Origin of the sequence: Laspinema sp. D2d (genome assembly GCF_025370755.1) — a bacterium.
Lineage (GTDB): Bacteria > Cyanobacteriota > Cyanobacteriia > Cyanobacteriales > Laspinemataceae > Laspinema.
Window position 1 is genome coordinate 1 of sequence record NZ_JAMXFC010000044.1, and the last position, 47,037, is coordinate 47,037.

28 protein-coding genes, 1 other RNA gene and 1 pseudogene are annotated in these 47,037 nt (G+C 46.6%); 19 read left to right on the forward strand and 11 right to left on the reverse strand.

Features of this window, described 5'->3' with window-relative positions:
• Positions 1-229: 229 nt before the first annotated feature.
• Entirely contained in the window at positions 230-2,575 is a 2,346-nt protein-coding gene (locus NG796_RS22700) for an ATP-binding protein (RefSeq protein WP_261209420.1), read from the reverse strand.
• Complete coding sequence (locus tag NG796_RS22705) at positions 2,568-2,888, reverse strand: hypothetical protein (protein WP_261209421.1); 321 nt, start codon at positions 2,886-2,888, stop codon at positions 2,568-2,570. The genes NG796_RS22700 and NG796_RS22705 overlap by 8 nt, the downstream gene beginning before the upstream one ends.
• A 2,361-nt stretch (positions 2,889-5,249) precedes the next feature.
• Between NG796_RS22705 and NG796_RS22710 the strand changes: the two genes are divergently transcribed.
• Positions 5,250-6,758 (forward strand): ATP-binding protein, encoded by a 1,509-nt coding sequence (locus NG796_RS22710; RefSeq protein WP_261209422.1) that lies wholly within the window; start codon positions 5,250-5,252, stop codon positions 6,756-6,758.
• 503 nt (positions 6,759-7,261) lie between these two features.
• Here the strand turns inward: NG796_RS22710 and NG796_RS22715 are convergent.
• Together NG796_RS22715 and NG796_RS22720 are read right to left on the reverse strand one after the other, a co-directional pair.
• Entirely contained in the window at positions 7,262-7,507 is a 246-nt protein-coding gene (locus NG796_RS22715; RefSeq protein WP_261209423.1) for a hypothetical protein, read from the reverse strand.
• A 133-nt stretch (positions 7,508-7,640) separates the two neighbouring features.
• A complete protein-coding gene (locus tag NG796_RS22720; protein WP_261209424.1) occupies positions 7,641-7,961 on the reverse strand; it encodes a hypothetical protein in 321 nt (106 codons plus the stop codon).
• 498 nt (positions 7,962-8,459) lie between these two features.
• Here NG796_RS22720 and NG796_RS22725 point away from each other — a divergent pair, with 498 nt between their 5' ends.
• Positions 8,460-9,020, forward strand: coding sequence for a hypothetical protein (locus NG796_RS22725; protein WP_261209426.1), 561 nt, complete (start codon positions 8,460-8,462; stop codon positions 9,018-9,020).
• A 116-nt stretch (positions 9,021-9,136) separates the two neighbouring features.
• On the opposite strand, the gene NG796_RS22730 is transcribed toward NG796_RS22725, so the two are convergent.
• Both NG796_RS22730 and NG796_RS22735 read right to left on the reverse strand, forming a co-directional pair.
• Complete coding sequence (locus NG796_RS22730) at positions 9,137-10,081, reverse strand: aldo/keto reductase (protein ID WP_261209428.1); 945 nt, start codon at positions 10,079-10,081, stop codon at positions 9,137-9,139.
• Between the two features lie 47 nt (positions 10,082-10,128).
• Positions 10,129-14,946 carry a CHAT domain-containing protein gene (locus NG796_RS22735; protein WP_261209430.1) on the reverse strand — a complete coding sequence of 1,606 codons (4,818 nt, stop codon included), beginning with the start codon at positions 14,944-14,946 and terminating at the stop codon, positions 10,129-10,131.
• Positions 14,947-15,662: 716 nt separating this feature from the next.
• Between NG796_RS22735 and NG796_RS22740 the strand changes: the two genes are divergently transcribed.
• From NG796_RS22740 to NG796_RS22770, 7 genes and pseudogenes are all read left to right on the forward strand, one after another.
• On the forward strand, positions 15,663-17,318 hold the full coding sequence (locus NG796_RS22740) for a cadherin domain-containing protein (RefSeq protein WP_261209432.1): 1,656 nt from the start codon (positions 15,663-15,665) through the stop codon (positions 17,316-17,318).
• Between the two features lie 206 nt (positions 17,319-17,524).
• A complete protein-coding gene (locus NG796_RS22745; RefSeq protein WP_261209433.1) occupies positions 17,525-18,934 on the forward strand; it encodes a cadherin-like domain-containing protein in 1,410 nt (469 codons plus the stop codon).
• Positions 18,921-19,610 (forward strand): annotated as a pseudogene (locus NG796_RS22750) (IS1 family transposase). Before NG796_RS22745 ends, NG796_RS22750 begins: the two are co-directional and overlap by 14 nt.
• Before the next feature lie 549 nt (positions 19,611-20,159).
• The gene (locus NG796_RS22755; protein ID WP_261209434.1) at positions 20,160-24,914 is read left to right on the forward strand and encodes a beta strand repeat-containing protein; all 4,755 of its coding nucleotides are present in this window, start codon (positions 20,160-20,162) and stop codon (positions 24,912-24,914) included.
• 393 nt (positions 24,915-25,307) lie between these two features.
• Positions 25,308-26,741, forward strand: coding sequence for a BCD family MFS transporter (locus NG796_RS22760; protein ID WP_261209435.1), 1,434 nt, complete (start codon positions 25,308-25,310; stop codon positions 26,739-26,741).
• An 88-nt stretch (positions 26,742-26,829) separates the two neighbouring features.
• The gene (locus NG796_RS22765; RefSeq protein ID WP_261209436.1) at positions 26,830-27,636 is read left to right on the forward strand and encodes an inositol monophosphatase family protein; all 807 of its coding nucleotides are present in this window, start codon (positions 26,830-26,832) and stop codon (positions 27,634-27,636) included.
• Between the two features lie 5 nt (positions 27,637-27,641).
• Positions 27,642-27,812, forward strand: a complete 171-nt coding sequence (locus tag NG796_RS22770) for a hypothetical protein (protein WP_261209437.1) — start codon at positions 27,642-27,644, stop codon at positions 27,810-27,812.
• Between the two features lie 205 nt (positions 27,813-28,017).
• Here the strand turns inward: NG796_RS22770 and NG796_RS22775 are convergent, their stop codons facing one another.
• Both NG796_RS22775 and NG796_RS22780 read right to left on the reverse strand, forming a co-directional pair.
• Complete coding sequence (locus NG796_RS22775) at positions 28,018-28,923, reverse strand: ChaN family lipoprotein (protein ID WP_261209438.1); 906 nt, start codon at positions 28,921-28,923, stop codon at positions 28,018-28,020.
• Positions 28,924-28,926: 3 nt separating this feature from the next.
• A complete protein-coding gene (locus tag NG796_RS22780) occupies positions 28,927-29,694 on the reverse strand; it encodes a LemA family protein (protein WP_261209439.1) in 768 nt (255 codons plus the stop codon).
• Between the two features lie 299 nt (positions 29,695-29,993).
• On the opposite strand from NG796_RS22780, the gene NG796_RS22785 reads away from it, so the two are divergent.
• The 5 genes from NG796_RS22785 (at position 29,994) to NG796_RS22805 (ending at position 37,272) form a co-directional block, all read left to right on the forward strand.
• On the forward strand, positions 29,994-31,319 hold the full coding sequence (locus NG796_RS22785; RefSeq protein ID WP_261209440.1) for a hypothetical protein: 1,326 nt from the start codon (positions 29,994-29,996) through the stop codon (positions 31,317-31,319).
• 5 nt (positions 31,320-31,324) lie between these two features.
• The gene (locus NG796_RS22790; protein ID WP_261209441.1) at positions 31,325-33,055 is read left to right on the forward strand and encodes a TPM domain-containing protein; all 1,731 of its coding nucleotides are present in this window, start codon (positions 31,325-31,327) and stop codon (positions 33,053-33,055) included.
• Between the two features lie 95 nt (positions 33,056-33,150).
• Positions 33,151-34,812: a TPM domain-containing protein gene (locus NG796_RS22795; RefSeq protein ID WP_261209442.1), complete on the forward strand. Its 1,662-nt coding sequence runs from the start codon at positions 33,151-33,153 to the stop codon at positions 34,810-34,812.
• Between the two features lie 160 nt (positions 34,813-34,972).
• Entirely contained in the window at positions 34,973-36,334 is a 1,362-nt protein-coding gene (locus tag NG796_RS22800; RefSeq protein WP_261209443.1) for a glycoside hydrolase 100 family protein, read from the forward strand.
• 206 nt (positions 36,335-36,540) lie between these two features.
• Complete coding sequence (locus NG796_RS22805; RefSeq protein ID WP_261209444.1) at positions 36,541-37,272, forward strand: 2-phosphosulfolactate phosphatase family protein; 732 nt, start codon at positions 36,541-36,543, stop codon at positions 37,270-37,272.
• A 75-nt stretch (positions 37,273-37,347) separates the two neighbouring features.
• On the opposite strand, the gene NG796_RS22810 is transcribed toward NG796_RS22805, so the two are convergent.
• Positions 37,348-38,145: a Mut7-C ubiquitin/RNAse domain-containing protein gene (locus NG796_RS22810; RefSeq protein ID WP_261209446.1), complete on the reverse strand. Its 798-nt coding sequence runs from the start codon at positions 38,143-38,145 to the stop codon at positions 37,348-37,350.
• A 58-nt stretch (positions 38,146-38,203) separates the two neighbouring features.
• On the opposite strand from NG796_RS22810, the gene NG796_RS22815 reads away from it, so the two are divergent.
• Positions 38,204-38,875 carry a Uma2 family endonuclease gene (locus NG796_RS22815; RefSeq protein ID WP_261209448.1) on the forward strand — a complete coding sequence of 224 codons (672 nt, stop codon included), beginning with the start codon at positions 38,204-38,206 and terminating at the stop codon, positions 38,873-38,875.
• Positions 38,876-38,952: 77 nt separating this feature from the next.
• On the opposite strand, the gene NG796_RS22820 is transcribed toward NG796_RS22815, so the two are convergent.
• Complete coding sequence (locus NG796_RS22820; RefSeq protein ID WP_261209450.1) at positions 38,953-40,284, reverse strand: lipid-A-disaccharide synthase-related protein; 1,332 nt, start codon at positions 40,282-40,284, stop codon at positions 38,953-38,955.
• Between the two features lie 116 nt (positions 40,285-40,400).
• Between NG796_RS22820 and ssrA the strand changes: the two genes are divergently transcribed.
• Both ssrA and NG796_RS22830 read left to right on the forward strand, forming a co-directional pair.
• Positions 40,401-40,791, forward strand: a transfer-messenger RNA (tmRNA) gene (gene ssrA, locus NG796_RS22825).
• A gap of 56 nt (positions 40,792-40,847) precedes the next feature.
• Positions 40,848-41,867, forward strand: coding sequence for a hypothetical protein (locus tag NG796_RS22830; protein WP_261209452.1), 1,020 nt, complete (start codon positions 40,848-40,850; stop codon positions 41,865-41,867).
• A 137-nt stretch (positions 41,868-42,004) separates the two neighbouring features.
• On the opposite strand, the gene NG796_RS22835 is transcribed toward NG796_RS22830, so the two are convergent.
• Positions 42,005-42,487: a 2TM domain-containing protein gene (locus NG796_RS22835; RefSeq protein WP_261209454.1), complete on the reverse strand. Its 483-nt coding sequence runs from the start codon at positions 42,485-42,487 to the stop codon at positions 42,005-42,007.
• A gap of 540 nt (positions 42,488-43,027) precedes the next feature.
• Here NG796_RS22835 and NG796_RS22840 point away from each other — a divergent pair.
• The gene (locus tag NG796_RS22840) at positions 43,028-45,268 is read left to right on the forward strand and encodes a CBS domain-containing protein (RefSeq protein WP_261209456.1); all 2,241 of its coding nucleotides are present in this window, start codon (positions 43,028-43,030) and stop codon (positions 45,266-45,268) included.
• Positions 45,269-45,591: 323 nt separating this feature from the next.
• Positions 45,592-46,878: a serine--tRNA ligase gene (serS, locus tag NG796_RS22845; protein WP_261209458.1), complete on the forward strand. Its 1,287-nt coding sequence runs from the start codon at positions 45,592-45,594 to the stop codon at positions 46,876-46,878.
• The last annotated feature ends 159 nt before the right edge of the window (positions 46,879-47,037 follow it).

The window sequence follows — 47,037 nt, forward strand, 5'->3', positions numbered from 1 at the left end:
GGAGATGGGGAGGATGGGGAGGATGGGGAGGATGGGGAGGATGGGGAGGATGGGGAAGATTAAGAATTTTGAGGATTAAGAATTTTTTAGTAACGACTTCAGTCGTTTACACACCCTCTCCCGTCTCTCCCCCATCTCCCCTATCCTCCCCATCCTCCCCATCTCCCCCATCCTCCCTATCTCCCCTATCTCCCCTATCTCCCCCATCCTCCCCAAAACCCCCCGCCCCTCAAGCGCAGCGACTTTTAACGCAAGGTTGTTTAGCGGGAATTTGTATTAAAAACTCAGTCCCTTGGCCGGGTTCGGAGTCACATTTGAGGACGCCACCATGTTTATCGACAACAATTTTATAACTAATGGAGAGGCCGAGTCCGGTCCCTTTGCCTACGGGTTTGGTGGTAAAGAAGGGGTCAAATAGGCGTTTTTTAACTTCTTCGGTCATTCCGGGTCCGTTATCGCGAATGCGGATGGAGACTTCGGTGGGGTTGCCGAGGGCATCGGTTTTGGCAATGTCGGTGCTGATTTTAATAATATGGGGTGCGCCTTGATTTTCCAGGGCGTCCATTGCGTTGGTGAGAATGTTCATGAAGACTTGATTGAGTTGTCCGGCGTAACATTCCACTTTGGGGAGTTTCCCGTATTCTTTGACGAGTTCGACCCCGGGATCTTTACCTTTGGGTTTCCAGCGGTTGTGCAAAATGAGCAGGGTGTTATCAATGCCTTCGTGAATGTCTACGGGCTTCATTTCGGCTTCATCGAGACGAGAGAAGTTGCGCAAGGAGACGACGATTTGACGAATGCGATCGGCCCCCATCTGCATGGAGGCGAGGATTTTAGGCAGATCTTCGAGGAGAAAGTCGAGGTCAATATCTTCGGAGACTTCCAGAACTTCGGGGGCGGGATTAGGGTAAAGGGTTTGATAGACTTCGATCAGGTGGAGCAGGTCTTGGGTGTAGTTGTTGGCATGGACGAGGTTGCCGGTGATGAAGTTAACGGGGTTGTTGATTTCGTGGGCGATGCCTGCGACCATTTGTCCGAGGCTGGACATTTTCTCGGTTTGGATTAACTGGGCTTGGGTTTGTTTGAGGTTTTGCAGGGCGACGCTGAGTTGTTGCGCTTGGGTTTGGGCGGCGAGGGCGGCGGCGTGGGTTTGGGCGTAGAGTTCGGCTTGGTCGATCGCCAGGGCGAGTTGATCGACGACGCCTTGGAGGAGTTCGATTTCACTATCGGTCCAGGGGCGGGGTTGGCTATGGCTACAGACGACGGCCCCGAGTTGACCGGAACGGGTTTCTAAGGGGAGGAGGAGGACGGAGACAATCCCCATTTCTGAGAAGAGGGTGCGGGTTTTGTCGTCTAAGTCGGCGCTGGTATCGAGACGATCGCTGCGTAAGGATTCTAGGTCCCTAATTTTCTGGGTGAGGGGGCCGCTGAGGGAGGCGGGGTATTCGCACAGGAGATTTTTTTTGTTGAGCGATCGCGATTCATGGGTCACGGTGAGACTCGGCTGAAGCGGATGAGGCAGATACCACAAAAAATGACAGCGGTCAATTTGTAACAGGGAGTGAATTTCGGTGACGGCGGTTTCGAGGATGGTGTCGAGGTCAAGGGAGTTGCGAATCTGACTGGCAAGGCGGAACAGCAAGCCTTCACGACGAGAGAGGAGGGCTTCCCGGGCGCGATCGCGATCGATGGCGAGGGCTAAAGTGCTCGATACCCAGATTAGGAGGTTTTGGACGGACTCGCTCACCCCATTCTCGATGACGACTGCCATTACGCCACAAATCTGGTCATCAATTACTAGGGGTTGCAGTAAACAATCCGGGTGGAGTTCACAATTTTCTAAAGTGTCGTTTTTGCCCCGTTCTCTTTGGCGAACCAAGCAGCCGGTATAAGTTTTACGGGTTTGCGCGACGGTGCCGATTTGGGTTTGTCCTAGAGGAATGCGATCGGGGAACAGTTCCTGGTCTAACAGAATCCCAGCAGTGGACCGCATTTCAAGTTCTTTAAGCGCGGGATTCAAGGTCCAAACTCCGGCAGAGCTGGCTTCTAAATACTCCACGATCGCCCTCATGATCGGCGGGAACAGGGTTTCTAAAGGTCCTCCTTTGGCGAGGAGTCGCCCGATTTGAGCGCTGAACTCATAGAGGCGACTGCTATTCAGGGGAGTTTCTTCGAGTTGGTTTGGGGGGGTCACATTTTGGAAATACACGGATAAACCTTCGGAGTTTGGGTAGGCTTGCATTTTTAAACACCGTCCCAGATAAAATGCCTCAGCGGTGACCGTCCGTGCCTCACCTAGGGCGCGTCGGTATTCCTCTATCAATTTAGACTGATTCCATTGGCTTAATTCTTGCCAAATATTTCTACCCATTAAAAGATGCCTGGGTTTTCCTAAAATTTCTTCACCCTGGGGGTTGATTTCGGTAAAATTCCACTCGCGATCTAGTCGAAAATAACCGACATTTTTTAAATCTTCCCCCAAGGCGATCGCGCAGGTATCGCAACAGGTCCTGATAATCGGGGCATCTGCTAGGGGTTGAAGATCACAGGACTGGATGTTACTCGTTTTATCCATGACAATTCCATTGATGTACGGGAGTTATACCCGAGGTCCCCAAACTCTGCACCGGCGATCGCAATTGAGCGGATCGACGCTTTCGACACACCCGTTGTCCGCTGCCTTCCTCTATTATTCTTCCCCAGTCCAAGGAAAACCCTCGCCACACCCTAAAAGCAGCATCTGTAATTCCCGGATCAACTCGGATACAGTCCTGGGAATGGAGAAAACTGACCTCAGAGTGTAAGGTTTGCTTCACCTGAGAACCGTTTCTATCGAAGACTCCTTCTAAAGGGTATTCCTCTAAAGTTTGACCCCGGTGACTCTCCATCAACTCCCGGATACTTTTGAGTGCAACCCTAGCATCAATCCAAATTGGGGGTTTTTGCTTACCTGATTGGCCTATCCTCGACGGTTTTAGCCCCCAGGGGAGCCCGGAGGATGGACACCCCAGCATCGCCCTCCATGCCGGTTGATCAACCTGCACCAAACAACGGACGGCCCAAGGGCTGTAGTGAGTTTGAGTCACCCCTCGTTCGAGCTCCGTCCAGGCAAAGATCCTGGAAAAGCCGATTGAGACTTGATCCCTCCCGTTATGTTTGATTTGTTTTTGACTTGGCACTGGACCTTTCATTTGAAGGTACCTCTCCCCAAATTAGAAACCGCCAGTCTTTCTGACTGGACTATCGCTTTTTATCCTGGATTGGATTGCTCGGCACTGAGTTAATTTTACGGGAAATTACCCCCACTCGATATGGGAAAATTGCGGATTTAAGGATTAACTTTTAAACAGCGCAGATGCAGCAATCCTTGCCAATTTTAGCTAAGGTATTTTCCCCAGCGCCATATTTATAGTCATTTATATCCAACGGTTTTATTCCCTCTTTCATCCTCTCCTATCATCTAGTATGTCTTTCTGGGTGATATTTTTTAAAGGATTTAATAAAAATTAACTTTTTGTAAAACTGACTCGGGCTGGGTCAAGGTTCAAGGGATAGGACAACTCCTGCCTTCCCGAGGCACGTTAATTTTTTATCGAAGAAAAGCCAAGTTTAAAATACCTAATGATATCAAAAAAAAAGCCTTGATGTCAAGGAATCCTAACGAATAAAGCGGGACCCCAATCTCAGGCGATCGCCCCTGGCTTGGGTCACTCCGTTAGGGCAACCTAAAAGCCTCTTTTTAGACCTAGGTATCGCTGTGGAACAGGCTTCTCTCCTGCTTTGAATGGGTACAATCTACACTCTTGCACCGTTGTTTTTGAGGGTTCCCCCAAATTTTTAACCGATTCAGAGATATTCTGAACCGACCGGATCTGAATGCAAAGAAATGATAAAGAAAAAAGCACTGTCTGTAAAGGAATCATGAACGATTGTTCTGGCATTATTTCCCGGATTTCACCGGACTGGGGCAGATGAATCAGCCGTTCTTTCTCAGATTTCCAGCCTCATTCCCCACCCCAAGGCAACTGTCCCAATTTTCTACGGTTAGGGAACCTTTGATGCAGAACAGTAGCCTTTTTAAGGGGAGTCTATGGGGATCACTTCGAGTCAATGCATCCGGAACCCATCCTCTACATCCATCGGGGAATCCCATTCCTAAACTCGGTCCTGATCGTTCCCCTTGACTCCGACGAAGACTATCCTAAACCGGGTAGTCTTTCGAGGACCGTCTCTTCAGACTTCTCACTTTATTTATCGGCTTTCTTGGGGAACTTTTAAGCCTCTCCTCTCTCCTTAACCTCATCGGTTTTGCCCCGGATATACTTGAAGGATTGAGCCGGAGTTTCCTAATTTTCGACAGGGCTGATTATCCTAATTTTTCTGGGGAGTTCAGCCTGATGAATTAGAAGATTTGCTGACTGAATGGCAGTAAATTGTCAAAATTTAACCCCAGGCTTTGGCCTCAATTCTCAGGTTTCAGCCTGAAGTTTTATTCAGTCATGAAGGAATAATACTCGATTAAATCAGAGTACCCCTGGGTTGCTGGCTGAGTTCCGAGAGCAGAGTCAGCAGTTTGGCTGAAAAAAATATGGCCCTTCTTAGACTTCATCTCCCCTTACCCAGGGTCTTTAGAGCAGAATGGTCGTTCGGTTTACAAGCCCCTACAACCTAAAGGATCAGCCCTGTAAGAACTATGAAAAAATGTAACTTTTGTATTAAGTTTTATGATCGCCAGGGTTGAGATTGGATGAAATAGGAGCCGTTCTTAAAAAAAGTATTAAGAGATACTTAAAAAGTCCAGAAAGTGATCTATAAAACAAAATAGGAGTCAAGGATCAGTTACAAAGGAGGAAGACATCTTAAGTCGGGTTGTCCAAGAGGTAGGCGAAGTCAAAACTTTCTCAAAATTCACGAATCACAGATCTCAAGTTGTTAAAGGGATGCTGAGGAGATGAAGAAATGAAAAGGTTGTCACTCGACTGATACCCAGGAGAGTCCCGAAGGAGAACTCACGAATCAACCGAAATATTGGGAAAACCGAGTTTTCAGCAACCCCGTGTCAAAGAATTTTACGATCGCCCTAGGGGAAGTCCCTCAGTTAGCACCGCCGGACCCGGAAGGATTAAATGCTTCACCGATTCCCTAGCTAGAATTTGGCCGAGCTAATTAGAGAAATTGTTTAAAGTCAAGCCCGGGGCAACATAATACTAGAATTGTGCGAAAATATTAAGCAAAGGATGTTATTCGTTATGTTAACCACACTTCAATCTGAGTATAAAGAACAAGCCGAGATACAGGCACTCCAGCAACAACTCGCAGCAAGGGAAATCCGGTTTCGGAATGTTATCGATAAATTGGCGGATGGGATTATCATCGTTGATAGCAAGGGACTGGTCCGCTTTATTAACCGTGCTGCCGAATGTTTGCTGAAATGTCAAGCGGATGCTTTGCTTGGAAAAGAAGTGTTTGGCACCCGGGTGTTTGAAATCCAGGGGGGTCAAATCGGGACAGAAATTATTCAGCGGGTTGGAGATAGCGATCGCGATAGCACCAGAGTTGTGCAAACGCAAGTGGAAATTTTGCGCAAAGGCGAAGAAGATGCGATCGCAGAAATGCGAATTGTGGAAACCGAATGGGAAGGAGAAAAAGCGCTCATGGCGTCCCTTCGGGATATTACTTCCCGGGTGCGAGCACTGGAAGCATTGCAAAAATCTGAGGCGCAGCTTAGGGAACAAACTCAACAACTGGAGCGGACCCTGCAGCAACTCAAGCAGACTCAATCTCAACTGATTCAAACGGAAAAAATGTCAAGTTTGGGTCAAATGGTAGCTGGGGTGGCTCATGAAATTAACAACCCGGTTAACTTTATCTATGGAAATATCGATCACGCCAGTTGCTATATCCAAGATTTAATGGGGTTGATGGCACTGTATGAACAAAACTACCCCAATCCAGCGGAAGAGATTACTCAGTATGCTCAGGAAATTGATCTCGAATTTTTGAGTCAGGATCTCCCCAAACTCCTCTCTTCGATGAAGTTGGGAACCGATCGCATTCGCGAAATTGTGATGAGCTTGCGGAATTTCTCGCGGTTGGATGAGGCGCAAATGAAGCGAGTGAATATTCATGAAGGGATTGATAGTACCCTGCTAATTCTGCAAAATCGTCTAAAAGCGCGATCGGGTTTTCCGGGAATTGAATTGATTAAAGAGTACGGCAATTTAGAGCAGATTGAATGCTATGCCGGACAACTCAATCAAGTCTTTATGAATATTATCAGCAATTCCATTGATGCGATTGAAGAAAGTTCTAAGTTTTTAGTGCTGCATTCGGAATTGTCCGACTCCAAGGGAGAAGGATCATCGGCGAGCAGTAAAATCTCACCTAAAATTAGGATTGCGACTGAATTGGTTGAAAAGACTGCGGGGAGTGGCGATCGCGATGAAACCCGTCTGCTTATTAAAATTTCCGATAACGGGCCCGGGATGAGCGAGGAAGTGAGGCAACGATTGTTTGATCCATTTTTTACCACAAAACCGGTGGGTAAAGGCACGGGGTTAGGGTTGTCAATTTCTTATCACATTGTGGTTGAAAAACATGGCGGTCAATTACAATGTATTTCTACGCCTGACGAAGGAACGGAATTTATCATTGATATTCCGATGCAACAGCAAAAACGGAAGTCTTCTGAAGCCCCGGCAAATCGCTCAGATTTACGACCTCAAACGCGCTTTCAACCGCATCTCAAAGCTTGCTAAATTTTGATTTGTTGGGAACCACCTAGCCTGCTTTTGATTTTTTCCCAGGGTGCCCTATGTTGAATGAGTGGAGGAATTTCAACTCGGCCTAAGTTTTGGCCCGGTTTTGGGTTGGGCTATCTTTATGGGTCTTGAAATCGGCTAACCTCTGAGCCAGTCTTCCTGTTTAATCAGGAGCATGGGTCATGGGTAAATTTGCTGTTTCAAGATGAATTTTCAAGGTGCAGAAGCAGGCCAGGAGGAACCCGTAATTCCGAGGCGGCGGAGAGTTCAGAGGGTGTTAAAACTCTCGGGGAATTTACTTAGAAATACTATAACAGATTTTTCAAAAAAATACCATTTGCGTAAAAAGACTGAAAAAGATTAACTCTCGGACTCAGTTTCGGGAAGGAGGGTTCAAGAAAGTCGGGGATTTCCGGGGCGATCGCCCTTGCTGGAGTTTGTTGAGTGAACACTCGCAGCAGGGGAGAATGAGGAAATTTTTAAGGGCGATCGCGGGCGGATTAATGGGCTTTATTGAAGCGCTTAGAAATCCAACTGGTCAATCCACTCAACAGCGCACCGGCCATTAAAATGCCAATTGCGGGGTTAAAAACAGGTTGCCAGAGTTGGTGCCAAATGTCGAGGCCCAGATTGACGCCGGTGGATCGTCCCACGACGGCGATCGCAAACCAAACAAAGCTGAGCAATACAAAAAATACATCGGCGACTAAAAACAGGTTCAGCCAATTTAAAAGTTTTTCTTTCATGGGCGCTTGGTAGTCCTAATCCTTTAAAACAATTAACCCCATTGCGGCGATCGCACTTCGGTGAATGGTAAGATATCACCGCTAGGGTATCACGAGTGGGGTAAGTCCGGGGAATCAGTCGCGAATCCCTCCCTTAGATGCGTCGCAGTAACGGAACGACCCTCGGAGAATGGGCGATCGCCCAGACATTGATGCTCAGACACAGACTGGCTAGAGCGAGCAAGATATAGGTAGGAGCCATGACTACCCCAATCAGGAACCAACTGAGAACGTGCAAGACCATGACGACGGCATAAAAACTAGCGATCGCTGCCATCACGCGAATCTGTAGTTTTTGGGTTCCCAGTCCCATAAAAATCAAAGTTTGTAAGGTTGCTAGTAAGTTGGCCGGAACTAAAAATGCGCAAATTGCAATACAGTGGGTTCGAGAAAATTCGCAAATCAGATCAAACATTATCAACGTATCAAAAGAGTTTGTGCTAAGTGGAATTTTTTTAAAATCCCTGGGTTTACTGTAGCATATTGATTTGAAAATGGGACGAATGATAGATAAATTTTATCAAAAATTGAGGTATGGTAAAAATAAGAACCTTGTAAATTCTTGTAAAGGATAGCGCACCCAATGGAAAATGCAGAAGGAATTTTTAATGTAGTGGCCGGACTGCTGGCCGTAGGAATTTTTGTCGGGGGGATGCTGATGATGTTTACCACAGTCTGGACGACCAAGCGGTAAATCCCTGAACCGGCAAAAAGCCTCTCGGGAGTAGCGGTGCGATCGCCGTTCTACTCCCGTTAACCCGAATTAAAACAGGTGCATCGGTAAGGGAGAGGGCAGCAAATCCCGATGGAGTTGCGTTGAAAACAAAGGAAAAAAATCCCGGGACTCGGTACCACATTCGGGGGCAAAATTGGTTATGATAAGATACAAAACCCCTTAGTGGTTTGTCCCTCAATGCAAAATAGATCTTTCATCAATCAAGTGATGACAGCGGGAATCCTATCTGTGGCGATCGCGCCTTGGATCCAGCCCCTTGTCAATGCCCGCGAACCCGTTCCATTATTTTTATTGGATACGCAATGTGTCACCAATGGACCAGGGCGATCGCAACAAGAAACCTTAGATATATCCATCGGGAGAAAAGTCTATCGGTCTTATTTCTTTTTAGGTCCAGGGAGTCGAGAAGTCTCCGTTACTTGTCGAATTGGAGAAGAATCGGGTCAATTTGAATCCCTGTTATTAGAATTTGGAATGCGCGATAATGACCGAGGAAGTCCGCCGAATGCGGTCAATATTTATTTAGATGGGGTGCGGCAGGAATCCTATACCTTGACTCCCGGAGAGCAAGTTTCTTTATCTCTGAATCTGACTAATGTCAGTCATGTTGCCATTGAAACCGTTTGTTCGAGTCAAACTCGCTATTGTGATCGCGTGTACTTTTTTGAATCTACTCTTTTACCTCGGGTGAATTTAGTCCCTTCCGAGTCTAATTCTGAGTCTCCCAATCAAATTTAGGACAACAGTTTCATCCCCCAAACCGGCGAGGGTGAAACCCCGCCGGTATCACCGGATAACCTGACCGAAAAAGCCTTTTAATCTGGGTTAAAGGGGGCAACAGACGACCCTTTTTGTTATAACCAAGGACGAGTCACTTGTTCCAATTGCGCCACTTCATCTGCCGTTAATTGCCATCCCACAGCCCCCGCATTTTGTCGGGCTTGTTCCGCATTTTTTGCCCCAGGAATCGGAATAATACCCCCTTGAGCAATTAACCAATTTAAGGCAACTTGAGCGGGAGTTTTGCCATAGTTTTGACCGAATTGATGCAATAAATCTAAAACCGGAGAAATTTTCCGCAATCCCTCGGGTTTGAAGCGGGAATCCCACTGGCGAGGTCCGCTGGGTTGGGGACCTTCGGGGGTATATTTTCCCGTGAGTAATCCTTGTTGGAGGGGACTATAGGCCAAAATAGTGATTCCTAATTCCCGTGCCGTTTTGATAATTCCCTGCGTTTCTACCTCCCGAGATAATAAAGAATAACGCACCTGATTGACCGCTAAAGGAATTCCACGCTTGGATAAAACAGCATGAGCTTCTCGCATTTGGGCGGCAGAATAATTGCTGACGCCAATAGTTTGGATTCGGCCTTTTTCGACTTGATCAGCTAAAGCATTCATTAAGGTTTCTTGGCTCATTAAAAAGGTAAAAGGCCAATGAACTTGATAGAGGGTGACTTGAGTTAATTGCAGGCGATCGAGACTAGCGGTGAGCGCTTCCGCAACGGACTCAGCCGTAAACCGCCAGGGTAAAGGACCGTATTTTGTAGCAACTTGAATCGGGGTTTCCGTTTGCCGAATAAATTGACCCAAAAGCTGTTCAGATTTACCTAATCCATACACTTCGGCGGTATCAAAAAAGGTGATTCCTGCGTCGACAGCGGCATGAAATGCTTCCTGAACCTGAGTGGCCCCGTAATCTTTGCCATAGTTCCAAAATAAGGTATCTCCCCAGGACCACGCACCAATACCGAGGGTGGGTACGGTTGGCCCATTGTTTCCTAATTGGATGAATTCCATCGTTTTAAAACCCTGAATTTTGATTGCAATGGTATTGTAATCCAGAATTACCAAGGGCTGCCAATCAGGGTAAACACCGCCCAAAAATAGGGATGTTTGAAATCCCGGGTTTGAGTTTCGTTGATTCCCTCAGAACGCAGAGAAAAATTTCCCGATTCCGAGTAGAGGCGATCGCCTTCAAAGCGCACTCTTCCCTCCAACATCGCAATCTGTGCCTGTCGCAATGCTTCGGCTTTAATTGGCGCAGTTTTTAGATTCTGGTAGAACTCTGTCATCAGGGCCAGGGTTCCTTCATCGCTCACGTAAGTCAAACTGGCGATCGCGGTTTTTGCCCCAATTCGCACCGCTAATCCGGCAAACCCTAACTCCGCCTCTAAACTGCCGATCGCCGTGCGACAGGCACTTAAAACCAACAAATCCACCGGCGGATTGTTCCATTCTAAATCCCGCATTTCTTGTAAGTTTAAGGGTCCGTCCCAAAGCTGAATATAAGATTCGCTGGGGTCACCGGGATTAAATTGCCCATGAGTAGCTAGATGAACTAACCGAAAGGGTTGAGATGCCCGCTGAAATTTGAGGTTTTCCAAAGTAAATTCTTCGTTTAAAAATTCGCGTCCGTTCCCTAATGTCTGAATAATCGTTTCTAATTCTAGGGGAACCGCTGGCAAATTGGGTAAGGTACTAAAAGTTGAGGCTCCCATTGCTAAAGCCGGAAAAGTCCGGATATCCTGATAGCGAGTATCGGTTAAGTTCACACTGGGAATTAAGCCAAGACGATATTTTTCGACTAAAAATTGCTCTCCATCGTGCAAGGCAGCAATCGGAAGAGTTCGTAATCCCGCATCCATTGAAAAAGCGATCGTATCAATTTCTTCCGCTTCTAATTCTGAGGCAAGGGGGGCGATTATCCATTGATACAGTTGTCGTGCCGGAGGTAAATAAGTTTGAGTATTTAAGCGTTTAAGGTCCGTAATTTGGGTCAATAAATTGCGGGCCGTCGATAATAAATTTTCTTGGTTTGCTTCTTGAATAACCCGGTGAATCGGGTTCCCCTTGGGTGTGATGAGGAACAAATCTAAGCGATCGCCCCGGGACAAAACATAAACAATTGCCGGATTGGTGCCGGTTTCTTGGGCCACTTGGCGCAATTTTTGGACAATTTCTTCAAAAGAGAGTAATTCCGCCCCCAAATCTTCTTCAAAATAAGTTTCAAATTCCGATTGGCGGAGTCCTTCTATTTGTTCGATAGTTGCCCCTAAATTAGGGTTAGTTTGGTTAAGAAAATTATCCAGATTTAATCGGTTCGTTGCGACGCGATCATCGGGGAGAATTTTACTATCCAGTTGGCGACTTTCAAGCTGAATCAGCGGTTGTGCTGCTGGGGGTCTTTCTAGCTGAGTTTGTAATAAAGTTTCCGGTAACTCTTGGGGAGGGGAAGACTCAGGAATCGGTGCCGGGGGACGGATGACTGAGGGTTCTCTGGCAGCAGAAACCAAGGAAATATTCCCTTGAGTAAAGGAAAAGGGAAAGGACTGCACCGGAGCAATGATATTATTTCCAGCAGTCATAATCGCCGCCAGAGTGCCATTGAGTTGAGCATCACCGATAATAAACGGCGCTTGGGCGATCGCACTCCCATGACTAATTTTTATCTTTCCCTCCTCACTTAAACCGGCATTGGAAATGCTGGCATCGGGGGAATTTTCCTCCAGTAAAGTATCCGTTGCCCGAAAAAAGCGCCCGCTGGTAATTTCAGCAGTTCCCCCAGTTCTCCCCTGAGCGCTAATAGACTGGACTTGTATATCCCCGGGGGCCTTTAAAATGATATCCCCTGCGGCTTGTTCTGTGGCATTGGTCGCAATTGTACCCGTTTGTATTCCTGGTGCCAAGGGTTGTCCATCAATCCCTTGACAAGACTGACAAGCAGCAATTGTGAGATTGCCACCGCCAAATAATCCCGAGGTATTAATCTCTTCAGTGAGAATGCGATCGCGGTTACTGGTGAGGGTAATTTCGCCCCCAGTTCCTGTAGGGGTCGAGGTATTCAGGATGCCGGTGGTAATTTCTCGTTCTGTCGTAACTTCCAGGGTTCCCCCTGGTGAAGTCACATCCCCCGTGGTGACAAAATTATTGCTACTATTGAGACTCATTTTCCCGGGATTAGCGGTGACATTTCCTACAGAAATTTGCTCCGTCGCATTCAGTGCTAAAATCGGGGTTGTCAGATTAACGTTTTCCGCTACTAGAGTGACATCTTGGAGGGCGATCGTCCCGGAACTGTTCACCGTCAGACGATCCACTGTCATCCCCTCAGATGCCGTAACTTCAGTGGTTTCCTCAATGGCGATCGGCCCTAATGCACCCCCTTCCGCACCCCCCACTTCCCGCGCAAAGATAATACTGCCTGGGGTATTCAGCGTGAGAGACTGCCCTGCATTTTCCTGACTATTCAGAGTATTATTAAAGGTAATCAAACTGCCGGGAGTCAGGGTGCTTAAGCGAATATCATTCCCCAAAATCACTGCACTATTCAGAATAATATTTCTTTGGGCTACAATATCACTGGATAGAGTTAATACATCCGCCACAATATCTAAACTGCGGAGGGGAACTTGACTGCCAATCGGTTGGTTCACTGCCACAGTTCCTAAGGGCGAATTGACAGTAAGCTGCCGTTCCCCATTGATGGTCCCATTAAAGGTGATATTACTCCCCGCAAAGGTGACATCGGCATTCAAAAAGATATTGCCAAAGCTGAGTTCTCCTTCCGTTAGCACATCGGCACTCACTAAGGTTGCGCCTGCGGTATCAATCGTCAGAATGGCATTATCCGAGAGGGTGAGATTTCCGGCGATATCTGTCGCACCTTGTCCTTGAGGCGATCGCAAAGTAACCGGATCGCTGAAGTCCACCACCCCAGCAATACTAATCAGTCCGGTGCTATTTTCGGACCCCATAATAATCGCACTAAATCCATCCTCTAGGGCCGCTAAATCCGCCACCGTCAGATCCAAAACCGTATTTCCCGTATCACTTTCACCGGATAAAACAATAGTTTGATTAGGATTTCTGGGTTGTAGGGTGAGAATTCCAGTGCTAGTAATTGTACCATTCAAATCAATTTCATTGCCCGTCAGGGTCATATTGCCACTGCCACTGTTGACAATTCCCACCATGACGGTATTGCCTGCATCAAGGCTAATATTGCCATTAACCGTCGTTCCTAATGATATGACTTCCCCGGCAGTAATAATATTTCCAGTGCGACTCAGCACTGAAATATCCCCCCCATTGGTAGTGAGATTTCCCGTAATAATATCGCTAGTCGCTGAGAGAATGGCCGGACCTCCATCGGTGGTAATATTGTTAACAGTAATGCTTCCTCGACTAAAACTTTCACTAGAAGAAAATACCGTATCGGATATTGTCTGATCCGGGGGAACATTAGCCACATTAGACAGACTGGCTTCCCCAGCGCGCAGAATTACCGAGGGACTGCTCGTGAGAATGGGGAGATCCGGATCAGAACCCGTCAGGGTGGTATCCGGTTGGGTGATATTAATACTAACCCCGATAATACTCCCCCCCGCCTCCACTTTCAGGGAAGCGCCGGTATAGTCTCCAAAGCTCACATCCCCATTTGATGTCACAATCGGGTCAAATAGACTGATCAGGGTTCCAGGTTCTCCGGAACGGGTGCGAATTGCAAAATTTCCCCCGGCTGCAAAGTGAGAATCTCCGGAAATCAGCCCATCACTCACTAAAGTTATATCACCCCCAGCGCGAAAGGGTTCAAATTGAAACTTCACCTGATCCACTGAGAGGATAGAATCCAAGGCTAAGATATCAACGGCGCGATCGCCTATCAAGGTCAAATTGCCCCCTGTTTGGGCTAAAAAAGGCCGGTCCAGGCTATCTCGCACCCACACCGTATCCCCAGCCCTCAACTGCATATCCCCGGTGGTTTGTAAGGTGGTTTCCACTAGAGTGAGATTTTGGTGAGCTGATAAAGAGACCGTTTCTCCGGATACGTGAGATTGTTTCATTACCACATCTCCCGATGCAATTCCCAACCCGGAACCGATTAATTCTACTGTTCCATCAGGGTTGATAAGAACATCGGTCACATGAGAAGAATTGCCCCCGGTGAGTAAGGCGGGTAACGCCATCGGTGCGATCGGAAAAGGCGTAGCAATATCCAAACTCAGGAGATGATTCGGTTGAGACAAACGCACCCAACTCGAACCAGGAACTGTCGCCATTGTCATGCTTCCCTGGGGTGAGGCGACTGTCCCCTGATTCAAAATTGTTCCCCCAATCAGGGTTAAATTTTGCCCCGATGCCACAGTTAAATTCCCTGAATTAAGAATAGCCCCGGGCTGCAACGTCTCAAAAACAAAGGCATTAGGAGTTCCCACTAACTCTCCATAAAAATCCCCCCCCACCGCATTAAACCAACCGTCATCAAACCCTATCCCCGTTGCCGTCGTGGCAAGAAATGAACCGGGGACATTCAGACTGGAATTTGGGCCAAATACTATCCCAGCAGGGTTCATTAAATAGAGATGCGACGCACCGCCAGTAACCTGAATCAGTCCATTAATATAAGAAGCATTGCCGCCATTAATTCGGCCTAAAATATTGACAACTGCGGGATTAGAAATAAAATTAGCAATGTCAGCAGAATTCAGCCCAAACTCACTAAAACTATGGAACAAATTTCGGCCATCAGAGGACCGCTGACCCCCAGTGATATCATACCGGGTTCCCTCGGGGGTAACCAGGGTCCCTGTCCCATCCGTTGCCGGGACGATGGGCTGAGATTGGGCACTCAAAGCCGAGAACAACACTGCCAACGGTAGCATCGAAAGCCCGAGGGAGAGTGTTTTTGGGTATGATTTCCCTGATTTGGGGTGGGTCACTGTTTTCCGATCCATTGCCGCCATTCCCTATAAAATTTGCGATCGCTTTTTAACTAACACTGTAGCCGCTGACACCCTGAGTTTTCTGTAGGGACCGAAAGAGCATCTCTACCTATCCCTAGAACAATATTGGCACAGTCTGGGTCCACTAACACAGATTTTCGATGACTAGATTATAACTTCCATAGCTGCCTTTAGCCTGATCACATTTTATCAAAGCTGGCAACTTCATCGTAAAAACTAAAAGTTCTAAAGCCGATGTATTATTTCTGGCCTAGATTTATCAAAATTGTTTTATTTTTTATGCTCTAAATAAAGTAGTTAAACTCTAGTTTTTCTATGATTTTCTGATTCCAGAAAATTGGATGCCCCCCAATCCCTTTGAAGTTCAATCTATTTGATCTGTAGAATGGAAACTTTTGGAAAAGAAAGAAAGTCATAATATTGCTTTTCTTACTTCTATTTTTGGGATTTATGAACAATGGGTAATATTTATCCGTGGCAGAGGGCATAATCAAAAAAGGGTGAATGTAGAATCGTCTTGTAGGTACTTCTCTCTCATGGGGAATCCCTTCGTGACTCGCTTAGGTTAGGACCCAGATACCCACCCAAAAACTATCTTTAAAGCCCTTTCTTATAACTAGGAGACTTAACCAATTATGCCAGTCATTCAGGGTACACCGTTCGATGATACTTTACTCGGAAGCGCCAGTAATAATTTTATTTATGGATGGCAAGGCAATGATGTACTCACGGGCGCAGATGGGGAGGATATCCTCTACGGGGATGACGGAAATGATAGTCTGACGGGAGGGAACAGTAATGACTTACTCGCTGGGAGTCAAGGTAATGATGTCTTAGATGGCGGGGATGGCAATGATATCCTCTATGGTGGACAGTCTGATGATGTTTTAATGGGAGGATTGGGAGGCGATCGCCTGTTTGGAGATGCAGGATTCGACCTCTTTTATCTCGAATGGGGCGCAGATACCGTCACTGGAGGCAAGGATAAAGATAGCTTTACTCTGTTTCCCACCCTAGGCGGTAATACTTTACCAGAAGCGGCGATTATTACGGATTTTAATCCCTTAGAAGATGAACTGGAACTTACTGAGGGACTCACCTTTGAAGGGTTGAATATCTTTCAAGGAACGGGATTTTATGCCAAGGATACGATTATCCAGGACCGGAATACCGGGCGATATTTAGCCATTTTGCTGAATGTGGCAACGCCTAGCTTAATTCAACAGGACGTCACACAGACCCCAACCGAACCGGCAGAAGCAGCAAGCGAACTCCCCTTGATCACCTTTGCTAGTCCTTCACCGGGACCCTTAACGACTACGCCACCAGGAAATCCCCCAGTAAAACCACCCGGCAATCAACCCGACGATACCCTACCAGGAAATCAACCTGACGATACCCTACCGGGAAATCAACCTGACGATACCCTACCGGGAAATCAACCTGATGATACCCTACCAGGAAATCAACCTGACGATACCCTACCGGGAAATCAACCTGACGATACCCTCCCAGGAAATCAGGCCCCCACTAACATTATCCTCTCCAATACCAGCATTGCCGAAAACAGTGCCGACGGCGCAATTATTGCCACCTTCTCAACCACCGATGCCGATGCCGAGGATACTCACAGCTACAGCTTATTAGATAATGCCGGTGGACGCTTTAACATTAATGGCAGTCAACTGATTGTTACCAATAGTGCCTTACTCGATTTTGAGACCACCCAGGCACACAATATTATTCTACAAACCACCGATTCGGAAGGGAATACCTTTGACAAACCCTTTACCATTCAGGTTACCGACGTTAACGAGGAAATTCCCAATAATGCGCCGACAGATATCGCCTTATCAAATAGTGTCATGGATGAAAATAGTGCTAATGGTACTGTTATTGGCATCCTCAGCACTACTGACCCCGATGTCGGGGATACCCACAGTTACTCCTTAGTAGATAATGCAGGCGGCAGATTTGCGATCGCCGGAAATCAACTCACCGTCGCCAATGGTGCGTTATTGGATTTTGAGACAGCGGACACTTATAATATTGTGGTGCAAACGACTGATGCTGCGGGTCAAACCTTTAGCAAAACCTTAGCTGTCACGGTCAATAATGTCAATGAAACTCCAACAGATTTGGCAGTTTCTAATTTAATCGTTGCCGAAAATAGTGCCAACGGGAATTTAATTGGTACCATCACTCCCACTGACCCCGATACCACTGATACCCTACTTACACCTTACTGGATAATGCCGGAGGTCGTTTTGCTATATCCGCAAATCAGTTAACTGTTGCTGATGGTAGTTTACTCGACTACGAAACCGCAACTATCCATAACATCACCCTTCGGACTACTGACGCAGGGGGAAATAATTTCGATAAAACGTTCTCCGTCACCGTTAGCGATGTTAACGAAACCATTCCGAACAATGCACCTACCGATATTTCCCTCAGCAATATTACAATTGCTGAAAATACTGCCAACGGTACGGTATTGGGAGATTTAGCAACGGTTGACCCGGATCCAGGGGATATCCACAGCTACTCGTTAGTAGATAATGCCGGAGGAGGGTTTGCGATTTCGGGAACGCAAATCACTGTAGCGGATAGTACATTATTAGATTATGAAACGGGAACCAGTCACCCTATCACGGTTCGGACTACGGATGCAGGAGGTTTAACTTTTGATAAAACCTTTACCTTATCGGTGCCGAATTTGAATGAAACGCCAACGGATATGGCGGTGTCGAATACGGTGGTGAATGAGAATAGTAGCAATGGGACAGCGATCGCGAATCTTACCACCACCGACCCGGATACCGCAGACACTTACACTTATTCACTGGTGGATAATGCCGGAGGACGGTTTGCACTTTCAGGGAATCAGCTAACCATTGCCAATGGTACATTATTAGACTATGAAACAGCAACCAGTCATCCGATTATCCTGCGCAGTACCGATGCGGGGGGTCTAAGTATTGATAAAAACTTTGTCATTACGCTAAATAATGTCAATGATCCGCCAGTATTGGTCATGAACTCACCTCTGAGTGTGACTCAACGGGGGATAACTTCGATTACGAATAGTTTACTCCAAGTCACTGACCAAGATAATACTCCAGATCAACTCACTTATACTCTAGTTACTGCACCGACCACTGGACAGCTTAAGCTTGATAGTATCCCCCTATTTGTCAATGATACTTTTACCCAAGCTGACATTGATAGCACCCGAGTCAGCTATACTCACGGCTTAATTCAACTGATAAATAATAGTATTTCTGACTACTCTCCCCAAATATCGGGGGCTAATGTGGTTTGGCAAAGCTATGATGACACACACTACAAAATATACTTTTACGATAGAAATAGCGTCACTCAACTGACCAATAATAGCACTCAGGACAACTTTCCGGAAATATCCGGGTCTAACATAGTTTGGCAAGGGTTTGATGGCACAGACTTTGAAATCTACTTTTACGATGGAAATAGTACCACCCAACTGACCAATAATAGCACTCAGGACCGCTTTCCCCAAATATCCGGGTCTAACGTGGTTTGGCAGGGCGTTGATGGCACAGAAACAGAAATCTACTTTTACGATGGAAATAGCACCACCCAACTGACCAATAATAGCACTGATGACATTAATCCCCAAATATCAGAGTCTAATGTGGTTTGGCAGAGGTCTGATGATACAGACTATGAGATCTACTTTTACGATAGAAATAACGCCACCACGAGCCAACTGACCAATAATAGCATTGATGACTCCCAGCCCCAAATATCTGGGTCTCACCTGGTTTGGACAGGTTCTGATGGCACAGATGACGAGATTGGCATTGCACATCTATGGTATGATGAGGAGGTAGCCTCTACCTCTAGAAAATATGATTTGTCCTAAGTGTCAGTCCAGCAATATCAGTAAAAATGGCGTGAAGAGAGGAAAACAGAACCATATATGTAAGGATTGTGGTCGTCAATTTATCGATGTCTATTCTCCAACAGGGTATCCCGAAGAAGTTAAACGACACTGTTTACATCTCTATGTTGAAGGGAATGGGTTTCGACGGATAGAAAGACTAACTGGAGTTTGTCATAACACGGTTATCAATTGGGTTAAAGCTGCGGCTAAGAGTTTACCACAAGACCCAGATTATGAAGAAATACCTGAAGTTTCCCAAGTTGATGAATTACAGACTTATGTGGGTAAAAAAAACATAAAGTCTGGGTCTGGACCGCTGTAGAAAAAAGGTTTCCCGGTATTTTAGCTTTTGTGGTCGGGGATAGATCCAAAGAAACATTTAAACCGTTATGGAAAATTATTGGAGGTTGGGGGTGTTTCTTCTATGTAACGGATGGCTATGCAGTTTATCCTCAATTTATTGATGAACTTGACCATATAGTTAGCAAGCCCTCCATGACTCGGGTAGAAGGAGAAAACACGTGATTAAGACATTATCTAGCCCGTAAATACGAGAAAAACTTTATGTTATTCAAAATCTGTAGAAATGTTAACGATTTCTATCAGATTGCTTCTGTACTACCTGAAACATAGGACTATACCCCTCCCCAATTGAAGGAATTGAACCCTGTCCAATGGAATCATACCATAGATGTGCAACGCCACGAGATTTTCTTCTCTCTTATGGCTGGTACATCATTGAATGATAGCTTGATGTTTACGGTATCCGATGGCATCGGTGGGGTGTTGGGGGCTACAAGCTTTAATGTCAATGTGATCTAGAGGCGTTATCTCTGATCGCCTCCCCAAGTTCTCTATCCCTAACTCACCTATCCTACAATAAAACTGCGATCGCCCTCTATATTTATCACCGAGGCGATCGCATTTTTGTAACTCAAGCACCATTCCGGGACGCTTCTAGTTAGTCTCACTTAACCGAGAAAACCAGACAGGGGACCATCGCCAGTCTGAGGCACTCCCCCTCAATCCAGAATCTAAATAGATAACAATACGGATGACATGGGAGGAGGCGATCGCGCATAACTGAGAAAGTACGAGTCAGGGTTAGATTTTCATTCTTTCAGGGATGGAACCAGATCCGGGCGATCGGCAACTTATTGACTAAAGCACACTTTTTCGAGTCAGGAAGGGCAACTCAAACACTATGACAGTCATTCAAGGTACAGCGTTCGATGATAGCTTACTCGGAACCCAGGGCGATGATTTTATCTATGGGTGGCAAAGCAATGATGTTCTTGATGGTGCAGAAGGAGACGATATCCTTTACGGGGATGAAGGAAATGATAGTCTCACGGGGGGGAATGGCAATGACTTACTCGCAGGGGGTCAAGGCAATGATGTCTTAGATGGTGGGGAAGGTAACGACATCCTCTATGGTGGAGAGGGGGATGATATTGTAATTGGAGGATTGGGAGGCGATCGCCTGTTTGGAGATGCTGGAATTGACCGATTTATCCTCGAATTCGGTGCTGATACCGTCACCGGAGGGAAAGATGGCGATATCTTCATCCTCTCACCCACCCTCGGGGGTCCAACTTTGGCAGAAGCAGCCATTATCAATGACTTTAGCACCCTGGAAGACTCACTCGACCTAATGGGTGGACTCACCTTTGAAGGATTAAATGTTTTTCAAGGCACGGGAACCTATAGCAACGATACCATTATTCAAGACCGCAGCAATGGCCGCTACTTGGCAATTTTGCTGAATGTCCCAACTCCCAGTTTTGTTGACAACTTTATCCCAGAAACCCCGCCAGTAGCAGAAGCAGAAGCAGAAGCGCCAGCACCAGAAACCCTCAGCGAACAACCCTACATCATCTTTGCCAGTCCGGCACTCATTAAACCATCGGGAAGTACCACACCGGGAAACACTACACCCCCGGGGAACACTACACCGCCAGGAAATACGCCACCAGATACTAATACGCCACCAGATACTAATACGCCACCAGATACTAATACGCCACCAGATACTAATACACCACCAGATACTAATACACCACCAGATATTAATACACCACCAGATACTAATACGCCACCAGATACTAATACGCCACCAGATACTAATACGCCACCAGATACTAATACACCACCTGCTGAATCTACTGCGGGTACTCTGGAATTTAGTGTCACCAACTTTTCTGTCAATGAAGATGGCAGCGCCGTGGTTAGCGTCACGGTACAGCGCACGGGAGGCAATACGGGGTCAGTTGGTGCTAGGGTTACATTGATTAATGGTACAGCAACTGCTCCGGGTGACTATAATAATGCTCCCTTAACAGTTAACTTTGGTGATGGTGATACGACTTCCAAAATTATAACGATTCCCATCGTTGACGACGCTTTGATAGAAGGTACAGAAACGGTTAATTTAACCTTGGCTAGTCCTACGGGTGGAGCCAGTATTGGCGCGCAAAGTACCGCGACCCTAGAGATTTGGGATAATGAATTGCCTTCTCCTGGTATCCTGCAATTTAGTGCTGTCGATTTTTCAGTCAATGAGGATGGCACCCCCGTAGTGGCAGTGACAGTGACTCGCGGCGGTGGCAGCAAAGGAGCAGTTAGCGCTCAAATTATCCCCGTTGATGGTACAGCGATCGCTCCTGATGATTATAGTAATGCTCCGGTTACCGTTAACTTTGCTGATGGTGACAATACACCAAAAACTGTCCCGATCGCCCTGGTCGATGATATCTTAGTGGAAGGAGACGAAACGGTTAATTTAAGTTTATTTAGTCCCACTGGCGGCGCAATATTGGGCAGTCAAAATACGGCAACTTTAACCCTTAACGATAACGAACAAGCAGCAGCGGTTCAATTTAGCAATTCTACTTATCTCGTGAGCGAAAATGGGGGAACTGCCACCATTACGGTGACCCGCAGCAATGGCAATGGTATCGTTAGCATTGACTATGCCACCAGCCAGCCTACAACTGGAATTGCTGCTACTGCGGGATCTGATTATAGCGCCACCAGTGGCACTCTCACTTTTAATTCCGGAGAAACAACCAAAACCATTACTGTCCCCATTCTCGATGATACAGTAGTGGAACAGACGGAGACGGTACAGTTAACCCTGTCAAATCCTACAGGTAGCGCACAATTGGGAACACAGGCAACCGCAACCTTAGAGATAGCTGACGATGAAGCGGGGATAATAGAATTCGCCAGTGCTACCTTTAGCGGTACAGAAGGCAATAGTGGCAGTCCGCTCAACAAAGGGGTTGCCACAGTCAAGCGATCGGGTGGCAGTGATGGCGCAGTCACCGTGCAGGTGGTGTTAGACAATCCATCGGGGACGGCAACTGCACCGGATGATTATACTAATAATCTGCCCATTACCCTCAATTGGGCGGATGGGGATACGGCTGAAAAAGAAGTGACCCTCCCCATTGTTGAAGATGGGATCGATGAGTTCAATGAAACCATTAATCTCAAGTTGCTCGATGCCTCTGGCGGCGCAACTCTGGGAACGCAACAAACAGCGATTTATACCCTTGTTAATGACGATAGTAATCTCCCCACCGCTGCCAACTTAGTTGCACCCATCCTTACGGTAGGGGGCGGTGCAACCTATAATTTTACAGTAGACTATGCTGATGATGTGGCAGTGGATATCAGTAGTTTAGATAGTTCCGATGTTGTCGTCACCGATCCCAATGGGGTTACAATTCCCGTAACTTTTGTCAGCGTCACCCCTACGGGCAACGGTACACCACGCACGGCGACTTATCAAATTGCTGCGCCGGGAGGCAGTTGGGATGCGGCAGATAATGGCAGTTATGCCGTCAATTTGGCGGCGACTCAAGTATTAGATAATACCGGCAATGCGGCAGCAGCGATTAATCTGGGGAGTTTTACCGTCAATGCACCGCCGATTGTACCTGTGGTGACAGTGGCAGCAAGTCAAGGAACCACCCTAGAAGATAGCGCTACGGCATTAGTTTACACCTTGACACGCACTGAAAGTATTAACACGCCGCTTTCCAGTCCGTTGACGGTTAATTATACGATTGGCGGAACAGCAACGACTGCCGATAGTGATTTTACCCCACCCAGTGTCACTGTTACGTTTGCTCCAAATTCTCCGACTGTGACAGTGAGTGTTACACCAACATCCGATCTAAAGATTGAAGCGGATGAAACTATTAATCTAACCCTAAATACCAATTCCGCTTACACCATTGGCAGCGAAAACACTGCCATAGGAACTATTGAAAATGATGATACCGTAGAAGTTACGAATACCAATGACAGCGGTGCGGGATCGTTACGACAAGCAATGCTGGTCGCGAATGCAACGCCGGGACCCAATACTGTTACTTTCAACAACACGACTCCCCAAACCATAACGATTACTTCTGCGGCTCTACCTAATATCACCGATCCCCTGACGATTAGCGGCCCTGGCGCACATCTGCTGACGATTAGTGGGAATAATGCTTACCGCGTTTTTACTGTCAACAGCGATGGCGTTACCGTAAACTTCAAGGGTATTAAGATCGTTAACGGCAGATCTGACCAGGGTGGTGGCCTCTATCAAATTGGAAATAACACCGTAAATGTTATCAATAGTACAATTGCGGCAAATTTTAGCACAGATAATGGGGGTGGAATTAGTAGCTCTTCAGGGACACTAAATATTATAAATAGCACAATCTCAAGCAATACCACTGGCTCGGTTGGCGGGGGGATTTTTAGCAGCAGTGTGGTCAATATTATCAACAGTACAGTTTCAGGGAATTCGACGAATGGAGCGGGTTTTCCTCCGGGGGGTGGAGGTCTTTTTTTAATCGGTACTGGTTTCATTAAAAATACCACTTTTTCTAACAATACAACCACTGGATATGGGGGGGGCATATTCATTTTTCTTAACAGCACCTTAAATGTTACTAACAGTAGTATTATTAGGAACTTCTCAAGTGGAATCGGGAGCTTGGCAGGAGGAGGAATTATCTTGGATGGAACAGTAACAGTTAAAAATACACTGATAGCAGAGAATAGCGCTTCTAATGGAGAGCGTGATGTTGAGTTTGGTGAGGGGAATTTTATTTCCCAAGGCTACAATTTGATTGGTAGTGTCGGCGGTAATAACTTTTCCAGCAATACCACAGGCGATCGCTATGGCGACCCTAATAATACTACCACACCCAACTCAGGGGCTACCGAGTCTTCTACGGCGATCAATCCAATGCTTGGCTCTCTCCAAGATAATGGCGGCCCGACTTTTACTCACGAAGTTCTCGCGGGCAGTCCAGCGCTAAATGCTGGGGATCCCAATACAACGGGCCCAGATCAGCGCGGAATTTCGCGTAGTGGAGTACCGGATATTGGTGCGTTTGAAAGAAATTTAAACCTGCGTTTGGGAACTTCTGGAAATGATACTCGGACAGGTCAGAGTAGCGGCAGCCCGTTTTTCTTTCCATCTGCCGAAATTTTTTTCGGGGGTTTAGGAAATGATACTTTGACAGGAAATGGTAACAATGATACGTTTATGTATAGCAGTCCCGGTGAGGGGGTGGATACTATTACCGATTTTAATAGCGGTGACAAATTCCAGTTTACTGCTGCTAGTTTTGGGAATCTCAATGCCTCTAGTTTATCAGCAATTACAGTAAGTTCCGCAGCAGATGCGATCGCAACTCACGAGTTAATTATTATCAATACTCCTGGGGTGACAACGAAAGATTTAGCCAATACTGCTTTATCTAATCAAACCGGGACAGAAAGTGCCGGTGCAGGGGGTGCCGGTGGCGCAGTTTTCTTTGTCTATACCAATGGCTCGGGTCAGCGGGTCTTAGGTTACGATCCCGATGTGAATAGTACCGGGGGTGGTGCGTTCGATATCGCTAATTTGGGTGCTTATATCCCTGGGGTTGGCGAGTTTACGTTTGTGTAGGTTTTAACGGGGACCAGGAGGCAGTTGGGATACCGCAGACAATGGCACTTATATTGTACTGTTACAACTCAATCAAGTCACGGATACCAGTGGGAATGCCTTGCCCCGTGGGATTTTCGGCAGTTTTATCGCATCGTGAATGCTCTAATTGATATCGGGTCCTCTGAGTATTTAGTCGGTTGAGTCAATTCAGGGAATGGGAGAGGGTGGCGATCGCTTTCTCTCCCACTCTGGAAGCAGGCCAATAATTATCTAAAACTCGGCTAAAAGTCAAGCCATTGCACATTAAATCTTAACCTAATTTTAGGGCAGAATTCGCCCTCTATCTCTTTGGCAGGGATTATCCTAACATGATGAAAGCGTAAGCTGTTGTTAGATAAATCGCAATTCGTTATGGCAACTGGCAATATCCCCGATTCCCCATCCGCCCCATATCCGGAAACCCTCAAGCCCAGAATTGACCTAGCAACCATGTTTCGCCTGGGTTTATTTCAAATGGGTCTAGGCATCATGTCCCTATTAACCCTAGGGGTAATTAACCGGGTAATGATTGAAGAGCTCAGAGTCCCAGCCTTAATTGCCGCCGGGGCGATCGCCATGCACCAGTTTGTTAGTCCAACTCGCATCTGGTTTGGTCAGATGTCGGACTCTAAACCCTTATGGGGTCATCATCGCAGCGGCTACGTTTGGATTGGTGCAGCCCTCTTTACCGCCATTTCCTTTATTGCCGTGCAAATTGTGTGGCAACTCGGCAGCAGTTTAGAGGCCACCGGCTGGAGTCCGACAACCTACCTCTGGGCGGGAGTTCTGGCCCTAGCCTTCGGGATTTACGGTCTGGCCCTGAGTGCCAGTTCGACGCCCTTTGCGGCCCTCCTGGTGGATGTCTCTGATGAGGATAATCGGCCTAAATTGGTGAGTATCGTCTGGTCGATGCTGATGGTCGGCATTATCGTTGGGGCGATCGTCAGTAGTGGTTTACTCAAACAAATCACCCTAGATACCCCCATCGAACAGCTACAGGCATCGGTCAACCGTTTGTTTCTGATTGTTCCAGCAATTGTGCTCGTCCTCACGGGGATTGCCACTGTGGGAGTGGAGAAAAAATATTCCCGCTTTGGTACGCGGTCAAATAAGGGAGACCGAGACGACCAAATTGGCTTGGGTGAGGCCCTGCGCGTTTTGACCGCCAGTCGCCAAACGGGGATATTTTTCACCTTTTTGCTGGTGATGAGCATCAGTTTGTTCATGCAAGATGCTGTCATGGAACCCTACGGTGGGGAAGTCTTTGGAATGCCGATCGCAGAAACCACCCAACTGAATGCCTTCTTCGGAATGGGGACTCTGATTGGGATTGCATCCACAGGTTTTTTAGTCGTTCCGCGCCTGGGTAAGCAAAATACCACCAAATTAGGCTGTATTTGTGCTGCCGTCTGTTTGGGACTGATTATCATGGCTGGATTTACGGAAAAACCAGAAATGTTAATGGGGTCCCTTCTCTTATACGGTTTAGCATCAGGTATTATTACCACGGGTGCCATTAGTTTGATGCTGGATCTAACTGCCGCAGAAACTGCCGGAACCTTTATCGGGGCCTGGGGATTAGCGCAGGCGATCGCCCGAGGACTGTCTACCCTTGCGGGTGGTGCGGTTTTGGATGTGGGGCGCTTGCTCTTTGGTGTACCCGTTTTGTCCTATGGTCTGGTGTTTGCCACCCAAGCTGTAGGGATGATTCTAGCAGTTGTCCTCCTGCGACGAGTCAATATTCACGAGTTCCGCGAGAATGCTAAAGATGCGATCGCGGCAGTGATGGCCGGTGAATTAGACTGAAGCACCGGGGAATTCAAGCGCCTATCGCTCATTTCCCTGGATTCAATCGGCTATTAGCAACTGAAAATTCGCAATTTATCAAAAACCAATGACTGATTTTTGGGATCAAGTTCTACACTTTGCGGAGACGACCGCGAATAAGGTCGGTAAAGAGCTAATGGCTGATTTCGGCCAAGTGCAGGCAGTAGAAAAAGCCGATGGCAGCTTAGTCACGCAATCGGACAAATGGGCCGATCGGGAACTATGCGATGCGATCGCCAATCGCTTCCCGGATCATGGGGTCCTCAGCGAAGAATCCGCACATATCTTTCCCGATACCGAATGGTGTTGGATTATCGACCCCCTAGACGGCACCACCAATTTTGCCCGCCGTATCCCCATCTGGGGGGTTTCTCTCGGCCTGCTTTATCGCGGGACCCCCGTCTTTGGGTATGTCCATTTACCCCCCCTCCATCAATCATTCCACGGGTTCTGGTCCGGCACAACGGGACTGAAATTACCCCAAGGAGCCTTTGTTGATCGCCGCCGAATTCACAGCAGTTCCGATCCACTGGATGCTAACCAATTTTTTAGCTTCTGTTCCCGCAGTATTGGCAACTATCAACCTGATTTCCCCTGCAAAATTAGAATGTTAGGCGTTGCCAGCTACAATTTCCTCACCGTCGCTGCCGGGATTACCCTCGGCGGAGTAGAAGCAACCCCCAAAATTTGGGATATTGCCGGAGTTTGGCCGATCGTCCAAGCTGCCGGTGCCCTCTGGCATCCCCTAGAAACCGAACCCATTTTTCCCCTAACCCCCGGCACCAATTACGGAGATCGCTCCTTCCCCACTCTCGTCACCGCACAACGGGATCTCCTGCCTGTTTTTGAACCCTTTGTTAAATCTTTGGGGTAGGGGAGATGGGGAGGGTGGGGGAGATGGGGGAGATGGGGGAGATGGGGGAGATGGGGAGGATGGGGGAGATGGGGGAGATAGGGGAGATAGGGGAGATAGGGAGGATGGGGGAGATAGGGGAGATGGGGAGGATGGGGGAGATAGGGAGGAACTCTGGTGTCATAGTTCTACCCTGACACGCAATCTGGAGACTCTGACGCCTGCCTGCTTCCAGACTGGAGGCTTTGCCTCCAGATTGCTTGACTCGCTTAAGCTAAGTCATGAGCCATCTCCTACTATCCTCCCCATCTCCCCTATCTCCCCTATCTCCCCTATCTCCCCTATCTCCCCCATCCTCCCCATCTGCCCCATCCTCCCCATCTGCCCCATCTCCCCTCATCCTCAGTGTTCCCAAAAATAGTCCGCAATGGGCCGATCGCCTGCTGAGGGGAGTTCTTCAGGAATATTAAATAACACCGATCGCTGGACAAAAGGTTCCTTTCCTAGGCGATCGCCCACTCGTCTCTCCACCCGACTGGGAATCCCATATCCATACACAATATGCCCTTGTCCCGCTAAAACAACCACCTGAGTCTGAGGATTTCCTGTTACAAATTCCGTAATGGTTTCAGCCATTGTTTCATCCCACAAAACTTGCGCTAAAAAGAAATTCTCAAACTTCAAACTTGACCCCTGTGCCGCTGCTTGATGTTGTTCAAACACTTCACGTATCATCTGCTGATAGTTCAGGTTATCGGTCTTAATTTCGGTAAAGGGGGGAATATATTCCCGGTCTTGTATGCTTAACCCTTCTAACCCATTCCCCGCTACTGTTCGGGTAACTTCCATCGGTGCATTTAACGCTAAAAGTGGCAAGTTATGTTCTTTAGCAAATCGCACAATCTCGGCATAATACTCCCAAGGAAATCCCCAGCGTTTCTCGTATTCTGTTTCTGCAATCAGTTCAATTTCTGTGATTTCTCCCTGTAAATAACGGTTGATTGCCCCTTGATAGGGACGCTGGAACATTTCCATCGCGATCGCCATATTGGGATTCTTCCGATGTAAGGCGCGGATAATCTCCAACTGTGCTTGATGATCCGCTTCACTATCGTGAGTTTCCCCTAAATAAACCACATGGGCTTTACCTAATTCAGGCAGCACCTGTTCCGGGGGTAATAGTCGAGAAAAAAGACTATTAAGTTCAGGGATTCCAGGGGTGATTTCCACCCCTTGGACTGATAAAGTACAAGCTAAAATAATCCCCAACGAGCAAGTACCGAGTTTAATCAGGTCAGTTTTTTTCATCAATTAATCAATTTTAGGAACATCGCGACTTTCTGCAGCAAAAAAGGGTTTTTGGCTAAACCCTGTCAAGCCTGCAATCAAAGAATTGGGGAAAGCCCGCACCTTTTGATTATAGACTTGCACGGCTTCATTGTAACGCATTCGTTCCACAGCAATCCGATTTTCTGTGCCAGCAAGTTCATAACTAAGATTCTGGTATGCCTGAGAGGATTGCAATTGAGGATTAGTTCCAAGAGATTGATTAAAGCGATTAATCGCCACATTAATTTCAGCGATCGCCGCCTGTTTTGCCGGTAAATTTTGTGCTTGCAGATAACTTTCTCGCGATCGCATCAACAGGGCGATCGTTTCTTGTTCCGCCTCCGTTTGGACTCGCGCCAAACTCACCAAATTAGGAATTAAATCCGCCCTACGCTGAAACTGATTTTCAACCTGCGCCCAACTTGCCTCCACATCAGAGGCACTGCTTGACAGAGAATTATAGGTAAAAATTCCCCAAAGGGCGATCGCGACTGCCACCCCTGCCGCCACCTTTGTCAGGGTTTTTTGGTTTTTCTCTACTTGCTGTGCCTGTTGCGCCTCAATTCGGCGTTTTTCCCGCACCTCTTGAATCGCTTTATTGATAAACTCTGGCGGAATTTGTACATCGGCCCCCGCCGCTTGCAATTGCTCCTGAGAATAGCTATTTTGAGAGCTAGAATAGTACCGAGAAGCCAGTTCTAGCACTTCCTCAGCCATATCTTCAGGAATTTGAGAATTAGAATCCTTCATCGTTCCCCCTCTACCCAATTCATAACAAAATGTTAAATTCTCTTCTAATTTATCTCAATCAATGCCAGGATGTAGCGAGGTCATGTAACTCTTCCTTATAAGTCCAGGAGTGATGCAACAAGTCTGATTGAGTGAAAGAAGGGCCAAGTCCCACTATTTCTTATAATTCCCGCCTCATGGGATGACTGGGTTCTTGGGTCCCAAGTCAAGTAGTCTCCCCCATTTTTATAAATTATAAATTGACCTCTTGTAATTTCCCGATATTTCAAGCAGTTAATAAAAATTTGAGGATTGAAATTATGATGCAATTTCTCAGAATTATCTTGAAAAATTTCAGAATTAGACTCATTCAAGGAAGAATATTTTGGACTATTTTACTCTGCTTATCCTTAATTGGCTTTCCCCTCATCAGTCACGCTGTCACCCTGCAAAAGAGTCCGACCCCGCAACATCAAAATGGGAGTAGGCTAACTGATAAGACGAATATCCTCAGAGACAGTATCAAAAACCCACTCAATATCTGGCAGGAAAATCTTGAAGCAAACAGTCGATTTAACCCTTCAGTTCCCATCATACCGTTTGGGGTAGCTTCTATTGTTGCTTTGGGACTTTCTTTATTCAGTTACGGGAAAGCTAAACCGATCGCACGCCGACCCCTTGCGGTGAATCCCCAAGGGCGATCGAAAGTCAGAGGTAAATTAAATGACCCCTTCAATCAAGGATTTTCTATCTGGAGTTATCTCACCTTATTTAGTTTTGGCTTTTTCCTAATTTTTGTAACTCTCATGGGGGACTCATCCGGTATTCTATGGCAAGGTTTTGGAATCACCACTTTAGGAAGCAGTTTCCTGGTGGGAATGGCAAATTTATGGGTTTTTATATATAGAAAAATTTTTCTTAAATTTGTTACTTTTTTCCCTATAATAACGGTAAAAATCATCGCGGCTTTTCTCTCGATAATTGTCTTTCCGATTATTGGTCTGTTACCGATAATTTTAGGGTTTGCTACAATAAAAATCATTATTGATATAATTCCTATGTTTCCGACCTATTTAACGGAAAATATGGGATTATTTATCCTTATATCTCTAGTAATTTCTGGTTTGTTTAGCTATATGACTGTACCCGGGCTAAAAGCTAGATTTCGGTCTAAGTTTTTCGCCAACTGTAAGCAGTGTAAAACCCCTTTAAGAAAATTTAACAATCAGAGCATTTTGAATGCACGCTTAACACCAACCCAACAGATTGCTAAATGGCTAGGCAGTACCAAATTTGAAGGATGGCATTGTTCTAAATGTTATCCCCATGATTTATCCCAATTTCATCTCAAGCGCTATTGTCTTGATGAGGATTGCTTTCATGAATGTCCTGATTGTCAAGAATTCACCATGACAGTTCTACAAGAAAAAAACCTTTGGGTAAATTTTAGACTTTGCCAGATTACTTATGAATGTCAATTCTGTCATAAGCGCGAGAATACCTACCCAAAAGTTCCTGAAAGGAGGGCTAGTAGTCGCGATGGAGGAAGTTTTGGAGGAGGTTTTGGAGGAGGTTTTGTAGAATTTTTAAATGACATATTTGGTGGGGGTAGTAGTGGCGGTGGCGGGGCTGGTGGATTTTTTTAATAGCAATGACCGCAACTCCGTTTCTTCTGATTTTCCACTCGGGTGCAAATCTTTCTAATCAATCAACCTATTTAAATCGTAAAAATCAAGCCATGTTAACTCATTTTTCTCGTAACAAAACAAAGATCTGGGGAATATTATTTGGATTATCCCTAATTTTATTTCCCTTGCTCACTCACGCTTTTTCAGTACAAGATGTGCCAAATCCCCGGCAACAATCGGGGGGATGGGTGACGGATATGGCGAATATCCTCAGCGAGAGTACCGAAACTCAACTGAATCAGATGATATCGGAATTAGAGGCAACCACGGGGGCAGAAATTGCCGTGGTGACGGTCCCTGAAACCGCCCCCTTTCCCACTCCAAAAGACTTTACTACAGCACTATTTAATGAATGGAAAATTGGGAAAGAAGGCGTAGATAATGGCGTTCTATTTTTAACTTCCGTCGGAGATAGAAGAATTGAAATTGAAACGGGATATGGTGTCGAGGGACTCTTGCCGGATGCCAAAGTAGGTAATATTATTACGACTCAAATCACGCCAAAACTGCGCGAAGGAGATTGGGATGGAGGCATATTAGCGGGAACCCTAGCCTTAGTCACCGAGTTATCTGGAAATCCCCCAGTCAAAGAGTTTTCAGAACCCTCTTCTCCAACGCCATTGCTGGGGATTACTTCTTTGGTAGCTTTTATCTTCTCTTTCGGTGGCTATAAAAAAGTCCAATCCATGATAGAACAACCGCTATCCCTAGAACCCAAAGGGCGATCGCTGGTCATTGGTAAGTTCGATAACCGCCTCCCAACAGGAGTTTCGGCGTGGATTTATGCGGCTGTCTTTAGTCTCTCTTTCGGTCTAATTTTGCTTATCCTCATCGGTGATCCTTCAGGGATGCTGTGGCAAAGATTGGCGATCGTTTCCGTGGGAGTTGGTTCTTTATTGTTGATAGTGGATCTATGGCGGGTGATGTATCACTACGTCACAACTAATGTTCTAGTCAATACGCAATTTTTCAATTCAAAAATCATCGCTGGTTTCCTAACTTTTGTGTTATTTGATGTCGCGCTTGTATTAATTATTCCCATCGGGATAACTACAATTTATGGAATTAGTCAGGCTATTTCCATGCCTTTATCTGGTTTCCCAGAATTGAGCGGATTATTCCTATTTCTCTGGGTGCTAGTTTCTATGGTAGTGAGCTATATTGTTTCTCGGGGGATTATCGCCCTCTTACGAGTCAAACTGCCGGTAAAATGCCAGAAATGTGAAATTCCCTTAACTAAACTAAAGCGAGATATTCTCTGCGATCGCTTCACTCCCCCGCAACAAGTCGCCCAACGATTAGGCAGTACCCGATTTGAAGGGTGGCATTGTTCCCACTGTTATCCTAATGATTCATCCAGCTTTCATCTCAGACGCTATCTACTTAATCAGCATCGCTTTAGTGAATGTCCCCATTGTCAAGAATTTACGATGATTGTTGTTGAACAAAATACCTTGCAACAAGCTACTTATCAACAAGGGGGAATTCTCCAGATTATTTATGAATGTCAATCTTGCAATTATCGTGAGGATAACGAGCAAAAAACTCCCCGCTTAACAAGACACAGTAGCAGTGGTTATGGGGGGAGTTATGGCGGTGGGGGTGGCAGTTTTGGTGGCGGTGGTGGCGGTGGTGGCGGTGGTGGGTTTGGCGGTGGCAGCAGTGGCGGTGGTGGTGCGGGGGGAAATTTTTAACGGGTAGCCTAGTCACCCTTTCTCTTAATGTTTGCCCCCTTTTTAGAACCAAATTACCCTAAATTTAAACCTGAAAACTGGAGTAAAATTAACCGATGGTTACTCGAAATACTGGGATGAAGCGAATGCTTTGGGGAATATTACTCGGATTTTTCTTTATTCTATTACCCCTCATCAGTCATGCCCTAACGGTTCAAGATGTTGCAAATCCCCGGCAAGAATATGGCGGATGGGTGACGGATATGGCAAATATTCTCAGCAATGAGACGGAAAATCAACTCAATCAGATGATATCGCAATTAGAGGCAACTACCAGAGCAGAAATGGCGGTAGTGACAGTGCCAACAACGGCTCCCGCCTCTAGTCCGAAGGTATTTACAACGGACCTATTTAATCACTGGGGAATTGGCAAAGCAGACGCAGATAATGGAGTGCTATTTTTAACAACTATAGGTGAGCGACGGGTGGAAGTGGAAACTGGATATGGACTTGAGGGTATGCTGCCAGATGAGCAAGTTGGGAATATTCTTAAAACTCAAGTGACTCCTCGATTCCGATCGGGAGATTTTGAGGGGGGAATTCTAGCGGGAACCCAGGCATTAATCGCTATCATCTCTGCACAATCGCCACCTGTAATCAGTGGAATTGAAACCGAAACTTTTCCAAGGGATTGGACACCCTTTCTATTAGGGGGAGGGGGCGGATTAGCGGCGATCGCTGGAGGGACCGCCTATTGGAAAAGGCGGCGAATTTTGATAGACCCTACCGGGCGATCACGCTCAAAAAAACTTTTTGAAAACCCGCAACGCCTTTATTGTAAGCAGTGCAAACACGCTCTAAAACCCCTAGAAAAACCGGAAATTGACTCCCATTTAACGGGTCCGGAACGGGTTGCCCAACAATTAGGAAGTGTTCAATTTAAGGGAGTATTCTGTGCAACCTGCTATCCCAGTTACCCCATAGGTGGCGTTCAGATTCTCAGTTATGAGACTCAGTTATCTAATGTTATCCATTGTCCCACTTGTCAAGAATTAACCGTCACCCGCCAAGTGACAAAAACTGTGGAACAACCCACCTGGAATAAAACTGGGAAACAATGGATCATGACAGATTGCCACTGTTGCGATCGCCACGAAGAACTCCTCGAAGAGATTCCCCGCCTGGAACCCCCTTGCAATGCTGTATTCCTGCCACCTACCGGGCGATCGCGAGTTCAGGACCAACCGTGCTTTACAGGACCTCGGGAGGGCGATCGCCCTGCTCATTGTCAGGTTTGCCGCTATCCTCTCAACAAAATCCAGGGTTACCCATTGCAATGCTTCCTCACAACAGCGGAAACCACAGCTCAAACCCTGGGTAGTGTTTACTTTATCGGGTGGCAATGTCCGAATTGTTACCCCCAATCCTGCAATCCCCTGGTTCACATTCGCGGTTATATTCAAAACTCGGCTATTTTGGAATGTGCCCTGTGTCAAGAATTAACGGTTACTCGCACGGAACAAGTGATTGAGCAACCGACAATTTGTAATACAGGCAGTCAAGAGATTCGCGATCGCTGCCACTGTTGCGGTAACGAAAGTATCCAATACATTCTCCTTCCCGCCTTGCCTCCCCCGCCTCCAGTTTGTACTTCTGATAGCAGCAGTACCACCAGTGCAGATAACTCCAGCAGTTACAGCAGTAGTGATAGCAGCTACAGCAGTAGTGACTTTGGCGGAGGAGAAAGTGGTGGTGGGGGTGCCGGGGATGATTGGTAGATTGAAGTTGTGCGATTGGTCCCAACTAGAAACCCAGTTTTTTGAAGGATGACCCAGAATTTCCAGAAACTGGGCAAAAACTCGGTTTCTGGAATCAGAGGAGTGCGGAGCATGGATGCTATAATAAAATGTTTATTAATGCAGGACACTCAGGGAATTAATGGGTACAGACAGCACTATCCTCGATGAAGCATGGCAAGTTCTTGAAAAATCGATTATTTATTATAACGGTCATCCCGTCGGAACCGTTGCTGCTTCAGATCCCAGCGCTGAAGCACTCAATTACGATCAGTGTTTTATCCGGGATTTTGTCTCCTGTGCACTGGTGTTTTTAATCAAAGGCGAAACCGAAATTGTTCGCAATTTTCTGGTCCAAACCTTAAAATTACAAATTAAAGAAAGACAACTGGATTTTTTGGAAGCGGGTCGAGGATTAATGCCTGCTAGTTTCAAAGTAGTCCACGGCAAACATGAAGAATATTTACTCGCCGACTTTGGCAACCATGCGATCGGGCGAGTTACGCCGGTAGATTCTTGTTTGTGGTGGATTTTTGTCTTGCGCAATTATATTAATACCACCGGCGAATTGTCGATCGCCCATCAACCGGATTTTCAAAAAGGTATCCGGTTAATTATGGAGTTATGTTTGGTGGCTCGCTTCGATATGTACCCCACCCTCTTAGTTCCTGATGGCGCTTGCATGATTGATCGACGGATGGGCATTGATGGACATCCGTTGGAAATTCAATCTTTATTTTACTATGCCTTGCGATCGGCCAAAGAACTCCTGCTGAACAATGTAGAAAACTCCTACATTAATCAAGCCGTCGAGAAACGATTAGAGTCGCTCAAAATTCATTTGCGCCAACATTATTGGCTAGACCTCGATCGCGTTAATGCGATTTACCGCTACAAAGGGGAAGAGTACGGGGAAACCGCCCTCAATCAATTTAATATTTATTCCGACTCCATTCCCTACGATCGCCTGAGTCGGTGGTTGCCCGAAGGCGGAGGCTATCTCGCCGGAAACCTGGGACCTTCTCAACTCGATTGCCGATTTTTTGCCCTAGGTAACTTAATGGCAATTTTATCCGGCTTAACCACCCCAGAACAATCCCTAGAAGTCATGACTCTGATTGAAAAGCGCTGGGAAAATCTAGTGGGACAAATGCCCATGAAAATTTGTTTTCCCGCTTTGGAAGGGCGGGACTGGGAAATGATGACCGGATGTGACCCCAAAAATCGGGCTTGGTCCTATCATAATGGGGGAAGTTGGCCCGTCTTGCTGTGGATGTTAACCGCAGCAGCCCTGCATACCGGGAAACCAGAGATTGCCCGCAAAGCCATTCAAATTGCTTCAAAACGCTTACACAAAGATGAGTGGCCGGAATATTATGATGGGACCACGGGCAGACTCATCGGGAAAGAAGCTAGAAAATATCAAACTTGGACGATCTCTGCCTTTTTATTGGCGCAAGAAATGATTGAAAATCCTGAGCATTTATCAATGATGGTGTTTTGAGGGGACATCTGCATCGCCCAGAGTCAGTAGACTCAGGATGGGAAGGAGTGGGGCAACTGCCCCACTCCCCAGGGGGGAGATAGATCAGGGATACCCACAGGGGTGAAGTCCCCCTTCACCTCAATTTCTAAGAATATTTATCAAGAATAGCCCCCAAACCCATAAAATAAGAACTCGGCAGTTTACCAAGCAGGTGTTTTCAAGCAGTGAAGCTCTTTGTCTACCACACTCCTGAACTGACCCCCACCGATAGCGTGCCCGATTGCGCGATCGCGGTTGACGTTTTACGCGCCACCAGCACGATCGCCACGGTACTCCATGCCGGTGCTGAAGCCGTGCAAGTGTTTAGTGATATGGATCAGCTCATGCAACTGAGCGAAGATTGGCCCGCTGAAAAACGCCTGCGTGCTGGGGAACGCGGGGGGGCCAAAGTTGAAGGGTGCGATTTGGGAAACTCTCCCTTAGATTGCACCCCTGAACGAGTCAAAGACTGTCGTTTGTTCATCAGTACCACCAACGGCACAAGGGCGCTGCAACGGATTGAAGCGGCCCCATCGGTACTCGCCGCAGCGTTAATTAATCGCCAAGCGGTGGTTAACTATCTGCTAGAAACCAATCCAGAAACCGTTTGGATTGTCAGTTCCGGTTGGGAAGGTAGCTATTCCCTAGAAGATACCGTCTGTGCCGGGGCGATCGCCGATGGGTTACTTACAAAGGGCAACTTCTCCCCCAAGGAACTTGCTGGAAATGACGAGGCGATCGCTGCCTTAGCCCTCTATCGTCACTGGCAAGACGATTTATTAGGGTTAATGCATCACGCCAGTCACGGCCAACGCCTGCTCCGTCTCAACTGTCATGAAGATCTAAAATACTGTTCCCAAACCGATATTTTAGAGATAGTTCCCCGACAAAAAGAACCGGGGGTTTTGGTTAAATAAACTGTTCATTTTCAAGATATTAATGGGTAGGGTTGGCAATGCCAACCTTGCTTTTTTTATGTTTATTCATTTCAGCTAAATCTTCCCTTTTACGCTATCAATAAATTCCTGCATCTTTTCATAATGAGACCCTTTCCAATAAATTTTATCACAAGAACAACAGCGCCGAAATTCATCATAATGTTCTCGGGTTTTCGGTTCCAAACGCTCTAAAATACTTTGTTTAGTAACGGTTTCCAGTAACCCATTGCAGTGAATGCAACGACTAAACGGCATAATAGCATCCAACAACTCAAACCGGCGCAAAACTTCTTCCAGACGCTCATGAGGATTAGTCGATCGCACCCAATACCCGTGAGTAACAATCCCGCGCTTGAGCAACCCGATATCCCGCGTCAGCAAAATGCGATTTTCTGTACTGGAAACCCGCGCTAACTCTTCATCGGGATAGTCATTGCGATAAAGAGTATCAAACCCCAACATTCGCAAAAATCCCGCCAATTTTCCTAAGTGAATATCCAACACAAAACGCGGTTCAGGTTCGGGACGCAACCTCACCCGAGGCGAAAGTTCAACCGATTGAGAAATTGGATAGATATCGCAGCGATCGCCATCTTGCATCTGATAAGAAAAATCGACCGACTTGCCATTAACGGCGATCGTCTCAACTTCCGGATGGGGAATCCCAAACGATTCAATAGAATCTTTAATCGAGGGATGGTTTTTAAATTCATGCGTCAGGGTCACATTTTTGCTGTCCCTGGGTAGAAAGTCGTTCAGTTCCCCATGAAAACAAAATTCAGCGCGGTTCATAGAAATTTTAAAATTGCTTAATTTATCAATAATTTTAGCAAATCCAATCCGACCCGCCATGCCAACCCGATAACTTGAGTTAAAATGAGGGATAGAAATGGAGTTGAGGGAGCCGACGATGATAATTTCGCACAGTCAAGTCTCACCCCAAATAGAATATCCTGATGAAGATGGTAAACCAATGGCCGAAAGCGATCCAGCACGCGATTATCTGATTTATACGGTTGAAACACTGGACATCCATTTTCAAAAGCGTCAGGATATCTACGTTTCGGGAAATCTGTTGATCTACTATGAAGAGGGAAAACCAGAATGTGTCGTTTCTCCCGATGCCTTTGTCGTCTTTGGCGTAGAAAAACGCAAACGGCGCTCTTATAAAACGTGGGAAGAAAATGATAAAACACCGAGTTTTGTCTTAGAGATTACGTCCAGAAGCACGCGCAGTCAAGACCAAGGAGCCAAAAAAGGGATTTATGCTTTTTTGGGAGTCTCTGAGTATTTCCAATACGATCCAACCGGGGATTATCTGCGTCCTCGACTCCAGGGATTAAGATTAAAAGACGGTAATTACTTTCCCTTAGAAGTAACTACCTTAGCTGATGGAACTCACACGATAGGGAGTGAAGTGTTAGAATTAGAATTGCGATTGTTGCCTGGAGGCGAACTGCGGTTTTATAATCCCGCAACTGAGGAACTCCTCCTAAGTCATCGGGAAGAAGCGCAGGCGCGACAAGCAGCAGAAGCCCGAATTGCTGAACTTGAAGCGCGTCTGCGAAGTTTAGAACAATAACTAAGATTTTTAAAGGGTATATCGCGCACCTAAACCATTCTAACAATGAGTCGGGGTAGACATAGCTGAGTGGATATTTAGCCAGCGGGATGTTGATTAAAACCCTCCATTAAATGAGTAGCAATCCGTTGGGAAGCACCGGGTTCTCCCATGCGACGCTGACCATTTTCACCGATGAGTTGCAGCAAGTCCGGGTCCCGTAAGAGTTGCTGGATGACTTCGGCGACTTGATCCGGGCGCTTGACGAGGGTTACAGAGGGTCCCAGGAGGCGGCTTTGCGCTTCCGCAAAGGCGGGGGTGAACTGGGGACCTTTTCCGGGGAGGGCGATCGCCGGTTTGCCTAATCCCACAAATTGCTCGGTTGCCGTTCCTGCCATTGCGATCGCTACATCGCCGTAACGCAAGCATTCCACAAATCCAGTCTGAGTCAGCAACAATCGGGCGGTTTTCTGGGTAAAGGTGAGGGCACCGGATGCTTGTAAGGAGGCGATCGCCTGATCAATTTCTGATGGTCCTGGATTATCTCCAATCCCATCCAGGAGAGAGGAGTGGCGATGCCATCCGTAATTTTCCAACTCCTGGGAGAAATGTTCGATATTTAATCCGGGGGCGATCGCTGCCAGAATCACCGGATGGCGCTTGTTGAACGTTTCCACCACCGATGCCAGTCCCCAAAGGATTTGCTGCCAATTCCCATAAGCTTCCGGTGCTCTGGATCCGGGTAATAGGGTGACTACGAGCGATCTCTGGGTTTCCTTCAGTTCCGCATCCGGGTCATAAAAAATTGGGGCGGTAGCATCCACCTCCAAATCATCCATCATTGGATTCCCTAAGTCATAAGCGGGAATCGAAAATTGCTGTAAGGTTTCTGTAGTCAGGGCATCCCGAGGAAAAACCGCCCGACAGCGTTTATTCCGCATCAAAGCGCGTTCCCAGGGTAAATAGACCGAACCGGACCAACTTTCCAACCGTTCAAACCAGGTGCGACGAGGTAACACGCCCGCCTCATCCCGGAGATAATATTCAGACTTGGCAGTGCCGATAAAGGCGTAGGGAAGCCCACTCAATCGCGCAAATAGCAAGGGGACAATATCCCCAACCGCTAAAACGGCATCCCCTTGTTTCGCCCATTGTCGAATCGCTTGATATTGTTTCCAAGTTAACCCGAGTAATCCGTGGGAGATATCACCTAACAACTGGCGTCCATCCATGTAGACAAATCCCCCGGATGGCATGGGTTTAACGGGACCGACAATTTCAACCTCCGGCAGTTGTAGGTAGGCACGTCCGTCCCCGACGAGGGGGAGTGCCGCTAAATCTGGAGAATGCGGATGCTGCTGGAGTTGGCGCAATACCCGCAGGGCGATCGCATCTTCTCCATGACCATTACTCAGACAGAGTATTTTCAAATCTCACTTCCTCCATTGATTGCTCTCCCAACCCGCCCTTGGGTCAAAGTGACAAATTAATTTGTTAAACCTGTTGTCATCCCCAAAATTTTGATTATAATAGAAGAACAGTACACGGGGCCTTACTGGATTCGATTCGGTAGTGAACGCTGCTCCGTGATTCAGGCCGAGAGTGAGTTGTCTCTCGTCAATCCCCAACTCAAAAAAAAAGTAAATGCGAACAACATCGTTCCTTTCGCTCGTAAAGCGGCCACTGTTGCTGCCTAACAACCTCTAGCAGGTTTGAGCGGTCTGTAGCTTGACTCCGTTAAAGGCTGCGGACAAACCCTCAACGGATGCTCTAGTAAGGTTTCTCTGGTTACTTGCTAGTTAAGACTTAACCTGAGTATCCTGTCATCCGGGATAATGGATGGTCCCCGCCCAGAGGGTTAAATGGGCTATGCCTGTGAATGAGCGGTAAGTTAATAACTATTGAAGACACGGGTTCGATCCCCGTAGGCTCCATAATCATCAAAAAAATCAACCCATCTGATACAATCATGTAAAGGATGGGTTGATTTTTTATGAACTCTAAAATAGCGATGGTTATCTGTGAAAACCCTAGATGTAGTCAGGAATTTACCAAGCCTTTAGCAGAGTTTAAACGCAGTGAAAGGCTGGGGCGACAGCACTTTTGTTCGCTCAAATGCTATGCCAAGTTTAAAGGAATTAAAAATTTTAAAGATAAAATAAATACGAATTATGATGGATTAAAGACAGGAAGCGAGCAAGATGATTTATCTCCCTTTCGCCATCCTCTGAAAATTATTAGGAAATCGGTTAAGCAGCGCAAGATAGAGTCTTCAATAACCTTAGAAGACCTCAAACTGATTTGGGACCAACAAGGCGGAATTTGCCCTTATACGGGATGGGATTTGGTGCTGTTCCCTTGCACAACAGATTACCACTCCCGTCCTTTAACAACAAATCGAGCGAGTGTAGATCGGATTGATTCCTCGAAAGGGTACAGTTTGGATAATATTCAATTTGTGGCTGTTATGGCTAATTTTGCTAAAAATCTCTTTACCGAAACTGAGCTTTTAGAGTTTTGTCAGGCCGTTTATCAAACTTATCACAGTCAAGGGGGGACTATCGAAAACATTCCCGGGGGACAAGATAGGGAATTAGAATTTCTCCCTCAATCGAATCCTCTTATATTTGAATCTCCCCGGGGTAGTAAGCGAATTGACAGTTATTCTCCGTTTCGGCAGCATTTGAATTTAGCTCGAATGCACGCTCGGATGAAGGGACGGGAGTGCAGTCTGACTTTGGAAGATTTAAAGCAACTGTGGGAAAGGCAGGGGGGACGATGTGTTTATACGGGATGGGAATTAGAGAATCCCCCGAGTACGAATGGGAGGTTACGGTGCGATCGCCATCCCCGAAGGGCAAGTTTAGACCGAATTGATTCAACCCAGGGATATCGGTTGGGAAATGTTCAGTTTGTTTCAGTGATGGCGAATTATGCGAAGCGGGATTTTGAGGAAAAACAATTGTGGAAATTTTGTGTATCTGTGGTAAAATATTGTCGTCAAAAAGAGTAAAAACAGGAAAGCACCGCTTAATTTACGACTTCAAAGACTGTTCTCCTCACCAACTCTGTATAATTTTTCGATAAAAGAAAATTGGGTGGGAATTACCCACCCGATAAAACTCTACTTTGAGCAACTTTTGGAAGCATCTATAAGAGTCCTTCTTGGGGTTTGAGCCATTTATTTAAGGTGGTATGGATGGTGTGCCCTATTTGCTGCTTCAATCGCCAAGCGGCAAATGCCTTATCATACTCTTCTCCATTCAATTGGTAGGTTTTCCATCCTTTCAGGGCAAGGAACAATCCCCACAGAAATAGAATCGGCAAACTCCAGGTCAGGGTATGAGCCGTCAGGAGATTCAAGACCACTAAAAATGAGTTGGCAATTCCATAACGAACGAGATTATTTTTGAACTTAGTCTGGCGATAAAGGTCAAAACCGCGCCGTTCTTTCAGTTGACCTTGGTTAACCAACCATTCTTGTTCAGCATGGGCAATATTTTCCGGTGGAATGCCAAGTTCTTTGGCGATTTCTACGAGTTGAACTCGGGAAAACTCTTCGGATTCGGTTTGGCGGGTGATCGCCAGGTGAAGGATTTGCTGAACGGCTTCTGGGGTATAAGATTCAGGCATCGCAGTTAGTTTCTATAGGAGGAATCAGATCAGAGAATTCTCAAAACTCTTTTTCCTGTTATTTTAGCGAATCTGAAAACCGAACGGGTCTTTTTTTGAGTACGGATGACTCCCCTATCGAACTGGGGATCATGTGTTCTTCAGGGCCGCCTAGAGCATCCGTACAGGATCCGGTAAGACCTGGATATTTCACAAAATATTGACTAATTAGGACCAAATTAGCGCCAAAATCTGGGTTTTGGGCGGGTTTATTTGAGCCTGCCTCACAGGTCCGCGTCTTGAACGGGACCCGAAACAGTCCAAAGCGCGATCGCATCCCCCATACGGAAATCCACCCGCGATCGCTGCATAAGCGCCTAGAATAAAACAATCCAATTTAACATTTTTTTTTCCAGTTGCTCATTGCTGACAACCTCTAACCTTTCAGCAGATCATCCCCAGTTTTTCTGTAAAACTGATAGCAACTGCCTCAGACTCATCCCCTCTAATCCGTGATCTTAACTTTAAAAAAACGATTGAAGCTGGCCCTAACCCTTAACAATGCCTGAACCCTATCACCCTGCTAACCCTTCCATGTCCATCAATCATTCCCTGATGTATTCCGCTGCCCTGGAACGGGCAATTGACCCCAACCCACCCATCGTTTCCCCGGAAACATCCTTGGAAGAAGTCCTTGCCTTAATGAGTCATGTTAGAAGTAGCTGTCCCTTGCCTTCCCCCACGGACTCCCTTCAACCCAATATCTTGCATTCCGTGAGGGCAAGTTGTGTCTTAGTCCTAGAAGGTGCACCGACGGTTTCTGAACAACTGAATGCGATTCGAGATACTGGAAAACTCCCCGATCGCCAAAACCGAATTCTGGCTAGTAAAGTGGGAATTTTTACCGAACGAGATATCGTCAAAATGACCGCCGCTGGAGTTAATTTAAAAACGGTCAAAATCTCCACTGTCATGACCTTCCCGGTGGTGACCCTCACCGAATCCCAATCCCATGATATTTTTACCATTTTGTCTGTTTTTAGACAGCATCAAATTCGCCACCTTCCCCTAATTGATAACCAGGGCTATATCTTAGGAATTCTCACCCCAGAAACGATTCGACAAGCTTTACAGCCGGTCCGTCTTTTAACTCAATTACGAGAAGTTAAAGACATTATGAGTCCGAATGTAATTCAAGCCCCCATAAATGCTTCGGTGCTGGAATTAGCTAAATTAATGGCCGATCGCCGGGTAAGTTGTGTCGTCATTTGTCAGGATGCTTCCGAGACTGAAATAACCTATTCCCGAGCTAAAATTCCCGTAGGAATTGTCACAGAGCGCGATTTAGTCCAATTTCAAGCCCTGCAACTGGATTTAGGAAAAATGCAGGCCAAAGATGTCATGAGTTCCCCTTTATTTTCCCTCAGTCCCCAGGATTCTGTGTGGTTTGCCCATGAAGAAATGCAGCGCCGACGAGTGCGCCGGTTAGTAGTTTCTAGTGCGGAAGGATATCTCTTGGGACTGGTTTCCCAAACCAGTTTATTGCAAGCCTTACATCCTACTGAAATGTATGGGGCAATTGAAACGTTACAGGAAGTGGTCGAAAATAGAACCAAAGAATTAAAAGAAGCCAACGAGCAATTACAACGAGAAATAGAGGAGCGAAAACGGGCCGAAATTGCCCTGCAAACCGCCCATGATAATTTACAAAAATTGGTAGAAGAACGCACCGCAGAACTTCGCGCCACTAATGCCAAACTGGAACAAGATATTCGCGATCGCCAGCGAGTTGAAGCCGCCCTGCGCGAGTCGGAAGCCCAGTTGCGGCAGCAAGCCCACGAATTAGAAGCCGCTATGCGATCGCTCCAACAAACCCAATTCCAACTCATCCAAGCCGAAAAAATGTCCAGCCTGGGACAATTAGTCGCTGGGGTTGCCCATGAAATTAACAACCCCGTTAACTTTATTTATGGCAATCTCTCCCATGCCACACAGTACATTCAAGACCTCTTGGAATTGATTAATTTGTATCAAATTCATTTCAATCAAACCGTTCCTGAAATTGAAAATAAAATCGAAGATATTGATTTAGATTTTTTAGTGAGTGACCTGCCCAAAATGATTGCTTCCATGCAGATTGGAGCCGATCGCATCCGGTCAATTGTTTTATCCTTACGCAACTTTTCTCGTCTCGATGAAGCGGATAGAAAGCGGGTCGATATTCATGAAGGACTGGATAGTACCCTGTTGATTTTACAACATCGACTCAAAGGCCATCCGACACGGCGAGAAATTATCATCCTAAAAGAGTACGGAAATTTGCCTAAAGTGGATTGTTATGTTGGTCCACTCAACCAAGTATTTATGAACATTATCACCAACGCGATCGATGCTCTGGATATGGGACATAGCCTCAACGAGCGATCAAATGGTAAAACGTCGTTGCGATCGCCTTTATCCTCCGTTCCCGCCACCTCCCCCACCATCCGAATTCGGACCCAAGTTGACGAGCGCGATCGCATTAGTATCTCCATTGCAGATAATGGTCCAGGCATGACCGAAACCGTGCGTCGTCGCTTATTTGAACCCTTTTTTACCACCAAACCTGTTGGTAGTGCCACCGGGTTAGGATTATCCATTAGTTATCAAATTGTGGTGGAAAAACATAAAGGACAATTGCATTGCCATTCAACCCCCGGACATGGCACCGAATTTATGATTGAGATTCCTCCTTTTCAACCCTATGGCGAACCGCCCCTATTTGAGCCAGCCACTGAGAAGACCCGATCGCCAGACTCCTAAGTGCTAAAATAGCGACTGCTGCTTACCCGTTCAAATTTTCAAAGAATAGGGGTTTAAAGTCACGACAATCTATGATACAATAAAGGGTTTTGAACTGTTTTAAACCTCAGCCCACAGAATCAGTCCATTGTCCTCAAGTTTAAATCATTTTAATCCTTGAATCAGCAATGATAAGATATAAAACTTATTAGAAAATGTCTGCACCTAACGGTTCAAGGTCGGCATTCAAAGTGGCATTTGGGACCCGGAGCAATACCCTCCTGGCCCGAAGCCATGCCAAACGATAAGAACCAAAACTGACGCGCCAAAACAGAGGAACATTCGTGCTCGATATCAAGCAAATCCGGGAAAATCCACAAACCATACAGGAACGCCTGAACCGGCGAGGTGAAGGCTATGATTTACAGCCCATATTAGAGTTAGATCGCAAAGTGCGAGAATTAGAGACCCAGAGATCGCAACTTCAAGCCCGCAGTAACGAAATTGGCAGACTGATCGGACAACAGATGAAATCCGGCAGCAAACCGGATGACCCCGCCATTCAAACCTTAAAAGAAGAAGGCGACCTGTGGAAAACTGTACGGAGCAGCGACCTCGAACCCCGAGAAAGAGAACTCAAAGCCGAACTCGACAACCTCCTCTTAAACCTCCCCAACCTCCCCAGCGAATCCACTCCTGTGGGGAAAAGCGAAACCGAAAACGTCGAAGTGCGTCGCTGGGGTGACGAATATCTGCCGAAACATGACCAAATTCGCCCCCACTGGGAAATTGGCGAACAAATGGGGATTATCGACTTTGAACGGGGAGTAAAAATTGCCCAAAGTCGATTTATCAGCCTAATTGGGGCCGGTGCCGCCTTAGAACGAGCTTTAATTAGCTTTATGCTCGATCGCCACATCCGCCACGGTTATATAGAAGTCATGCCGCCGGTTCTCATTAATAGCACCTCCCTGCGTGGGACCGGCCAACTTCCGAAATTTTCAGAAGAAAGCTTTCAATGTAGTGAGGATGACCTCTGGCTGGCCCCCACCGCCGAAGTCCCCGTCACCAATCTCTATCGTGATGATATTCTCGCACCGGAGAATTTACCGATTAATCACTGTGCCTATACCCCTTGTTTTCGCCGGGAAGCGGGGGCCTATGGCAAAGATACCCGAGGATTGATTCGACTCCATCAATTTAATAAAGTGGAACTGGTCAAAATCGTGGCTCCAGAGACCTCTGAAGAGGAACATCAAGCCCTGGTAAAGGATGCCGAAGCCATTCTACAAGCATTGCAACTGCCGTATCGGGTATTGGAACTCTGCACCGGAGATATCGGCTTTGGGGCGCAAAAGTGCTACGACTTAGAAGTCTGGTTACCCTCTTCGGGCAAATATCGGGAGATTTCTAGTTGTTCTAACTGTGGAGATTTCCAAGCTAGACGCGCCTCTATTCGCTTCAAAGAAGCAGGGAAAAAGGGCACTCAATTTGTCCATACCTTGAATGGATCCGGTTTGGCTGTGGGACGAACAATGGCAGCAATTTTAGAAAACTATCAGGATCCAGATGGTACAGTTCGGATTCCCGAAGTGCTGCAACCCTATCTCGGAGGGAAAACGGTCTTGTAGGGAGATGGGGGAGATGGGGGAGATAGGGGAGATAGGGGAGATAGGGGAGATAGGGGAGATGGGGGAGATGGGGGAGATAGGGGAGATAGGGGAGATAGGGGAGATAGGGGAGATAGGGGAGATAGGGGAGATAGGGGCGGTTCTTCCCCAACCGCCCCC

Excerpts from the sequence above, each read along its gene's own strand:
- NG796_RS22700 (WP_261209420.1), bottom strand. The coding sequence starts at position 2,575 with ATGGATAAAACGAGTAACATCCAGTCCTGTGATCTTCAACCCCTAGCA.
- NG796_RS22705 (WP_261209421.1), bottom strand. The coding sequence starts at position 2,888 with ATGGAGAGTCACCGGGGTCAAACTTTAGAGGAATACCCTTTAGAAGGA.
- NG796_RS22710 (WP_261209422.1), top strand. The coding sequence starts at position 5,250 with ATGTTAACCACACTTCAATCTGAGTATAAAGAACAAGCCGAGATACAG.
- NG796_RS22715 (WP_261209423.1), bottom strand. The coding sequence starts at position 7,507 with ATGAAAGAAAAACTTTTAAATTGGCTGAACCTGTTTTTAGTCGCCGAT.
- NG796_RS22720 (WP_261209424.1), bottom strand. The coding sequence starts at position 7,961 with ATGTTTGATCTGATTTGCGAATTTTCTCGAACCCACTGTATTGCAATT.
- NG796_RS22725 (WP_261209426.1), top strand. The coding sequence starts at position 8,460 with ATGCAAAATAGATCTTTCATCAATCAAGTGATGACAGCGGGAATCCTA.
- NG796_RS22730 (WP_261209428.1), bottom strand. The coding sequence starts at position 10,081 with ATGGAATTCATCCAATTAGGAAACAATGGGCCAACCGTACCCACCCTC.
- NG796_RS22735 (WP_261209430.1), bottom strand. The coding sequence starts at position 14,946 with ATGCTACCGTTGGCAGTGTTGTTCTCGGCTTTGAGTGCCCAATCTCAG.
- NG796_RS22740 (WP_261209432.1), top strand. The coding sequence starts at position 15,663 with ATGCCAGTCATTCAGGGTACACCGTTCGATGATACTTTACTCGGAAGC.
- NG796_RS22755 (WP_261209434.1), top strand. The coding sequence starts at position 20,160 with ATGACAGTCATTCAAGGTACAGCGTTCGATGATAGCTTACTCGGAACC.
- NG796_RS22760 (WP_261209435.1), top strand. The coding sequence starts at position 25,308 with ATGGCAACTGGCAATATCCCCGATTCCCCATCCGCCCCATATCCGGAA.
- NG796_RS22765 (WP_261209436.1), top strand. The coding sequence starts at position 26,830 with ATGACTGATTTTTGGGATCAAGTTCTACACTTTGCGGAGACGACCGCG.
- NG796_RS22770 (WP_261209437.1), top strand. The coding sequence starts at position 27,642 with ATGGGGAGGGTGGGGGAGATGGGGGAGATGGGGGAGATGGGGGAGATG.
- NG796_RS22775 (WP_261209438.1), bottom strand. The coding sequence starts at position 28,923 with ATGAAAAAAACTGACCTGATTAAACTCGGTACTTGCTCGTTGGGGATT.
- NG796_RS22780 (WP_261209439.1), bottom strand. The coding sequence starts at position 29,694 with ATGAAGGATTCTAATTCTCAAATTCCTGAAGATATGGCTGAGGAAGTG.
- NG796_RS22785 (WP_261209440.1), top strand. The coding sequence starts at position 29,994 with ATGATGCAATTTCTCAGAATTATCTTGAAAAATTTCAGAATTAGACTC.
- NG796_RS22790 (WP_261209441.1), top strand. The coding sequence starts at position 31,325 with ATGACCGCAACTCCGTTTCTTCTGATTTTCCACTCGGGTGCAAATCTT.
- NG796_RS22795 (WP_261209442.1), top strand. The coding sequence starts at position 33,151 with ATGGTTACTCGAAATACTGGGATGAAGCGAATGCTTTGGGGAATATTA.
- NG796_RS22800 (WP_261209443.1), top strand. The coding sequence starts at position 34,973 with ATGGGTACAGACAGCACTATCCTCGATGAAGCATGGCAAGTTCTTGAA.
- NG796_RS22810 (WP_261209446.1), bottom strand. The coding sequence starts at position 38,145 with ATGGCGGGTCGGATTGGATTTGCTAAAATTATTGATAAATTAAGCAAT.
- NG796_RS22815 (WP_261209448.1), top strand. The coding sequence starts at position 38,204 with ATGATAATTTCGCACAGTCAAGTCTCACCCCAAATAGAATATCCTGAT.
- NG796_RS22830 (WP_261209452.1), top strand. The coding sequence starts at position 40,848 with ATGAACTCTAAAATAGCGATGGTTATCTGTGAAAACCCTAGATGTAGT.
- NG796_RS22835 (WP_261209454.1), bottom strand. The coding sequence starts at position 42,487 with ATGCCTGAATCTTATACCCCAGAAGCCGTTCAGCAAATCCTTCACCTG.
- NG796_RS22840 (WP_261209456.1), top strand. The coding sequence starts at position 43,028 with ATGCCTGAACCCTATCACCCTGCTAACCCTTCCATGTCCATCAATCAT.